Origin of the sequence: Phycicoccus sp. Soil803 (genome assembly GCF_001429685.1) — a bacterium.
GTDB lineage: Bacteria > Actinomycetota > Actinomycetes > Actinomycetales > Dermatophilaceae > Pedococcus.
The window spans coordinates 2,242,312-2,299,752 of sequence record NZ_LMST01000001.1 but is presented as its reverse complement, the minus strand read 5'-3'; the positions used below and the strand labels follow the sequence as shown (position 1 = coordinate 2,299,752).

Below are 57,441 nucleotides of genomic sequence, written 5' to 3'. Positions count from 1 at the left end.
GCCGTGCCGGGGGTCCTCGCCCTGTGCGTCATCTCCTCGGCCTTCACCGGCCAGGCCATCTCGACCGGCTTCGACCGCCGCTACGGCGTCCTGCGACTGCTCGGCGTCACGCCGCTGGGGCGCACCGGGCTGGTGCTCGCCAAGGCGGTGGCGGTGCTGGCCGTGATCGCCGTGCAGGTCGCGCTGATCGGCGCCCTCGGGGGGACGCTCGGCTGGGAGCCGATGCTGCGCGGCATACCGGCTGCGGTCGTCGCCCTCGCCCTCGGGACGTGGGCGTTCACGGCCCTGGCCCTGCTGCTCGGCGGCACCCTGCGCGCCGAGGGCGTGCTCGCCGTCGCCAACCTGGTCTGGGTCGCCCTGCTGGGCCTGGGTGGGGTCGTCGTCGCCGGCACCGAGCTGCCCGACGGGTTCGCGGCGGTGCTCAGGGTGCTGCCGTCGGCGGCGCTCGGTGACAGCCTGCGCGCGGCCCTGGTCGACGGCCAGGCCGCGCCCGGGGCGTGGCTCGTCCTGACCGGCTGGGCACTGGTGGCCACGCTCGCGGCCCGCCGGTTCTTCCGCTGGAGCGACTGACCCGGCTCGCGGGCACTGGCCCAGCAGGCGCTGGCCGCGACAGCGAGGCCGGTCACGAGCCAGCCGGGGCGAGCCGTCAGGGCAGCCACCGCGAACAACGCCGCGTAGCCGACCGCGACCCCCGCCCGCCACGTGTTCGTCACCATGGGTCCAGTCAGCCAGCGAGCCGGCCCGCGCACCATGAGGGGACTCCCCCAACCGCGTCAGGGTCCACCCTGAGCCGTACCCTCGTGCCGTGACCGCAGCACCCGTCCCGACGTCAGCCCCGGCCGTCGCAGAGCCCACCACCGGCGCCGCCTGGCTCCTGAGGATCCTGCTGGCGAACCTCGTCGTCGAGGTGCTCATCGTCGTCACCGGCGGCCTCGTCAGGCTGACCGGCAGCGGACTCGGGTGCCCCAGCTGGCCGGAGTGCGTGCCCGGCTCCTACACGCCGGTCCCCCACCAGGCCGAGGGCTGGCACCGCTACATCGAGTTCGGCAACCGCACCCTCACCAGCGTGGTGAGCATCGCCGCGATCGCGACCGTGTATGCCGTGTGGCGCTGGGCCGCCGGTCGTCGCGACCTGCTCGTCCCCGCCGTCGGCGTGCTCGTCGGGGTGGGCGTCCAGGCCGTCCTCGGGGGCATCACGGTCCGCACGGGGCTCAACCCGGTCACCGTCGCCGCGCATTTCCTGGTGTCGATGTGCCTCGTCTCGACCGCGGCCTACCTCGTCTTCCGGGCGCAGGAGCCGGTCGGTCCACGGCGGCTCGTGGTGCACCCCCTGGTCGAACGGCTCGGCTGGGCCACCTGCGCGGTGGCGGCCGTCGTGCTGCTGCTCGGCACCGTCGTGACCGGCTCCGGACCGCACTCGGGCGACGCCGACGAGCCGGCCCGGTTCGGCTTCGACCCGCGCACCATCTCGTGGCTGCACGCCGACGCGGTGATGTTGTTCGTCGGCCTCGTGGTCGCCGTCTGGGTCGCCAGCCGGATCACCACCGAGGCCACCCTGCCCGGCCGGGCCTGGGCGGCCGTGTTCGTGGTGACCCTCGCGCAGGGCGTCGTGGGCTACACCCAGTACGTCACCGGGCTGCCGTGGGTGGTCGTGCTGGTGCACATGTTCCTCGCGACCCTCCTCGTCGTGGCACTGACCCGCGCCATGCTGCGCCTCCGCTCCGCCAGCTGAGGCTCGCCTGCCGCCCGGGGAAACCGGCCAACTGCCCGCTTTCACGCGGCATACCTCGCCCTCAGGCCGGGAAACCGGCCAACTGCCCGTTTCCGCATCACCAATTCCACAAGGACTCTTGTGCAATTGTGGTTGTGCAACTAGTCTTGTGGGTATGAAGCCTGCAGACAGACCCGGAATCAGGACGGTCACCGACGCCAAGGCCCTGTCGGCCATGGCGAACCCGTTCCGCTCGCGGATGATGGACGCCCTGAAGGTCGACGGTCCGTCGACCGCCTCGGCCCTGGCCACCCGCACCGGCCAGGCGGTGGGAAGTGCGAGCCACCACCTCAAGGTGCTGCACGAGGCCGGCCTGGTCGAGGAGGCGCCCGAGCTCGCCAAGGACCGCCGTGAGCGGTGGTGGCGCCTGGTCGACGCCGGCACCAGGTGGTCGCGTGCCGACTTCGCCGACGACACGGCCGCGGTGACGGCCGCGTATGCCGCGGAGGCCCTGGGGCTGCAGCGGCAGTTCGAGCGCACCCAGGAGTGGAACGCGAACGCGTCGTCCGCACCCGAGTGGGACGCCGCCGCGTTCGCCACCCAGAACTGGATGCGGCTGTCGCCGGACGAGCTCACCGACGTGGCGAACGAGATCGTCGACGTGCTCCTGCGCTGGTCGAGCCGACCGGTGCCCGACGACGGCGTCGAACGCGAGTCCGTGTACGTCTTCGCGCGAGGGTTCCCGGCCCAGCCATGACGACCCACACCGCACCGGTTGCCCCGCCTCCCCCACTGGCCCGCAACCGGAACTTCGCCCTGCTCTGGTTCGGCGAGGGCGTCAGCGTCCTCGGCAACGCCACCACGTCGGTGCTGCTCCCGCTGCTCGCCGTCGTCGGCTTCGACGCCGGCGCCGGGTGGATGGGCGCCCTCACGGCCGCGGCCTGGGTGCCGTGGCTGCTCATCGGGCTGCCGGCCGGCGCCTGGGTCGACCGCCTCCCCGCCCGCAGGGTCATGATCGCCAGCGACCTCGTCGCCGCGCTCACCCTCGCCAGCGTGCCGGTTGCGTGGCTGCTCGACGTCCTCACGCTCCCCCACCTCGCCGTCGCCGCGTTCTGCAACGGCGTGTGCACCGTGTTCTTCCGCGCGGCCTACCCCGCCCTCGTGCGTCAGGTGGCGCCGCGCGAGCAGCAGGAGCAGGCGTTCGCGCGGCTGTTCGGCACCGAGTCGGCCATGCAGGTGGCCGGCCCGGGCGTCGGGGGCCTGCTCGCCCAGGCGATCTCCACCGCCGGAGGGCTGCTCGTCGACGCGGTCAGCTTCCTCGTGTCGGCGGTCTGCCTGTGGCGGCTCAAGCTCCCGGCTGCCGATCCGCACCCGACGGACGGCGGCGAGGTCGCCTCACTGGGCCAGCGCATCCGTGAGGGCATCGACTACATCCGCCACGACCGCATCCTGCGCTTCTTCACGGTGATGGGCGGCCTGAGCAACTTCGGACTCACCGGGTACGCCGCCCTCCTCGTCCTGTTCCTCGTCCGCGAGGTGCACCTGGGCTCCGGAGCGGTCGGGCTGGTGATGGCCGTCGGCTCGCTCGGCGGTGTCATCGGGGCGACCATCGCGACCCGCGTCTCGCGCCGGCTCGGCTCGGCGCGCGCCCTGCTGGCCCTCCAGGTCCTGGCCGGCCCGCCGGCCCTGTTGGTGCCACTCGGCGCACCGGGCGCCGGCCTGGTCGCCATGGTGGCCGGCATGCTCCTCGTCGGCACCGGCGTCGTCGCCGGCAACGTCGTGCGCGGCGCCTGGCGCAACCGCTACGTCCCCGAGCACATGGTGGCCAGGCAGGTCACCACGGTCCAGGTCATCAACTACGGGACCATGCCGCTGGCCGGCCTCGTGGCCGGCGCGATGGGCAGCACCCTCGGGCTGCGACCCACCATCGCGGTGATGGCGGCGATCCACGTGGTCGCGTGCCTGTCCATGTACTGGAGCCCGCTGCGTGGACTGCGGGAGATGCCGGTGGGTGCCGACGCCGGGGTCAGCGCGAGATGACGGGCAGGTGGACCAGCGGGTCGATCGCGACGCCCAGGAACAGGATCCCGACGTAGGTGATCGAGAAGTGGAACAGCCGCATCGGCCTGAGCACCTTGGGTGCGGCACCGTTCTTCGCAGCCCGGTGGAGGCGGTGCGCCTCGGCGAGGAACAGCACGCCGGTGACGACGGCGGTGCCCAGGTAGATCCAGCCCATCGGGTTGACCCAGACCAGTGCCAGCGACACGACGACCATCGCCCACGAGTAGGCCACGATCTGCCGGGCGACGACGACGAACTCCTCGACGACCGGCAGCATCGGCACGTGGGCCGCGGCGTAGTCGTCCTTGAACTTCATCGACAGCGGCCAGTAGTGCGGGGGCGTCCAGAAGAAGATGACGAGGAAGAGCATCACCGCCGACCACGACAGGGAGTTCGCGACCGCGGACCAGCCGATGAGGACCGGCATGCACCCGGCCGCGCCACCCCAGACGATGTTCTGCGCGGTGCGGCGCTTGAGGATCATCGTGTAGCCCACGGCGTACATGACGATCGCACCCAGCGAGAGGGCCGCCGAGAGCCAGTTGGTGAACACCGCGAACCACACCGTCGAGGCGACGGTGAGGACGACCCCGAACACGAGGCCCTCGCGCGGGGTGATCTCGCCGGTGACCATCGGCCGGTTGCTCGTGCGGTGCATCTCCGCGTCGATGTCACGGTCGTAGACACAGTTGAACGTGTTGGCCGCGCCGGCGCTCAACGCGCCGCCGACCAGAGTCGCGACGATCAGCCAGAGCGAAGGAATCCCCTTGTGCGCCAAGAACATCACCGGGATCGTCGTCACGAGCAGCAGCTCGATGATCCGCGGCTTGGTGAGCGCGAGGTATGCCGCGGCCTTGCTTCGGCTCCCGGCAGACGGGGACGCGGAGATCCGGGCAGACGGATCGAGTGCGGTCACGGCGTCCTTCACGGGTGGTGCAGGGGCGGGCGGGCTTGGAGCAGCGGCCAGTCTATCCCCGCCCGTCACCTGTCTGGTGGACGGGACTGGATGCGACGCGGGTCACCCTCGGGACTAGTCTCGGATCGTTGCCGTGCGACGCCTGTTCAGCTCAGTGTGAGGAGACCCATCCGTGCCCACCTCGACCCGCTCCGCCAAGTCAACGCCAGCGCGGAAACGCAGCAGCTCGCTGCGGCCGCCGGTGGCGCGCAAGGCCGGCTGGACCGACCTGGACGTCCGTGCCGTGGACACCGTCCGGGTGCTCGCCGCCGACGCCGTGCAGAAGGTCGGCAACGGCCACCCCGGCACGGCCATGAGCCTGGCTCCCGCGGCATACCTGCTCTACCAGAACGTGATGCGCCACGACCCGTCCGACTCCCACTGGCTGGGGCGCGACCGGTTCGTGCTGTCCTGCGGCCACTCCAGCCTCACCCAGTACATCCAGCTCTACCTGTCGGGCTACGGCCTCGAGCTCGACGACCTCAAGGCGCTGCGCACGTGGGGATCGCTCACCCCGGGCCACCCCGAGGTCCACCACACCAACGGTGTCGAGATCACCACGGGTCCGCTCGGCTCCGGCCTGGCCTCCGCGGTCGGCATGGCGATGGCCCAGCGGCGCCAGCGCGGTCTCTTCGACCCCGACGCGAAGCCGGGTACCAGCCCCTTCGACCACCACGTCTGGGTGCTCGCATCGGACGGCGACATCATGGAGGGCGTCTCGCACGAGGCCTCCGCCCTGGCCGGTCACCAGGAGCTCGGCAACCTCACCGTCATCTACGACCAGAACACCATCTCGATCGAGGACAAGACCGAGATCTCGTTCTCCGAGGACGTGGGCAAGCGCTACGAGGCCTACGGCTGGAACGTCGTCACGATCGACTGGCGCGGCGACGGCACGAGCGGTGGCTACGTCGAGAACGTCGACCAGCTGCTGGCCGCGCTCGAGAAGAGCCGCACCTCGCGCAAGCCCACCTTCGTCGTGCTCCGCACCATCATCGCGTGGCCGGCCCCCACCAAGCAGGACACCGGCAAGTCGCACGGCTCGGCCCTCGGTGACGCCGAGATCGCCGCGACCAAGGAGCTCCTCGGCTTCGACCCGAAGAAGTCCTTCGAGGTCCCGCGGCCGCTGCTGAGCCACACCCGCAAGGTCGTGGCGCGCGGCAAGGCGGCCCACAAGTCGTGGGACAAGACGTATGCCGCGTGGCGCCGGGCCCAGCCCGAGCGCGCCGCCCTGCTCGACCGCCTCCTCGCCGGCAAGCTGCCCGACGGCCTCGACAAGGCCGTCCCGACCTTCGCGGCCGATGCCAAGGGCATCGCGACCCGTGCGGCCTCGGGCAAGGTCCTCGGCGCCCTCGCCGACATCGCCCCGGAGCTGTGGGGCGGCTCGGCCGACCTCGCCGAGTCCAACAACACCACCATGGAGGGCCAGCCCTCCTTCATCCCGAAGTCCAAGCAGACCCGTGAGTGGTCGGGCGGCCCCTACGGCCGCACCCTCCACTTCGGCATCCGCGAGTTCGGGATGGGCCTGATCCTCAACGGCATCGCCCTCGAAGGACTGACCCGTCCCTACGGTGGCACGTTCCTCGTGTTCTCCGACTACATGCGTCCCGCCGTGCGCCTCGCCGCCATCCAGCAGGCACCGGTGACCTTCGTGTGGACGCACGACTCCATCGGGCTCGGCGAGGACGGGCCCACCCACCAGCCGATCGAGCACCTCGCCGCGCTCCGGGCGATCCCGTCGTTCGACGTGGTGCGACCGGCCGACGCCAACGAGACCGGCGCGGCCTGGCTGGCCATCCTGCGCAACCGCCGTCCGGCAGGTCTGGCCCTCAGCCGCCAGAACCTGCCCATCGTCGACCGCTCCGGCGCCGACGGGGCGGGCAAGGTCAGCGGGGTCGCCAAGGGCGCCTACGTCCTCTACGACTCCAGCAAGGCGACCCCCGACGTGATCCTCGTGGCCACCGGCTCCGAGGTGCAGCTCGCCGTCGCGGCCCGCGAGACGCTCGAGAAGTCGGGTGTCGCGACCCGGGTCGTCTCGATGCCGTGCCGCGAGTGGTTCGAGGAGCAGACCCCGGCCTACCGCGAGAAGGTCCTGCCGGCGGCCGTCAAGGCCCGCGTCTCGGTCGAGGCCGGGGTGCCCCAGGGCTGGCGCGACATCGTCGGCGACGCCGGCGAGATCATCGCGATCGACCACTTCGGCGCGTCGGCCGACGCCGCCACGCTCTTCCGCGAGTTCGGTTTCACCGCAGCGGCCGTCGTGGCCGCGGCCAAGAAGTCCCTCAAGACCGTCAAGGGAAAGTGAACTGCCATGACTGACAATGCAGCCCTCAAGGCACTCGCCGACAACGGCGTCTCCGTCTGGCTGGACGACCTGTCGCGTGAGCGCATCGAGACCGGCAACCTGCAGGAGCTCATCGACACCAAGGGTGTCGTGGGCGTGACCACCAACCCGTCGATCTTCCAGGCCGCGCTGGCGAAGGGCGAGCGCTACGACGCCGACCTGCGCAGGTTCGCCGCCGACGGCAAGAGCGTCGACGAGACGGTCTTCGGCCTCACGACCGAGGACGTCCGCAACGCGTGCGACATCCTCAAGCCGGTGTTCGACGCCACCAACGGCGTCGACGGCCGCGTCTCCATCGAGGTCGACCCCCGGCTCGCCCACGAGACCGGCAAGACGGTCGAGCAGGCCAAGGAGCTCGCCGCCGCCGTCGACCGCGACAACGTCCTCATCAAGATCCCGGCCACCGTCGAGGGGCTCCCCGCCATCTCGCAGGTGCTGGCCGAGGGCATCAGCGTCAACGTCACGCTGATCTTCTCCCTCGACCGCTACCGCGGCGTGATGAACGCGTTCCTCACCGGTCTGGAGCAGGCTCGGGAGAAGGGCGAGGACCTGTCCAAGATCCACTCGGTCGCGTCGTTCTTCGTCTCGCGCGTCGACACCGAGATCGACAAGCGGCTCGACGCCATCGGCACCGACGAGGCGAAGGCCCTCAAGGGCAAGGCAGCCGTGGCCAACGCCCGGCTGGCCTACCAGGCCTACGAGGAGGTCTTCGCGACCCCGCGCTGGAAGAACCTCGAGGACGACGGCGCCAACGCACAGCGTCCGCTGTGGGCCTCGACCGGCGTCAAGGACCCGAACTACTCCGACACGCTCTACGTCACCGAGCTGGTCGCCCCGAACACCGTCAACACGATGCCGGAGAAGACGCTCGACGCCGTCGCCGACCACGGCGAGGTCACCGGTGACACCATCGCCGGCACCTACGAGGAGGCCGGTGGCGTGCTCGACGCGCTCGAGGGCCTCGGCATCTCGTACGCCGACGTCACGGCGCTGCTCGAGCGCGAGGGCGTCGAGAAGTTCGAGGCCGCCTGGGGCGAGCTCCTCGACGAGGCGCAGCACGACCTCGACCTGGCCCGCGCCGACGTGGCCGAGGCTGGCGACAAGTGAGCTCTCTCGGCGTGGTGGCATCCGGCGCGGCAGCCGATGCCATCGCCACCAAGGTGCCCGACCTCGTCGAGTCGCAGTTCGCCAGCAAGCTCTTCGCCCAGGACGCCACGCTGTGGGGTCCGGACGCCGAGTCCGAGTCGGCCATCCGGCTGTCCTGGGTCAACCTGCCGCGCTCGTCGCGACCGCTCCTCGGGGAGATCGCGGCGCTGCGCGAGCAGCTCAAGGATGAGGGCGTCGACCGGGTCGTGCTCTGCGGCATGGGTGGCTCGTCACTGGCGCCGGAGGTCATCTGCGGCACCGCTGGGGTCGACCTGGTCGTGCTCGACTCCTCGCAGCCCGACATGGTGCGCGCTGCCATCACCGACCTCGACCGCACCGTGGTCGTCGTCTCGAGCAAGTCCGGCTCCACGGTGGAGACCGACTCACAGCGGCGCGCCTTCCAGGCCGCCTTCTCCGAGGCCGGCATCGACCCCACGGCCAGGATCGTCATCGTCACCGACCCGGGCAGCCCGCTCGACGAGGAGTCCCGCGCAGGCGGCTACCGCGTCATCAACGCCGACCCGAACGTCGGCGGTCGCTACTCGGCCCTGACCGCCTTCGGGCTGGTGCCCTCGGGTCTGGCCGGCGCCGACATCGAGGCGCTGCTCGACGACGCCGAGGCCGTGGCCGACGTGCTGAGCGCCGACGACGACGGCAACCCGGGTCTGCGCCTCGGCGCGGCCATGGCGGGCACCGACCCGCTGCGGGACAAGTTCGTCATCGTCGACGACGGGTCCGGCATCGTCGGGTTCGCCGACTGGGCCGAGCAGCTCATCGCCGAGAGCACCGGCAAGCAGGGCACCGGCGTCCTGCCGGTGGTCGTCGGCGGCGACTCCGACCCCGAGGTCCGGTGGCCGGCCGCCGACGTCACCGTCGCCCGGCTCGTTGGCGACTCCGACGACGACGTCGACCTCGACGCCCTCGGCTCCGGCCCCGACGGCCAGGCCGACGGCAGCCGCTCCGAGGTGGCCGTCAGTGGCACCCTCGGCGCCCAGCTGCTCCTCTGGGAGGTGGCCACCGCCGCGGCGGGTCGCCTCCTCGACATCAACCCGTTCGACCAGCCTGACGTCGAGAGCGCCAAGAAGGCCGCTCGGGCGTTGCTGGACAAGGGAATCGGCGATTCCGAGGCACCCGCCGCCACGGACGGGGCGGTCGAGATCCGCTCCCTGGGTGGCGACTGGCTCGGCGACGCCTGCACCGTCTCGGACGCGCTGGCCGCCCTGTTCGCCCAGCTCGACCCAGCGCGTGGCTACGTGTCCGTGATGGCCTACCTCGACCGGATCACCGACGCGGCCCTGGCCGACGTGCGGCCCGGGCTGGCGCGGCATACCGAACGACCCACCACCTTCGGCTGGGGGCCGCGGTTCCTGCACTCGACCGGTCAGTTCCACAAGGGTGGCCCGGCCACCGGCGTCTACCTGCAGATCACGACGGCGCCCCACGAGGACCTCGCGATCCCCGGTCGCGAGTTCACCTTCGGTGACTTCATCGCCTCGCAGGCCGCGGGTGACGCGCAGGTGCTGGCCGAGCACCAGCGTCCGGTGCTGCAGCTGCACCTGGCCGACCACGACGCCGGGCTGGCGCAGGTCACCCGGGCGCTGACCGACCTGTCCCCCACGGAAGGCGACGCATGAGTCCGACGCGGGTGACGCAGGACAGCAACCCACTTCGCGACCCTCGCGACAAGCGGCTCCCCCGGATCGCCGGCCCCTGCGGCCTGGTCCTGTTCGGGGTCACCGGCGACCTCGCGCGCAAGAAGCTGATGCCTGCGATCTACGACCTGGCCAACCGTGGGCTCCTCCCACCGGGCTTCTCACTGGTGGGTTTCGCCCGCCGCGACTGGGCCGACCAGGACTTCGGCAAGATCGTCTACGACGCGGTCAAGCAGTACGCCCGCACGCCGTTCCGGGAGAGCGTCTGGCGCAACCTGGCGGAGGGCTTCCGGTTCGTGCCGGGCACGTTCGACGACCCGACGTCCTTCGACCTGCTCGCCGAGACGGTCAAGAACCTCGAGACCGAGCGCGGTACCGGCGGCAACCTCGCCTTCTACCTGTCGATCCCGCCGTCCTCCTTCTCGGTGGTCTGCGAGCAGCTCGAGCGCTCCGGGCTGAGCAAGCCCGACGACAACGCGTGGCGCCGGGTCGTCATCGAGAAGCCGTTCGGGCACGACCTCAAGAGCGCCCGCGAGCTCAACGACATCGTCGAGGGGGTCTTCCCGGCCGACGCCGTCTTCCGCATCGACCACTACCTCGGCAAGGAGACCGTCCAGAACCTGTTGGCCCTGCGCTTCGCCAACCAGATGTTCGAGCCGGTCTGGAACGCCAACTACGTCGACCACGTGCAGATCACCATGGCCGAGGACATCGGCATCGGCGGGCGCGCCGGCTACTACGACGGCATCGGGGCGGCTCGCGACGTCATCCAGAACCACCTGCTCCAGCTCCTCGCCCTCACCGCGATGGAGGAGCCGGTCTCGTTCGCGGCCGAGCACCTGCGCGCCGAGAAGGAGAAGGTGCTCTCGGCGGTCCGGCACCCCAAGGACCTTGGCAAGTCCACGGCCCGCGGGCAGTACGCCGCCGGCTGGCAGGGCGGCGAGCAGGTCGGCGGATACCTCGACGAGGACGGCGTGGCCAAGGGCTCGCGCACCGAGACGTATGCCGCGATGAAGCTCGAGATCGACTCGCGCCGCTGGGCCGGCGTCCCCTTCTACCTGCGCACCGGCAAGCGTCTGGGCAAGCGGGTCACCGAGATCGCCGTGGTCTTCAAGAAGGCGCCCCACCTGCCGTTCAACGACACCGCCACCGAGGAGCTCGGACAGAACGCCATCGTCATCCGGGTACAGCCCGACGAGGGCATCACCATGCGGTTCGGAGCCAAGGTGCCGGGTGCCCAGATGGAGGTGCGCGACGTGACGATGGACTTCGGCTACGGCCGGGCGTTCACCGAGTCGAGCCCCGAGGCCTACGAGCGGCTCATCCTCGACGTGCTGCTGGGTGACCCGCCGCTGTTCCCGCGGCACGAGGAGGTCGAGCTCTCCTGGGAGATCCTCGACCCGGTCGAGGACTACTGGTCCAAGTCGCGTGCCAAGCTAGAGCCCTATGTCGCCGGCGGCTGGGGACCGGCCGGGGCCGACGAGATGATGCGCCGTGACGGCCGCGTCTGGAGGATGCCATGAGCACCCCACGAAGTTCTGCGCTCCTTCGTCGCTCCGATACTGATCGGGGACCCCGGTGATCGTCGACCTGCCCAGCACCTCGACCGTGGCGATCAGCAAGAAGCTGGTCGCGCTCCGCCAGGACACCGGGGCGATGGCCCTCGGCCGGGTCCTCACCCTGCTGATCGTCGTCGACGAGCAGGACGCGGAGGAGGCGATCCAGGCGGCCAACGACGCGAGCCGTCAGCACCCCTGCCGCATCATCGCCGTCGTCATCGGCAACAAGCGCGGCCAGTCGCGGATCGACGCGCAGATCCGGGTCGGCGGCGACGCCGGAGCCAGCGAGGTGGTCGTGCTGCGGCTCTACGGCGCGCTGACCGACCACGGGCGCAGCGTCGTCATCCCGCTCCTCCTGCCCGACTCCCCCGTCGTCGCGTGGTGGCCCACCGACGCCCCGGTGCACGTCGCTCAGGACCCGATCGGCTCGATGGCCCAGCGGCGGATCACCGATGCCGCCGAGTCCAAGAGCCCGCGGGCCACGCTCAAGTCGCGCGCCGAGGCCTACACCCGTGGTGACACGGACCTGGCCTGGACGCGGGTCACCCTGTGGCGAGGGCTGCTCGCCGCCGCCCTCGACCAGCCGCCCTTCGAGCCGGTCATCGAGGCGACCGTCACGGGCGGCTCGGACTCCCCGTCCACCGACCTGCTGGCAGCCTGGCTCGCCCTGACCCTGCGGTGCCCGGTGCGCCGCGCCCGGTCCCGCACCGGGACCGGCATGGTCAGCGTGCGGCTGGAACGCCGCAGCGGTGCCATCGACCTGGTCCGCCCGGACGGCTCGATCGCGACGCTCAGCCAGCCCGGACAGCCGGTCCGCCGGATCTCCCTGGCCCGCCGTGCGACGGCCGAGTGCCTGGCCGACGAGCTGCGCCGGCTCGACCCCGACGAGATCTACGAGGAGACCATCCGCAGCGGGCTGGCGAAGGTGGGCACCAAGACGGTGACCGCCAGCGAGGCCGTCCGCGAGGGCGAGGCCCCGTCGGTCAAGGAGGCCGAGCGCGCCTCCCGCCGGCTCGCCCGGAGCGCGTCGAAGGCCAGCAGTGCCGAGATGGTGCAGGTGCCGGCACCGACACCGAAGGCCGACACCGCGGTCGTCAAGAAGGCCGCGGCCCGCAAGCTGGCCAAGACCAAGGCCACGGGCACCACGGCGAAGGCCAAGGCGGCCACGAAGCGGGCGCCGAAGGGTGGCAAGGCATGAGCGCCGCCCCGGTCGTCGTGGTGCACCCCGACAAGCAGTCCGTGGCTGACGGCGGCGCCGCCCGGCTGGTGACGGCTCTGCTCGACCTGCAGGCCGCGGGACGGGCACCGCACGTGTCGCTGACGGGTGGCTCGCTCGGCTCGGCGATCATCGCCTCGATCCTCGAGGTGCCGGCCCACACCGCCGTCGACTGGTCGAAGGTCTCGCTGTGGTGGGGCGACGAGCGCTACCTCCCGGCCGGCGACGCCGACCGCAACGACACCCAGAACGACGCCGCCGGGCTCGACCGCCTGGGGCTCGACCAGGCCAACGTGCACCGGGTCGCCGGCCCCGACACCAGCGCCTCGGCAGAGGACAGCGCCGAGCTCTACTCGGCGGCGGTCCGTGCCAGCGGCGGGGGCGAGTTCGACATCATGATCCTGGGCGTCGGTCCCGACGGCCACGTCGCGTCACTCTTCCCGGGACACCCGGCGCAGCTGACGACCGACGCGATCGCCGTGGCCGTGCACGACTCCCCCAAGCCTCCGCCGGACCGCGTGTCACTCACCTTCGAGTGCCTCAGCCGCTCCGACCGGGTCTGGTTCCTGGTCGCCGGCGCGGACAAGGCCGAAGCCGTCCGCAACGGTGTGGAGGGCGCCGGGCCGGAGCTGTCCAGCGCGGCGCAGGTCCGCGGCATCCGCGAGACGATCTGGCTCGTCGACGCGGACTCCGCGACCGACCTGACGAGCTGACCCAACGCACGGCGCACGTGTTGCCGCGCGGGGCTTCGTGTCGTGCCGGGTTGTGGCTGCCGCTACTGGATGAGCTTGCGCTCGCGCAGGGTGGCCAGGGCCTCGTCGAGGATGGCCTTGCCGTCGGCGTCGGAGCGACGCTCCTTCACGTAGGCCAGGTGGGTCTTGTAGGGCTCCACCTTCGGCGGGGCCGGCGGGTTGGCCTCGTCCTGCCCGGCGGGGAACCCGCAGCGGGGGCAGTCCCAGGTCTCGGGGACGGCCAGACCGGGCTCCTCGGCGAACGAGGGGCGCGTCTGGTGGCCGTTGGCGCACCAGTACGAGATGAACACCCGGGGGGCCGCCTCACCGCGCTCGGCCTCGCCCATCGGGCCTGCGCCGACTCGGCTACCTCGGATTGCGTTGCCACCTGCCATGTGCGAATGGTCCTTATCTGGTCAGGGAAGTGAGGGTTGGGTGCGGTCGTCGTGCTGGGTGCGTCAGCTGGAGAACCGGTCGATCAGACCGATCCCCACGATGCACGCGAACCAGATGATGCCCACCGCGACGGTGAACCGGTCGAGGTTGCGCTCTGCGACCGACGACGAGCCCAGCGAGGTGGACATGCCGCCACCGAACATGTCGGACAGGCCGCCGCCCTTGCCCTTGTGGAGCAGGACCAGCAGCGTCAGGAACAGACCACCGATGACCAGCAGGACCTGCAGGCCAATGCGTACGGCTTCCACGGAGCACCCATCTCGAGTCGACGTCAGTTGTCGCTGCGAAAAACGCAGCAGGGGTCAGGATACCTGTTCGATGCTCAGGAGGTCGCCAGGTGGTCCCGGTAGCGGCAGATCGAGGCGAACTCCGCCGGGTCGATCGACGCGCCACCGACGAGGGCGCCGTCGACGTCCTCCTGCGCCATGATCGCCGCCACGTTGCCGGCCTTGACCGACCCGCCGTAGAGCACCCGCACGCCGTCGGCCAGGTCACCGGAGTAGAGCTCGGCCAGCTTGGTGCGGATGGCGGCGCAGACCTCCTGGGCGTCCTGCGGGGTGGCGACCTCGCCGGTGCCGATGGCCCAGACCGGCTCGTACGCGATGACGATCGTGGCGGCCTGTGCGGCGGTGACGTCGACCAGCCCGGCCTCGAGCTGCGTGAGCACGTGGTCGAGGTGGGTGCCGGCCTGGCGCACCTCCAGGTGCTCTCCCACGCAGAAGATCGGGGTCAGGCCGTGCCGGAACGCCGCCTTCACTTTGGAGTTCACGACCGCATCGGTCTCCTGGTGGTATTCGCGCCGCTCGCTGTGGCCGGCCAGCACGTAGGTGCAGCCGAGCTTGGCGAGGAAGGCACCCGAGATCTCACCGGTGTAGGCGCCGCTGTCGTGGGCCGAAAGGTCCTGGGCGCCGTGCCGCAGGTCGAGCCGGTCGCCGTCGATGAGGGTCTGCACCGAGCGCAGGTCGGTGAACGGCGGCAGCACCGCCACCTCGACCGCGCCGAAGTCGTGGCGTCCGTCGCGCAGGGTCCAGTCGAGCTTCTGGACCAGGTGGGTGGCCTGCAGGTGGTCGAGGTTCATCTTCCAGTTGCCCGCCATGAGGGGCGTGCGGCCGGAGGTCTTGGCTGCCATCAGGTGTCGTCCTTGGGGGTATGCCGGTGGGCCGGGCAGTGCGCCCGGCCCACCGAACGGGAGTTGGTCGAGTCGGTTGTCGCCAGTGGTTTCAGGCGCTCGGCTCGTCGAGCACGGTCAGGCCCGGGAGCTGCTTGCCCTCGAGGTACTCCAGGCTCGCGCCGCCACCGGTGGAGATGTGACCGAACTGGTCGTCGGCGAACCCCAGCTGGCGGACCGCTGCCGCGGAGTCGCCGCCACCGATCACGGTGAGCGCCCCCTTCTCGGTGACCTCCACCAGGGCCTCGGCGACGGCAGCCGTGCCCGCGGCATACGGGGCCATCTCGAACGCCCCCATCGGGCCGTTCCAGAACACGGTCTTGCAGTCCTTGAGCTTCTCGGCGAACAGCACGCCGGACTCGGGACCGATGTCGAGCCCCATCCGGTCGGCCGGGATCGCGCCAGCCGGCACGACCTCGTGGTCCGCGTCGGCCGAGAACGCCGTGGCCGCGACGATGTCGACGGGCAGGACGATCTCGACGCCCCGCTCCTCGGCCTGGGCGAGGTAGCCCTTGACCTGCTCGACCTGGTCGGCCTCGAGCAGGCTCGAGCCCACCTCGTAGTCCTTGGCGGCGAGGAAGGTGAAGACCATGCCGCCGCCGATCAGCAGGCGGTCGGCGGTCTGGAGCAGGTTGTCGATCACGCCGAGCTTGTCGGAGACCTTCGCACCGCCGAGCACCACGGCGTACGGGCGCTCGGGGTCCTCGGTGAGGCGCTTGAGCACGCCGACCTCGGTCTCGACCAGCCCGCCGACGGCGGACGGCAGCAGCCTGGCGACGTCGTAGACGCTGGCCTGCTTGCGGTGCACCACCCCGAACCCGTCGGTCACGAACACGTCCGCCAGACCGGCGAGCTGGGCGGCGAACTCGGCCCGCTCCTCGTCGGTCTTGGCCGTCTCTCCCGGGTTGAACCGCAGGTTCTCGAGCAGCACGACGTCGCCGTCCTGCGCCGCCTCCACCGCGGCCCGGGCGCTCTCCCCCACCGTGTCGGTGGCGAAGGTGACGTCCCGGCCCAGCAGCTCGCCCAGCCGGGCCGCGACCGGGGCCAACGAGTACTTGTCCTCGGGTGCACCCTTGGGGCGACCGAGGTGGGCGCACACGACGACGCGCGCCCCCGCCTCGGACAGCGCCGCGATGGTGGGCGCGGACGCGCGGATCCGCCCGTCATCGGTGATCGTGCTCCCGTCGAGGGGCACGTTGAGGTCGGACCGGACGAGGACGCGCTTGCCACGCAGGTCGCCCAGCTCGGAGATGGTCTGCATCAGGAGTGGCCCGGACCGGGTCAGAGGGTCTGGCCGACGAGGACGACGAGGTCGGCGAGGCGGTTGGAGTAGCCCCACTCGTTGTCGTACCAGCCGATCACCTTCACCTGGTTGCCGATCACCTTGGTCAGGCCGGCGTCGAAGATGCAGGAGGCCGGGTCGGTCTCGATGTCCTTGGAGACGATGGCGTCCTCGGTGTAGACGAGGATGCCCTTGAGCGGGCCCTCGGCAGCAGCCTTGACCGCGGCGTTGACCTCCTCGGCGGTGACCTCGCGGCCGGCCTCGAAGGTGAGGTCGGTGGCCGAGCCGGTGGCGATCGGGACCCGCAGCGCGAAGCCGTCGAGCTTGCCCTTGAGCTCGGGCAGCACGAGGCCGATCGCCTTGGCCGCACCGGTGGAGGTGGGCACGATGTTGAGGGCGGCGGCCCGGGCGCGACGCAGGTCCTTGTGCGGGGCGTCCTGGAGGTTCTGGTCCTGGGTGTAGGCGTGGATGGTCGTCATCAGGCCCTTGACGATGCCGAACTCGTCGTTGAGGACCTTGGCCATCGGGCCGAGGCAGTTCGTGGTGCAGGACGCGTTGGAGATGATCGTGTGCTTCGCGGCGTCATAGGCGTCGTCGTTGACACCCATCACGATGGTGATGTCCTCGTTGGACGCCGGCGCGGAGATGATGACCTTCTTGGCCCCACCGTCGATGTGCGCCCTGGCCTTGGTCGCGTCGGTGAAGAAGCCGGTCGACTCCACGACGATGTCGGCGCCGACGGACGCCCAGTCGATCTTCGCGGGGTCGCGCTCCTCGAAGACCTTGAAGGTCTTGCCACCGGCGGTGATCGAGGTGTCGTCGTAGCTCACCTCACCGGGGAAGCGGCCGAGGATGGAGTCGTACTTCAGCAGGTGGGCCAGCGTCTTGTTGTCCATCAGGTCGTTGGTGGCGACGACCTCGATGTCGGCGCCCGACGCCTCGATGGCGCGGAAGAAGTTGCGGCCGATGCGGCCGAAGCCGTTGATACCTACGCGAACAGTCACGATGCCAAGTCCTTCTGAGATGGGGACGGTATGCCGCGTGCTCGCGGCACGGTGTTGCTCAGCGGTGAGCCTATTGGATGGGTTGGGGCCTCAGGCAGGGCGGTCCGGCGTACGGGCGGGTAACCCGGTGGCTCCCACCCGGTCAGGAGTCCCCGCCGAAGAGGTCGCGCGTGTAGACCTTCTCCGCCACCGGTTCGAGCTCGGCCACCATCCGGTTGGCCACGATCACGTCGGAGAGCTCGGAGAACTCGTCGAGGTCGCGGATCACCCGTGAGCCGAAGAAGGTGTCGTCCGCCAGGGCGGGTTCGTAGACGACGACCTGGACACCCTTGGCCTTGATCCGCTTCATGATCCCCTGGACGCTGCTGGACCGGAAGTTGTCGGAGCCGGACTTCATGATCAACCGGTGGATGCCCACGACCTGTGGCTTGCGGCGCAGGATGTCGGTCGCCACGAAGTCCTTGCGCGTCGTGTTCGCCGTGACGATCGCCTCGATGAGCGACTGCGGCACGTCCTGGTAGTTGGCCAGGAGCTGCTTGGTGTCCTTGGGCAGGCAGTAGCCGCCGTAGCCGAACGACGGGTTGTTGTAGCCCGGCCCGATCCGCGGGTCGAGGCCCACGCCCTCGATGATCTGGCGCGGGTCGAGGTCGTGGGTCAGCGCGAAGGTGTCGAGCTCGTTGAAGAACGCCACCCGCATGGCGAGGTAGGTGTTGGCGAACAGCTTGACCGCCTCGGCCTCGGTGCTGTCGGTGAGGAGCACCGGCACGTCCGGCTCGAGCGAGCCCTCGACGAGCAGGTCGGCGAAGGCACGCCCCCGCTCCCCCAGGTCGCCGACCACGATCCGGGAAGGGTGCAGGCTGTCCCAGAGCGCCCGTCCCTCGCGGAGGAACTCCGGGCTGAAGATGAGCTGGTCGGTGCCCAGCCGCTGGGCCAGGCCCCGGGTGAAACCGACCGGCACGGTCGACTTGACCACCATCACCGCAGCCGGGTTGGCCGCGGCCACGTCGGCGGCGACCTTCTCGACGGTCGAGGTGTTGAAGTAGTTGGTCACCGGGTCGTAGTCCGTCGGGGTGGCGATGACGACGAAGTCGGCGCCGGAGTAGGCCTCGTCGGAGTCGTCGGTGAAGGTGAGCCGCAGCTCGCGGTGGGCGAGGAAGTCCTCGATCTCGGCGTCCTTGATGGGGCTGCGACCCTCGCGGAGTCCCGCGACCCGCTCACGGTCGATGTCGAACGCGACGACGTCATGGTGCTGTGAGAGCAGCACGGCCATCGACAGTCCGACGTACCCCGTGCCGACGACGGCGATCCTCGTCATGCTGGCTCCTCGTGGGTGCGTCGGGCAGCTGGCTCAGGCGTCGAGCATGTCGGGCGTGAGGTTGGCCTCCGTGCCCGGGATGCCGAGGTCCTGCGCGCGCTTGTCGGCCATCGCCAGCAGCCGCCGGATCCGGCCGGCCACGGCGTCCTTGGTCATCGGCGGCTGGGCCAGCTGGCCGAGCTCCTCGAGCGAGGCCTGCTTGTGCTCCAGCCGCAACGCCCCGGCTTCCTTGAGGTGGTCCGGGATGTCGTCGCCGAGGATCTCCATGGCCCGGTGCACGCGGGCTCCGGCGGCGACGGCGGCGCGGGCCGACCGGCGCAGGTTGGCGTCGTCGAAGTTGGCCAGCCGGTTGGCCGTGGCACGCACCTCGCGGCGCATCCGCCGCTCCTCCCACGCCATCACGGCGTCGTGGGCCCCGAGTCGGGTGAGCATGGCCCCGATGGCGTCGCCGTCGCGGATGACGACGCGGTCGACGCCGCGCACCTCGCGGGCCTTGGCCTGGATGCCGAGCCGACGGGCTGCGCCCACGAGGGCCAGCGCCGCCTCCGGTCCGGGGCAGGTCACCTCGAGGGCCGACGACCGGCCCGGCTCGGTGAGCGAGCCGTGCGCGATGAATGCCCCCCGCCATGCGGCCTCGGCGTCGCAGGCCGAGGCGCTGACGACCTTGGGCGGAAGGCCCCGCACCGGGCGGCCCCGGGCGTCGATCAGCCCTGTCTGGCGGGCCAGCGCCTCGCCGTCCTGGACCACGCGGACGACGTAGCGGCTGCCCTTGCGCAGCCCGCCGGCGGCGAGGACGAGCACCTCGGACGGGTGGCCGTAGAGGTCACTGATGTTCTTGCGGAGCCGACGAGCGGCGTTGGCGGTGTCGAGCTCGGCCTCGACCACGATCCGGCCCCCGACGATGTGCAGCCCGCCCGCGAAACGCAGGGTCGCGGCCACCTCGGACTTGCGGCAGCACGGCTTCGTGACGTCGAGTCTGCTGAGCTCGTCCTTGACCCGCGCCGTCATCGCCATTGGTTCATCCTGCCATCTCGCTGTCGTCCCATGGTCCCGTCCCTCGTCCCCGACCTGCTCGTCCGACTCAACCACGTCCGTCAAGCATGTCGGTGGCGGCCCCCTGACCCCGCTACCCGAAGAGGTCACGGTATGCCGCGGCGAGCCGCAGCGAGTCATGGTGCCCCGGCGCACTGCGTTGCGCCACCGGGGCGAGGACGAGGTCGGCGCCGAGCCGTCCGGCGGCAGCCCGCAACCCCGCCTCGTCGTCGACGGCGGAGGGGTCGGCCAGCACGGCGTCGAGACGCATCCGGGGGGCGTGGTCGACCAGGGCCTCGACCTGTTGCGCCGCGGTGAAGCCGGCCGTCTCACCGGAGTGCTCGAGGTTGAGCGTCAGCAGTCGGCGGGCCGTGGTGTCGTGCAACGCCTCGCGCAGGGCCGGGACCATCAGGTGCGGCATGACGGAGGTGAACCACGAGCCCGGCCCCAGGATCAACCAGTCGGCCTCGAGGACCGCCGCGATCGTCTCGGGTGCGGACGGGGGGTCCTGCGGCTCGAGCGCGATGCTCACCACGGTGCCCCTGGTCGTGGCCACGGCGACCTGGCCGCGCAGGGTGGTCAGGGTGTCCGGGTCGCCGGTGTCGAGGCCGTGGACCCGCGCCGTGATCTCCAGCGGCACGGCGGCCATCGGCAGCACCCGACCGCGCGCGTTCAGGAGCCGCCCGACGAGGTCCAGCCCGACGACCGGGTCCTGGTGGACGTCCCACAGGGCGGTGATGAGGAGGTTGCCGAGTGCGTGGCCGGCGAGCGGTCCCTCGCCCCGGAACCGGTGCTGCAGGACGTCCCGCCAGGTGTGTCCCCACTCGGTGTCGTCGCACAGCGCGGTCAGCGCCATCCGGAGGTCACCCGGGGGCAGCACGTCGAACTCGTCGCGCAGCCGGCCGGACGACCCCCCGTTGTCGGCCACCGTGACCACGGCGGTGATGTCGTCGGTGACGAGCTTGAGGGCCTCGAGCGAGGCCGCGAGACCGTGGCCACCCCCGAGGGCGACGACCGCCGGCCCGCTCACTCCTGCCCCAGGTCGCGGTGCACGACGAAGGTGGCGATGTCGTCGCTGCTCAGCCGGGCGCGCAGCGCCTCGGCCACCGCGACCGAACGATGCTTGCCACCCGTGCAGCCGACCGCGAGCGTGACGTAGCGACGGCCCTCCCTGATGTAGCCGGCGGTCACCGGCTCCATCAGGTCGACGACGCGGTCGACGAACTCGGGGGCGCCCTCCTGGGCCATCACGAACTCGGCCACCGGGGCGTCGCGACCGGTGAAGTTGCGCAGCTCGGGGATCCAGAACGGGTTCGGGAGGAAGCGCATGTCGAAGACGAAGTCGGCGTCGAGGGGCACGCCGTACTTGAAGCCGAACGACATCACCGCGATCCGCACCTTGTGCCCGGAGTCGCCGGAGAAGACCGGGTGGACCTTCTTGGCGAGCTGGTGGACGTTGAGGCCCGAGGTGTCGATGACGACGTCGGCCCGGGCCCGCAGGTCGGCGAGCATGGCCCGCTCGCGGATGATCCCGTCGAGCAGCCGGCCGTCGCCCTGCAGCGGGTGGGGCCGGCGGACCGACTCGAAGCGCCGCACGATCGCCTCGTCGGTGGCGTCGAGGAAGACCAGGTTGGGCCGCCAGCCGCGGGCCCGCAGCTCGTCGAGCGCCGTCTGCAGGTGGTCGAAGAAGCCGCGGGCCCGCACGTCGACGACGGCGGCCAGGCGCGGGAGGTCGGCCCGCCGCGGTGCCTCGTTGGCCAGGTCGGCCAGGGAGACCAGCAGGTGCGGGGGCAGGTTGTCGATGACGTACCAGCCGGAGTCCTCGAGGACGTTCGCTGTGGTCGACCGGCCCGCGCCGCTCATGCCGGTGACGATCACGAGCTCGGCGGGATCGTGCCCGGCCTGCTCCTCCTCGCTCATCCCTGCTCCGTCTCCTGGTTCGTGGCGGTCAGTCATCGTCGAGGATCTCCCCGGTCATCAGGTTGACCGCCGGGGCGGGCGCGCCCGCCGAGACCAACTCTGCCGCAATCGTGGCCGCCAGTGCAGGTCCGATCCCGGAAACCTCCTGCAGCTCCTCGACCGAGGCGGCCCGCACCTTCTTCACCGACCCGAAGTGCCGGAGCAGCGCCTTGCGCCGCGTCTCGCCCAGCCCGGGGATGCCGTCGAGGACACTGCTCGTCATCGCCTTGGACCGGCGTTGGCGGTGGAACGTGATGGCGAAGCGGTGCGCCTCGTCACGCACCCGCTGGAGCAGGTAGAGGCCCTCGCTGGTGCGGGGCAGGATCACGGGGTAGTCCTGGCCCGGCACCCAGACCTCCTCCAGCCGCTTGGCCAGCCCGACCACGGCGACGTCGTCGATGCCGAGGGCGGTGAGGGCGGCCTGGGCCGCGTTGACCTGGGGCAGCCCGCCGTCGACCACGACGAGGTTGGGCGGGTAGGCGAACTTCTTCGGCTTGCCGGTGTCGGGGTCGATCCGCTCCGGTCCCGCCTCCGGGTCGGGCCCGAGCTCGACGTCGGAGGCCTGGTCACGCTCCTCGAGGTAGCGCTGGAACCGTCGGGTCAGCACCTCGTCCATCGCCGCGGTGTCGTCGACCTGCTCGCCGCGGATGACGAACCGGCGGTACTCGGACTTGCGGGCCACGCCGTCCTCGAACACGACCATCGACCCGACCACCTGGGAGCCCTGGATGTGGCTGATGTCGTAGCACTCCACCCGCAGCGGCGCGTCCGCCAGGTCGAGGCTGGTCTGCAGCTCCTGCAGGGCCTGGCTGCGCGCGGTGAGGTCACCGGCGCGGGCCAGCTTGTGCCGCGCGAGCGACTGCTTGGCGTTGCGGTGCACCGTCTCGAGGAGGGTGCGCTTGTCGCCCCGCTGGGGCACCCGCAGGTCGACCGCGGAGCCGCGCAGCGAGCCGAGCCACACGGCCACGGCGTCGGCCTCGTCGGGGAGCACCGGCACGAGGACCTCGCGCGGGACGCTGTCGCCGGACTCGCCACCGTAGACCTGCTGCATGAGGTGGCCGACGATCTCCGGGACCGTCTCGGCGTCCATCTCGGCCACCCAGCCGCGCTGCCCGCGGATCCGGCCACCGCGGACGTGGAAGACCTGGACCGCGACCTCGAGCCCGTCCTCCTCGAGCGCGAACACGTCGGCGTCCGTGCCGTCGCCCAGCACGACGGCCGACTTCTCCAGCGCCTTGCCCAGCGCCACGAGGTCGTCGCGTAGCCGGGCCGCCTGCTCGAACTCCAGGGACTTCGACGCGGCCGCCATGTCGCGCTCGAGGCGCTTGACGAAGCGGGTGGTGTTGCCGGCCATGAAGTCGCAGAAGTCCTCCGCGATGGCGCGGTGCTCCTCGGGCGAGACCCGGCCGACGCAGGGCGCCGAGCACTTGTCGATGTAGCCGAGCAGACAGGGTCGTCCGACCTGACCGGCCCGCTTGAACACCCCCGAGGAGCAGGTGCGCAGCGGGAAGACGCGCAGCAGCAGGTCGAGCGTCTCGCGGATCGCCCAGGCGTGGGCGTAGGGCCCGAAGTAGCGGGTGCCCTTGCGCTTGGCGCCCCGCATCACCTGCGCCCGCGGGAACTCCTCACCGAGCGTCACGGCGAGGTAGGGGTACGACTTGTCGTCGCGGTACTTGACGTTGAACCGCGGGTCGTACTCCTTGATCCAGGAGTACTCCAGCTGGAGCGCCTCGACCTCGGTGGACACCACGGTCCACTCGACGCTCGCCGCACTCGTGACCATCGTCGCCGTGCGGGGGTGCAGGGCGGCGATGTCCTGGAAGTAGGAGGACAGCCGGGGCCGCAGCGACTTGGCCTTGCCGACGTAGATGACCCGCTTGGCCGAGTCGCGGAACCGGTAGACCCCCGGGTCGACGGGGATCTCCCCCGGCGCCGGGCGGTAGGTCGACGGGTCAGCCACGGCTCCACTCTATGGAGGGTCACCGACGGCCCGCCCCGCGACCCAGCGGTATGCCGCGTGGTGACCACGCGGCATACCTCCCCCTGCGCTCGGGGTGGGCGGGTGGGTCAGGTGACGCTGATCCCGTCGCCGCTCACGGAGACCGTCTTCTCGGGCAGTGCCGTGGTGGCCGGGCCCTGCTTCACGGCGCCGGTGGCGATGTCGTACTTGCTGCCGTGGCAGGCGCAGTTGATCGTCCCGTCGGCGACGCCGCTCACCAGGCAGGCCTGGTGCGTGCAGACCGCGCTGAACGCCTTGAAGTCACCGGACGTGGGCTGCGTGACGACGACCTTCTGGTCGGAGAAGACCTTGCCGCCGCCGACCGGGATGGTCGCCTTGGAGATGGCTTCCTTCGCCGCGTCGGTGGCCGAGCCGGCGGCGTCGTTCGCCGCGTCCTCCGCGGCGCCGCACGCGGCCAGGGCCGTCGCGCCGACCCCGGCGAGGCCGACGGACGCCAGCACGGTGCGCCGCGAGGGGCCGGACGCGGGCCGGGCGCCCGGAGCCGTGACCGGCTCGACGGCCGGCTCGACGACCTGGGTGGGGGTCGGGGTGTCGTGGGGGGTGGTCATGCGCGCGCCTTTCGGTGGAGGTGCCCCTGCCGGGGACTGACCAAGGGGGCCCAGTGTGTGGGCCGGACATGGGTACGACGTGTGACGCTGCCATGACGTTCATGTGGATATGACGGGCGGGGTGATAACGACACGGTCACGCATGGGCTCGATGTGCCCACATCCACGGGGAACGGCGGCATAGTCTGCACACACCCCAACCGGGGTGACCCGCGGGCGCAGGCTGTCCCGCGTGCTCCAGATGACTTCAGGAGGAGTCTTGCGTTCCGTGTTCAAGATTGGCGCGCCACTCGTGGCCGCTGCCCTCGCTCTGTCTGCCTGTGGTGGGACCACCGGCGACGGTGACTCCGCCTCTGGCGACAAGGCGTGTGACCTCAAGATCGGCTACTTCGGCCCGCTGACCGGAGATGCCGCCAACCTCGGTATCAACATCAAGAACGGCGCCGAGCTCGCCGTCAACGAGTACAACGCCAAGAACGCCGACTGCAAGGTCACCCTGGTGTCCTTCGACAGCCAGGGCGACCCGTCGATCGCTCCCGGACTGGCCCAGAAGGCCGTCACCGACAAGAAGCTCGTCGGCATCGTCGGCCCCGCGTTCTCCGGTGAGTCCAAGGCAGCCGGCCCGATCTTCGCCCAGGCCGGCCTCAACACCATCACCGCTTCGGCGACCAACCCGGCACTGTCCGAGAACGGCTGGAAGACCTTCCACCGCATCCTCGGCAACGACGCCACCCAGGGTCCCGCCGCTGCGAAGTACATCAAGGACATCCTCAAGGCCGACAAGGTCTTCGTCTCCGATGACACCTCCGAGTACGGCAAGGGCCTCGCGGACATCGTCAAGAAGGACCTCGGCTCCGCCGTGGTCGCGACCGACCAGACCGCAGCCGACGGCAAGCAGGACGACTTCTCGCCGACCGTGACCAAGGCCAAGGCCTCGGGCGCGACCGTGTTCTTCTACGGCGGCTACTACTCGAACGCCAGCAAGCTGGTCAAGCAGCTCAAGAGCGGTGGCTTCACCGGTCAGTTCGTCAGCGCCGACGGCGTCAAGGACGACGGGTTCATCAAGGGCGCCGGTGCGGCGTCCGAGGGCACCATCGTGACCTGTCCGTGCCTCCCCCCGGACCAGGCCCCCGAGTTCGCTGCGGCGTTCAAGAAGGCCTACAACTCCGACCCGGCCACCTACTCGGCTGAGGCCTATGACGCCGCGAACGTGTTCCTGGCCGCCATCAAGGACGGCAAGACGTCCTCCGCGGACATGATGTCGTTCATCAGCTCGTACAGCGCCAAGGGCGTGACCAAGACGGTCAAGTTCGACGCCAAGGGCGAGCCGGCCGAGGTCTCCGTGTGGGCCTACAAGGTCACCGGCGGCAAGATCGTTCCGGACCAGGAAATCAAGTAGTTAGACCGGATTGCGGCCAGGGCTCTCGGCAACGGGGGTCCTGGCCGCTACCGTGTTCCCGTCCGGACCAGGGCCCCGTCGAAATGACGCGGCGGTCCCCCACCACGGAGGCCCGATGGATCTTCTCCTCAGCAACTTCTGGGCGTACACGATCGGCGGGCTGGCCTTCGGGGCCATCTACGCGCTGATCGCGCTCGGCTACACCCTTGTCTACGGCGTACTGCGACTGATCAACTTCGCGCACTCCGAGGTCTTCATGTGGGGCAGCTTCGCCGCTGTCTGGGTGCTCCTCGCCCTCGGCGCGAAGGGCGCGACCGGGCTCGGCCTGGTCGCGTTCCTGATCATCGGCTTCGCAGCGGCCATGGCCGTCTCAGCAGCCGTGGCCCTGGGGCTCGAGTTCGTCGCCTACCGCCCACTGCGCAAGCGCAACTCACCACCCCTCATCGCGCTCATCTCCGCGATCGGCGCCTCGTACGTGCTCTCGGAGGCGATGGGCCTGCGCGACAAGCCGTTCAAGTGGTTCGGTGCCGACGACAACCTGGCCGACTACGTCGGTCGGCCGCGTGAGGCCTCGCCGCTGCCGCTCGACGTCCCGACCGTGCGGCTCTTCTACATCTTCGACTACCACGTGTCGAACATCGACCTGATCGTGCTCGGGTCGGCGATCGTCATGATGGTCGTGCTCGACCAGTTCGTGCAGCGGTCCCGGCTCGGCCGAGGCATCCGGGCCGTCGCCCAGGACGCCGAGGCCGCCGCCCTGATGGGTGTGAACCGCGACCGGGTGATCCGCCTGACCTTCGTCATCGGCGGGGCGATGGCCGGCGCCGCGGCGATGATGTACCTCCTCAAGATCGGGGTGACGCGCTACAACGCGGGCTTCCTGCTCGGTGTGAAGGCCTTCACGGCCGCGGTCCTCGGTGGCATCGGCAACCTGCGCGGAGCCCTCCTCGGCGGTTTCGTGCTCGGCGTCGCGGAGAGCTACGGCTCGGCGTTGTTCGGCTCGAACTGGAAGGACGTCGTCGCGTTCACGCTGCTCGTCGTCATCCTGCTGTTCCGACCAACCGGCCTGCTCGGTGAGTCCCTCGGAAAGGCGCGCGCATGAACCCCGTCTCGTCCTTCTTCCACGGTGTGGCCGACCGGTTCCGTGCCCTGCCCCGCTGGGGCCGGCTCCTGGTGCTGGCCGTCGTGGTCGTGCTCGTCTACTTCCTGCCCATCCTCAACCCGCCGGTGATCACGACGCCCGACTCCGATTTCGGCGCGGTGCTGTTCCTCTGTGCGATGTACGCCCTCGTGGCCATCGGGCTGAACATCGTGATCGGGTATGCCGGGTTGCTCGACCTCGGCTACATCGGCTTCTTCGCGATCGGCGCCTACACCGTCGGTGTGCTGGGTTCGGCCCATGCGAAGGTGCCGCTGCTGCTGTGCATCCCCGCCGCGATGGCGGTGACGTTGATCTCCGGTGTCGTGCTCGGCGCGCCCACCCTGCGCGTGCGTGGCGACTACCTCGCCATCGTGACGCTCGGGTTCGGTGAGATCGTGCGGCTCATCCTGGTCAACGCCGACAAGCTGACCAACGGCAACCGCGGTATCTCCGGCATCCCGACGCCGCCCAGCCTCGACCTGTTCGGGGTCCCTCACCTCGTGTGGGACGGCTTCGTCGCCAGGGTCGACCTCGACAACCAGACCCGCTTCATCAAGTTCTCGGTGGTCGACTCGATCCCCTACTACTGGCTGGCGCTGACCCTGGTCTTCTTCGTGCTCTTCCTCGACTGGCGGATGCAGAACTCCCGCGTCGGCCGGGCCTGGGAAGCCACTCGTGAGGACGAGGACGCCGCCGAGCTGATGGGTGTGCCGACCTTCCGGTTCAAGCTGCTGGCCTTTGCCACCGGCGCGGCCATCGGTGGCCTGTCCGGGGCGCTGTTCGCCACGAAGCAGCAGTTCATCAACCCCGACAACTTCACCATCCTCTACTCCGTGCTGTTCGTCGCCATGGTCGTCGTCGGTGGTCAGGGCAACCGATGGGGCGTCGTCGTCGCAGCCGCGTTGCTGACCTACCTGCCGGAACGGTTCCGGGACCTGTCCGACGCCCGGTTCCTGCTCTTCGGTCTGGCCCTGATGGCGCTGGCCATCTTCCGCCCGCAGGGCCTGATGCCGGCCCGACGGAACGTCCGGGCCAAACGGGCCGACGAGGAAACCGAAGTTCTCGAGGAAGGAGCGGCGCATGCCTGACGCCACCAAGGGTCCCGCCGGCGACGACCGCCTCGACCCCACCCGCGCCGACCAGGCCGACGAGGCCAGCGTCACCAAGGCGGACGAGCACCGCGGCACCCGCGTCGACGACGACTCGGTGCTGCCCCCCGACGAGGAGGCCGTGCCCGACACCTCCGTCGACATCTCCGTGGAGGAGGTGGCGCACCTGCCCAAGGGCAAGATGCTCGAGGTCGACGACGTCACCCTCCGGTTCGGTGGTGTCACGGCGCTCGACGGGGTCTCGTTCCACATCAACACCGGCGAGATCCTCGGACTCATCGGGCCGAACGGTGCGGGCAAGACCACCTGCTTCAACGTGATGACCGGCGTCTACCAGCCCACCTCCGGCCAGGCCCGGTTCATGGGCGAGCCGCTCGGCAAGCGCCAGAAGTTCCAGATCACCAAGCTGGGGATCGCGCGGACGTTCCAGAACATCCGCCTGTTCCACAACATGACCGCCATGGAGAACGTCCTCGTCGGAGCCGACGCGCACCACTCCACCGGCATGGGATCGGCGCTGCTGCGGCTCCCGAAGCACAAGGCCGAGGAGGCCGAGGGCAACGACCGGGCCTACGAGCTGCTCCGGTTCATGGGGCTGGAGAAGCGGGCCGACGAGCTCGCGCGCAACCTCCCCTACGGCGACCAGCGCCGTCTGGAGATCGCCCGCGCGCTGGCGACCAACCCCAAGCTGCTCTGCCTCGACGAGCCGGCCGCCGGGTTCAACCCGGCGGAGAAGGCCCGTCTGATGGAGCTGATCCAGACGATCCGTGAACAGGGCTACACCGTGCTGCTGATCGAGCACGACATGAAGCTCGTCATGGGCGTCACCGACCGCATCGTCGTGCTGGAGTTCGGCAAGAAGATCGCCGAGGGCCTCCCCGCGGAGATCCAGGACAACCCTGCCGTCATCGCGGCCTATCTGGGAGTTGATGAAGATGCTTCTTGAGGTCGAGAACCTCTGCGTCAACTACGGACGCATCGAGGCGATCCGCAACATCTCGTTCACGGTCGACGAGGGCGAGGTGGTCACGCTGATCGGCGCCAACGGGGCCGGGAAGACCACCACCATGAAGACGGTCTCCGGGTTGCGGCCGGTCCGCCAGGGCACGGTCCGGTTCGAGGGCCAGGACATCACCTCGACCCCCGCGCACGAGCGGCCGGTGCTCGGCATCGCCCAGTCCCCCGAGGGTCGTGGCTGCTTCGTCGGCATGACCGTGCTCGAGAACCTCGACATGGGGGCCTACGCCCGGGCCGACCGCAAGACCCCGAAGATCAAGGAGGACCGGGACCGCGTGTTCGGGCTCTTCCCGCGTCTCGCGGAGCGCCGTAGCCAGGTCGCCGGCACGATGTCCGGTGGGGAGCAGCAGATGCTCGCCATCGGCCGAGCGCTGATGGCCAACCCGAAGCTGCTGCTGCTCGACGAGCCGTCGATGGGTCTGGCGCCCAAGCTGATCCAGCAGATCTTCGACATCATCACCGAGATCAACAAGCAGGGCACCACGGTGCTGCTCGTGGAGCAGAACGCCGCCCAGGCCCTGAAGCGCGCCCACCGCGCCTACATCCTCGAGACCGGTGAGATCGTCCGCGAGGGCACCGGCCAGGAGCTGGCGAACGACCCCGCGGTCAAGGCGGCCTACCTCGGTGGCGACGTCTAGGAGCCCCCTCCGTGCCGCTCGTCCGGCACACCGCGAACGGCCCCCCGGTGTGTACCGGGGGGCCGTTCGCACGGGGTGGCTAGGCCTTCTTGGCGACCTTGCGGGCCGGCGACTTCGCGGCCGCCTTGGTGGCCGCCTTGGTGGCCGCCTTGGTGGTCGCCTTGGTGGTCGCCTTGCGGGCGGGGGCCTTGGCGGCTGACTTTGTCGCGGGCGTGGTCGCCTTGGCCGCGACCTTGCGGGCTGGGGCCTTGGCAGCGGACGTGGTCGCCGTCTTCTTCGTGGCGGCCGCCGCTGCGGTGCGCTTGGCCCCGGTCGCGCGCTGCGGGGTGCGGGCACTGCGGGCCAGGATCGGCGCCAGGAACTGCCCGGTGTAGCTGTCCTCGACCCGGGCGACCTGCTCCGGGGTGCCCTCGGCGACGACCCGGCCGCCGCCGTTGCCGCCCTCGGGACCCATGTCGACGATCCAGTCGGCGTTCTTGATCACGTCGAGGTTGTGCTCGATGACGATCACCGTGTTGCCCTTGTCGACCAGGCCCTGCAACACCATGAGCAGCTTGCGGATGTCCTCGAAGTGCAGCCCCGTGGTGGGCTCGTCGAGCACGTAGATGGTCCGCCCGGTGGACCGCTTCTGCAGCTCCGCGGCCAGCTTGACCCGCTGGGCCTCACCACCGGAGAGCGTGGGAGCCGGCTGGCCGAGCCGGACGTAGCCGAGCCCGACCTCGTTGAGCGTCTTCATGTGCCGCGCGATCCCGGGGACCGCGGCGAAGAAGTCGGCGGCCTCCTCGATCGGCATGTCGAGCACGTCTGCGATGGTCTTGCCCTTGAAGTGCACCTCGAGCGTCTCGCGGTTGTAGCGCGCCCCGTGGCAGACCTCGCACGGCACGTAGACGTCAGGGAGGAAGTTCATCTCGATCTTGATGGTGCCGTCGCCGGAGCAGGCGTCGCAGCGCCCGCCCTTGACGTTGAACGAGAACCGGCCCGGCTGGTAGCCGCGGATCTTCGCCTCGGTCGTGGTGGCGAACAGCTTGCGGATCGCGTCGAACACTCCCGTGTAGGTCGCCGGGTTGGACCGCGGGGTGCGGCCGATCGGGCTCTGGTCGACGTGGACGACCTTGTCGAGGTTGTCGAGGCCCTTGACCGTCTTGTGTCGCCCGGGCACGTGGCGGGCGCCGTTGAGCTTGTTGGCCAGGACGTTGTAGAGGATGTCGTTGACGAGGGTCGACTTGCCCGAGCCGGAGACGCCCGTGACGGCCACGAGGTTGCCGAGCGGGAACGACACGTCGACCCCGTGGAGGTTGTGCTCGCGGGCCCCGACGACGGTGACCTCGCGGCCCTTCTCCTGGGGACGGCGCACGGCCGGCATCGGGATCTCGAGGCGCCCGGAGAGGTACTTGCCGGTGATCGAGTCAGGGTGCTCGAGGAGCCCTTGCACTGGCCCGGAGTGCACGACGACACCGCCGTGCTCGCCCGCGCCCGGACCGATGTCGACGACCCAGTCGGCGGTGGCGATGGTGTCCTCGTCGTGCTCGACGACGATCAGCGTGTTGCCCAGGTCGCGCAGCCGGGTCAGCGTCTCGATGAGTCGGTGGTTGTCACGCTGGTGCAGCCCGATGCTGGGCTCGTCGAGGACGTAGAGGACGCCGACCAGCCCCGACCCGATCTGGGTCGCGAGCCGGATGCGCTGGGCCTCGCCGCCCGACAGGGTGCCGGCCGGCCGGTCGAGCGAGAGGTAGTCGAGCCCGACGTCGAGCAGGAAGCCGAGCCGGGCGTCGATCTCCTTGATGACCCGCTCCGCGATCTGGCGCTCCCGCGTGGTGAAGTCGACCTCCTTGAGGAACTTCGCGCAGTCCGCGATCGCCAGCGCGCAGATGGCCGAGATGCTGCGACCGCCGATGTGCACGGCCAGCGACTCGGGCTTGAGGCGGGCCCCACCGCACTCGGGGCACGGCACCTCGCGCATGAACCCCTCGTAGCGCTCCCGGCTCCACTCGGAGTCGGTCTCGGAGTGCCGGCGCTTGACGAACGGCACGACGCCCTCGAAGCCGGTGGTGTAGGACCGCTCACGGCCGTAGCGGTTCTTGTAGCGGACGTGCACCTTGTAGTTCTGGCCGTGCAGCAGCGCCTCCCTGGCGCGCGCCGGCAACGCCTTCCACGGGGTGTCCATGCCGAACTTGAGGTCCTCGCCGAGGGCGGTCATGACCCGCTGGAAGTACTCGGCCGACCCGCTGGTCGAGGCCCAGGGGGCGATCGCCCCCTCGGCCAGGGTCAGGTCCTCGTCGGGCACCAGCAGCTCGGGGTCGACCTCGAGCTCGGTGCCGAGACCGGTGCACTTGGGGCAGGCTCCGAACGGGCTGTTGAACGAGAACGACCGCGGCTCGACCTCGTCCATCGACAGCGGGTGGTCGTTGGGGCAGGCCATCCGCTCGGAGAAGCGCCGCTCGCGCTCGGGGTCCTTGGGGTCCTTGTCGACGAACTCGACGACCAGGACACCGCCGGCCAGCCCCAGCGCGGTCTCGACGGAGTCGGTGAGGCGCCGCTTGGCCCCGGTGTCGTCACCCTTGGCCACCAACCGGTCGACCACGACGTCGATGGTGTGCTTGACCTGCTTCTCCAGCTTGGGCGGCTCGGTCAGCGACACGACCTCGCCGTCGACCCTGGCCCGCGAGAAGCCCTTGCTCTGCAGCTCGCCGAACAGGTCGACGTACTCCCCCTTGCGGGCCCGGACGACCGGGGCGAGCACCTGGAACCGGGTCTTCTCCGGCAGCTCGAGGAGGCGGTCGACGATCTGCTGGGGGCTCTGCCGGGTGATCGGCTCGCCACAGACCGGGCAGTGCGGGCGACCGGCCCGCGCGAACAGCAGGCGGAGGTAGTCGTAGACCTCGGTGATCGTGCCGACGGTCGAGCGCGGGTTGCGGTTGGTCGACTTCTGGTCGATCGACACCGCCGGGGACAGCCCCTCGATGAAGTCGACGTCGGGCTTGTCCATCTGGCCGAGGAACTGGCGGGCGTAGGCAGAGAGCGACTCGACGTAGCGACGCTGACCCTCGGCGAAGATGGTGTCGAAGGCCAGCGAGGACTTGCCCGACCCGGACAGCCCGGTGAAGACGATCAACGAGTCGCGCGGGAGCTCGACCGACACGTCGCGGAGGTTGTGCTCACGGGCCCCCCGGACGATGAGCTGGTCGTGCTGGTGGCGGCGGGCAGGTACGGCTGAAGTCACGCGCCCCATCGTAGGTGGCCGCACCGACAACGCTCGCCGGAGCCCGTGGGCGCACGCCCACCCCGCGGCATACAGTCGGCGCATGGCCACCCACGCCCACACTCCCATCGAGGAGTACGCCGTGCTCGGCGACACCGAGACCGCCGCCCTGGTCAGCCGGGCCGGGTCGATCGACTGGCTCTGCCTGCCGCGCTTCGACTCCACGGCGTGCTTCGCGGCGTTGCTGGGCACCCCCGAGCACGGCCGGTGGCTGCTCGGCCCGGTCGGGGAGGCCAGGAGCACCCGGCGCTACCTCGAGAACTCGTTCGTCCTGGAGACCGTCCACGAGACCGCGACCGGGGCCGTCAAGGTCCTCGACCTCATGCCGCTCGGTGACGGGCGGGCCGACATCATCCGCAGCGTCGAGGGGCTGCGCGGCAGCGTGACCATGCGGCACGAGTGGATCGTCCGGTTCGACTACGGCAAGGTGCGCCCGTGGGTGTCCCACAGCGTGGGCCACCGGCTCGACGGCGACGTGATCACGGCCGTCGCGGGGCCCGACATGCTCGTGCTGCGCGGCAGCCGGCTCCCCCGGGCCCACGACGGCCACCACGAGGACGAGTTCGAGGTGGCCGCCGGGGAGACCCACACCTTCTCGACGACGTGGTTCCCCTCGTTCGAGCCGGTCCCGCCGCCGCTGGACATCGACTCGCGGATCGCGGAGACCATCCGGGTCTCGAACGAGTGGGCCGAGCGCTGCGACTACGAGGGCCCCTACCGCGAGCTGGTGGTGCGGTCGCTGCTGACCCTGCGCGGCATGACCCACTCGCGGTACGGCGGCATCGTCGCCGCGCCCACGACCAGCCTCCCCGAGGACTTCGGGGGCGAGCGCAACTGGGACTACCGCTACTGCTGGCTGCGCGACGCCTCCCTGACCCTCGAGGCGCTGCTGGCGTCGGGCTACGTCGACGAGGCCCGGCTGTGGCGCAACTGGCTGCTGCGGGCCGTGGCCGGCGACCCGGAGGACCTTCAGATCATGTACGCCATCAACGGGTCGCGACGGCTGCCCGAGCGCACCCTCGACCACCTGCCCGGATATGCCGGCTCCACCCCCGTGCGGATCGGCAACGGTGCGGTCGACCAGCGCCAGTCCGACGTGCTCGGCGAGGTCATGATCGCGCTGGACGAGGCCCGGGCCAAGGGTCTCGAGGTGTCCACGCAGAGCTGGGCCATGCAGCGCGCGCTCGTGCAGAACCTCGCCCGGCACTGGCAGGAGCCCGACAACGGCCTCTGGGAGATCCGCGGGCCGCTGCGCCACTTCACCCACTCCCGGGTGATGGTGTGGGCCGCGTTCGACCGCGCCGTCCGGGGTGTCGAGAAGTGGGGTCTCGAGGGTCCGGTCGAGCACTGGCGCGAGCTGCGCGACCAGGTCCGCGAGGAGATCCTCTCGAAGGGCTTCGACGCCGAGCGCAACACCTTCACGCAGCACTACGACACCACCGAGGTGGACGCCTCGCTGCTGCTGATCCCCCTCGTGGGGTTCCTGCCGCCCGACGACCCGCGGGTCCTCGGCACGGTCGCCGCGATCGAGGGGGACCTCATGCGGGCCGGCTTCCTGCTGCGCTACCGCACCGAGACCGGCGTGGACGGCCTCGCCGGTGACGAGCACCCGTTCCTGGCCTGCTCGTGGTGGCTGGTGAGTGCGTATGCCGTGTGCGGCCAGGTCGCGAAGGCCCGGGACCTGATGGCCCGGCTGGTGGCGTTGTTCAACGACGTGGGGCTGATCTCGGAGGAGTACGACCCCCACGAGAAGCGGATGGTCGGCAACTTCCCGCAGGCCTTCTCGCACCTCACCTTCATCGGCGCCGCCCACGCCCTCGCGGAGGCGGAGGCGAAGGGCGCCGCCGAGCCAGGGGGTCAGCTGCCGTGAGGGCCGACCCGGGCCACCTCGAGGCCGACCTCGCGGCCGTCCGACGCCACACCGCCCTGCTCGTCGAGCACACCGCGACGCTGGCCGACGTGCGGGCACCCTCGCTGTGCGAGGGCTGGAGCCGGGCGCACGTGCTGGCCCACGTGGCCCGCAACGCCGAGGCCATCCAGCGGCTGGCGCAGTGGGCCGTCGACGGTGCGCCGAGGCCGATGTACCCCGGCGGCACCCGGGGTCGCGATGCCGCGATCGAGGAGGCCGCCGCGAAGCCCGGACCGGCCTCCCCCGACGACCCCCGCCCGGCCGGAGCCTTCCTGGACGACCTGGCCGGCACGGCTGCCGCGCTGGAACCCCACCTGGCCGCCCTCGCTGGTCCGCTGGCCGTCACCGAGGTCGAGATGCGGGGCGGCCTGATGGTCCCTCCGCTCGTGCTGCCGCGGCTGCGACTGCGCGAGGTGGTCTTCCACCACGTCGACCTCGCCGACGGGTTCACCTTCAGGGACGTGGAGCCCGAGCTGGTGCTCGGCTTCGTCGACGACGCGGTAGGTCGGCTGGCGACGACGGAGGGCGCACCCGGCCTGAGGGTCGTCAGCGACGAGGGCGACGAGTGGGTGGTGGCTGACGGAGCGGTCACGGTGCGGGGGCCGCGCGCCGGCCTGCTGCTCTGGTTGGCGCGACGGGACGCCCGCGAGGTCAGCCCGGAGGGCGACCTTCCCCATCTCCCCCGCGGGTCCTAGCCCCGCGCGGAGCCGGTGCCCTTCAACCGGCTGGGACCGTCGCTCCGGTGATGCCTGCGCGGCGCGCGATCGCGACGGCGGCCAGGGCCGAGTGGACCTTGAGCTTGTGCAGGATGCTCTGCACGTGGGTGCGCACGGTGTTGGGCGAGACGTGCAGCAGGAGCCCGATCTCGGTGCGGCTCATGCCCTCGACGAGGCAGGCCAGCACCTCCAGCTCACGGCTGGTCAGCTCGCGGATGCCCTGGACGTGCTCGACGGTCGTGTGCTGGCCGCGCGACAGCGACACGAGCACCTCGGCGAGCAGGTCGGCCGGGATGCGGGTCTCGCCGCGGGCCACGCCGCGGATCGCGTCGACCAGGGCATCGGCGGTCTCGGTCTTGGTGACCCAGCCGCGCACGCCCAGCTGGACGGCCTCGACGATCTGGTCGCCGGCCTCGGCTCCGGTCGCGATGACGATGCCGAGCGTCGGGTCCTCGGCCAGGGCCTCGCGCGCCAGCGTCAGGCCGTCCTCACCCGCGAGGGCGAGGTCCAGGACGACGACGTCGCACGGGGACTCCCGGAGGCGCCGGAGGCCCTGCGCGACAGTGGTCGCAGACCCCTGGACCACGATGTCCGGGTAGTCCCCCAGGCAGAGGGCCAAGGCGTCCACGAACACCTCATGGTCATCCACGAGCAAGACGCGCACAGGGGCTGGCATGTGCCCCAGCGTCGCGCACCCCGTCGGTCCGCAGAACACGCGAGTGCGGGAGTGGCGCCTACGTCAAAAGGGTGATGGGACTAGTCCCGTCCCTCGTGACGCAGGCGTCACACCCAACCCCCGACCAGACGGTCAGTGCGGCGCAGCGTGCCGTGGGCGCAGGTGGTCAGCGCAGGTGGACCGGCCACGACTCGTGCGAGCCGTGGGCCGACATCAGCGCTGCTGCCTGGAGCCTGGAGTGCACCCCGAGCTTGGTGAGCAGGTTCTGGACGTGCGTCCTGGCCGTGCTCCGCTGCACCCCCAACGAGGACGCCATCTCCTCGGTGGTCTGGCCGTCCATGATGCAGCGCATCACCTGCCACTCACGGTCGGTCAGGAACTGCAGCGCCCACAGCGGGTCGTCGGTCGACTTCTGCGGCCGCAGCGCGCGCTGGAGCAGCGACGGCTCGACCGCGAGCTGACCACGCACGGCGCGGTCCAGCATCTCGACGATCTCGACGATCGGCTTCTCCTTGCCGACGTAGCCCGACGCACCCTCCGCGATGGCCCGGCCGACGATGCCGTGGTCCGCCTCGGCGGAGAGCATCACGACCTTCGTCTGCGGGGAGATCTCCCGGATCTCGTGGATCGCCGAGACCGACGTCCCACCGGGGAAGTTCACGTCGAGCAGGCACACGTCGGGACGGTGCATCGCGACCGCGCTGACGGCCTCCTCGGGCGTGCCCGCCAGGGCGACGACCTCGTGACCACGGGCGCCCAGTGCGAGGCCCAGGGCCTCGAGCAGGAGCAGGTGGTCGTCGCAGACGACGATCCTCATGACGCCACCCGCCGGAGCTCGGCCTGGGCGAGGCAGATGTCGGCCACGGTTCCCCTGTCTTCACCGGCGTGCAGCCGGAACGACCCGTGGCAGGCCGCAACCATCGCCCGGGTGGTGGTCAGCCCGAGCGACGTGCGGGGGCTGACCTTGCCGAGCCCCGGTCCGTCGTCGGTGACCGTGAGGTGGACACCTTCACGGTCGGTGTAGGTGTCGACCCGCACGTGACCACCGTCGCCGGCGGCGCGCACGGCGTTGTCGAGCACGCAGGCCAGCGCCCGGCTCAACGCCACCGGACGGGCCCAGGCCTCGAGGCCCTCGACCACGTTGATGCTGATGACACAGTGCGCGGTGGCCCGGGCTCGGACCACCGCCCGGTGGGCGATGGCGCCCACGTCGGTGGTGGTCACCTCGTCGGCAGCGGCCTCGCTGAGGCTCGTCTCCACGAGCTCGGCGAGCCACCGTGCCTGACCGGCGATGCCGTCCATCTTTCGACCGACGTCACCGCCTTCGGTGCCGGCAAGCAGGAGAATCGCAGCCAGCGGTTGCCGCAAGTCATGCAGCAACGCGCGAACCGTGTCGATCTCCCCACCAGCGACTGGGCGCTGGATATCTTCGAACAAAGCAGCCATGTATGTCCCTCACAACCCCGCAGACCGGAGACCAGCACCCCCTGTGAGGTCTCCTTGTGGTTCGCGACTGGTCAAAGGTATGAGTTCAAAAAGACGGGCAGCAATAGTCATTAGGGACTAGGTGACCTCACCAATACATGCCGGTTGCCTGCTCTCACCATGGGGTGCTTCACGTGCCGTGCGACGGCGCAGCGAATGTGAACGGTCTAAGTGAAAATCGGTGGGTGGACGTTCTCAGTATTTGGATGACTTGTGTCTGACAGCTGGTCAACAACGCATATCTTTCGTTCGGAGGTGGTATTGAAGGACGCTGCCCGCCGCACGGCTGGCTAGAGTCGCCCACCATGACCACGAGGACGCCGGCCCGGCCGCTGCTCCTCGTCCTGACCGCCATCGTCTCGGTGCAGTTCGGGGGCGCCCTCGCGGCCACCCTGGTCCCCGAGATCGGCGCCGGCGGGTCGGTCACCCTGCGACTCGTCTTCGCGACGGCCATCCTCTGGGCCATCGCCCGCCCCCGGGTCCGCGGCCGCCGCCGGGCCGCCTGGCTGACCGTGCTCGGGTTCGGCGCGGCGCTCGGCCTGATGAACCTGGCCTTCTACTCCTCGCTGGCCCACCTGCCGATCGGGGTGGCCGTCACCGTCGAGTTCCTCGGCCCGTTGGCCCTCGCCACCGCCCTGTCGAGGCGACTCCGTGACCTGGCTGCGGTGGTCGCGGCCGCGGTCGGGGTGGTGCTGATCTCCGAGGCGCTCGACACCCCCTTCGCGGACGTGGAGTGGACCGGGCTGGGACTGGCCGCGCTCGCGGGCGCCTGCTGGGCGGCATACATCCTCGCGAGCGGTCGCGCCGGGCGCGAGTTCCCGAAGCTCGAGGGCCTCGCCCTGGCGATGGCCGTCGCGCTGGTCGTGACCCTGCCGTTCGGCGTGACGAGCGTCCCGGACTGGACCGGCGAGTCGGTGGCCAAGGGCCTCGGCATCGCCGTGCTGTCGTCGGTGCTGCCCTACTCGCTGGAGCTGGCCGCCCTCCGCACGCTCAGCCCCCGCGTCTTCGGCATCCTGCTCAGCCTCGAGCCCGCGGCCGCCGCCCTGGCCGGGCTCGTCGTCCTCGGCCAGCGGCTGGGCCACCTGCAGCTCGTGGGCATGGCCCTGGTGGTGCTGGCCAGCGCCCTGGTGATGGGCGCCGGCCAGCGCCGTGCGGGTCGGGGTGACGAGCGCCCCGACCCGGCCCTCTCAGGAGGCTGAGAGGCGCTCGCGCTCGTCCTTGCGGGACTTCCACAGGCTCGCGACCGTCGTGACGCCGAGGATGACCACGATGGCGCCCAGCGAGACCGAGATCGGGATGTCGGGGGCCGAGTGGACGTTCTCGCCGCCGTTGATGAACGGCAGCTCGTTCTCGTGCAGGGCGTGCAGCACGAGCTTGACGCCGATGAAGGCGAGCAGCACGGCCAGGCCCAGGCTCAGGTAGACCAGCTTCTTGAGCAGGCCGCCGATGAGGAAGTAGAGCTGGCGCAGGCCCATCAGCGCGAACAGGTTGGCCGTGAGCACCAGGTAGGGCTCCTTGGTCAGTCCGTAGATCGCGGGGATCGAGTCGAGGGCGAAGAGCAGGTCGGTGGTGCCCAGCGCCATGATGACGATGAACATCGGGGTGGCCAGCTTCTTGCCGTCGATGTGGGTGAACAACTTGGCGCCGTCGTACCGGTCGGTGGCCGGGAAGCGCTGCTCCACCCACTTCATGAAGCGGTTCTCCTCGTACTCCTCGTCGTCGGTCTCGCCCTCCTTACCGAGCTTGACCGCGGTGTAGATGAGGAACGCGCCGAAGATGTAGAAGACCCACGAGAACCGGTTGATCGCGGCGGCACCCGCGGCGATGAAGACGCCTCGCAGGGCGATCGCGATGATGATGCCGATGAGCAGGGCCGACTGCTGGAGCTTCTCCGGCACCCCGAACCTGGCCATGATCAGCAGGAAGATGAAGAGGTTGTCGACCGACAGCGAGTACTCGGTCAGCCAGCCGGCGTAGTACTCGGTGGCGAACTTGCCACCCGCCTGGTCGTGGGTGAAGTACCAGATGCCGAGGCCGAACAGCAGCGCGGCACCGATGTAGAAGGCCAGCGAGATGCTGACCTCCTTGGTCGACGGCACGTGCGGACGGCGCGCGATGATGAAGACGTCGAACAGCAGGACCGCGGCCATCAGGCCGACGGTGAGGTACCAGACCCAGGTGGGGACTTCCATCTGGGTGGCGGTGGTCGCCACGAATGCGGTCACAGGGGGAACCTTCCGGTCACAACGAGGTGGCCGGAGGTCTCTCCCGCCCCATGAGGTGCGGACCGGCTCCCCGGGTCGGTATGCCGCGCGGCTGGATCAGCCCGTGCGACAAGCGGCCGTGATGACGAGGACACCGCGTGTGGGGATACTCCCCTCCGATGGTCAGCAGTAGTCTCCCAGACTCGCGCCAGTCCCCCAACTCGGGTGCGTGGCGCGAGACGGCGAGGTGCGGCGCCTGCTGGTCAGTCCTGGACCGGTCGGCGGCTCTTGGGGAGCTTGGCGACGACGGTGTCGTAGGAGGCGTCGACCGCCTCGCGGAGCTCGTCGTCGGGGATCGCGCCACCGAGGCGCAGGGTGTTCCAGCCGGATCGGCCGATGTAGGCCATCACCGAGGCGTCCCCGGGGTACTGCAGGAGCCACTCGTCCGCCTCGGTCCGGGTGGCGCCGCACTTCAGGCCGACCGACTCGCTGCCCATGAAGGCGAAGATCTTGTCCCCCACCTTGGCGACGAAGTCACCCTCCCAGGGCCGGTCGGCCCAGGCGCCGGGCTTGGCCAGGCAGTAGTCACGCAGGGCTTCGGCGTCGAACCGGGTCACAGGAGCGAGGCTAGTCCCGACTCCGCGACGAGCCGACGCCCCGCGGCGAGTCCGGCCTCGACCAGGGTGTCGAGCTGGTGGAACTCCAGCAGGCCGACACCCATGTGTGCCGGGGTGATGACGATCGCTCCCGCCGCCCGGGCCTCCTCCACGGCGCCGCCGCTGCCGATCAGCATGGTCCGCAGGAGGGTCTCCCCCAGCGCCGGGGTGCGCAGCGGTCGGGGCGGTGTGCCGGTGGCCGGTCGGTGTGCCGCCGACCCACCCATCGAGATGTTGACCGCCACCAGCGGTCCCTCCGGGCGGGCGCTGAGGGCCGCGACGGGGAGGTTGTCGAGCACCCCGCCGTCGACCAGGAGGCGACCGTCCACCTTGACCGGCGGGAAGAGGCCGGGCAGGGCGGTGCTCGCCATCAGGGCGGGTACGACGGGCCCGGAGCGGTGCACGACGACCTCCCGGGCCAGCAGGTCGGTGCTGACGCACCGGAACTGGTGCGGCAGCGACTCGACGTGGGTGTCCTCGAAGACGGTGGTCAGCGCCCGCCGCCGCCGATGGCCCTTGGCCAGCGACGCCGTGGGCACGGTGTAGTCGGAGAACGGGCGGCCCCGGACGAACCCGGTGTAGGCGTGCTCCCGTGCCTCCCCCGCCGACATGCCGGTCGCGTGCAGCGCCGCCACGATGGCACCCACGCTGCACCCGGCGACCCGGTCGACCGGGATGGCGGCCTCCTCCAGTGCGGCCAGCACCCCCAGGTGGGCGAAGGCCCGGGCGCCACCGCCGGCGAGGACCAGTCCGAGGGACCGGCCGGCCAGGCGCGCGGTCAGCGCCCGCAGCTCGGTCGGGCTCGCCGCCACCACCTGCGTCACCTGCCACGCCTCGAGGTGCACCGACCAGGCCACGGCGCGCTCGGCAGTGACCGGGCCGCCGACGAGGACGACGTCCGCGCCCGGCGGCACGGTCGGAGCGCCGTCCCCGGGCAGGGTCGCGGCGTCGGCGACGGCCACCACGAGGTCGGCCTGGCGGACCGCGGCGGCGTACCACCCGACCCGGCCCTCCCCCGCACCCTCGTCGTGATGAGGCTCGCCCGCCGCGAAGGCCAGGCCCGCGGTCAGCAACACGAGGTCGTGGGCGCCTTCGAGCCGCTCCAGACCGGCCACGTCGACCTGCCCCGACACCACCACGCGGTGCCACCGGGACAGTCCGGCTCGCAGCGCCTCTGCGACCGCCGCGACCGGTGCACCCGGGTGGAGGCCCACGACGGCGACGACGGACGGCTGGCGCTCCCGCGCCCGGGCTGGAGGGCTTGCCAGCTGGGACGCCAGCACCCGCACCAGCGACCTCGCCGTGTCGGGGTGCTCGTCGAGCGCACGGTCGAGGGCGTCGGGTGCGATCCGCAGCAGCACGGAGTCGCGCCGGGCCACGACCGTCGCGCTGCGGGGCTGGCCTGTGAGCATGGCGAGCTCACCGATGACGTCGCCGGCGCCGAGCGCCCGCACGCTGCCGTCGGCGGTCACCACGTCCATGCGCCCACTGAGCACCGAGTAGGCGGCACCGGCCGGGTCGCCGGCCTCGAAGAGAGTCTCCCCTGCCTGCAGCCTGATCCACTCGGCCGCCTCCTCGACCCGCGCACGGCCCTCCGCGCCGAGCTCGTGCATGAGGGAGCGTGCTGCCGGCGCCGGCGAGAGGGTGGCGGTGTCCGGCACGGACAGCAGGGCGGCCGCGACCTCGCCCGACCCCTCATCGACCGCAGTGGCCCGTCCGCGCGCCCCGGCCGCCAGCAGGGACACCCCCGCACAGGCCACGAAGCACACGGCGCTGAAGACCCACCCACGACGGAACGCGTCACCGGCCGCTGCCGGGCTCGGCGTCCCGATCAGGACGACGAGGAGGGCGATGCCGAGGACGCCACCGATCTGCCGGACGCTGGTGTTGACGGCGGACGACACCGCATACCGACCCCCGGGCACGGAGGCCATCGCCGCGCTGCCCAGGATCGGCAGGGTCGCCCCGACGCCGAGACCACTCAGCAGCTGGCCGGGCAACCACTGCGCGAGGAAGCTGGGCGTCGGGTCGACCACGACGGCATACCAGAGGTAGGCGCTGGCCCACACCAGCGCGCCGGGCACGACCACGACGAGGTGACCGCGGCGTTCGGCGAGCGGTCCGAGCACCGCAGCCGACCCGGCCGCGACGACGGCACCGGGCACCAGGGCAAGGCCCGTCCTGAACACGTCGTAGTGCCAGATGTACTGCAACCACAAGACATTGGTGAGCAGGTAGGCGTAGAAGCCGATGCCGGCCACTCCCGAGGCGGCATTCGCCACGACGAAGCCGCGCGATGCCAGCAGGGCCCGGTCGACGAGCGGGCTCGGGTGCACCCGTGAGCTCTGGACGAAGCCGACCGCCCCCACCACCGAGCCCGCGGCGCACAGCAGGACTCCGACGCTGGTCCACCCCCAGTCGTTGCCGGTGACGATCGCCGTGGTGAGCAGCCCCATCGCCACGGCCAGCAGGGCAGCCCCACGCAGGTCTGGCAGCCGGCGTCGGCCCGGTGACCGGCTCTCGACGAGCAGCCGCCGCGAGGCGACCAACGCCACCACCCCCACGGGGAGGTTGACGAGGAACGCCCAGCGCCAGTCACCCCACTTGACCAGGGCGCCGCCGATCGGCGGTCCGAGCCCGGCAGCGGCAGCGGCGGTCGCGCCCCACAGCCCCACGGCGTGGACCCGCCGTTCTTGGGGGAACGCCTGGATGACCAGCGCGAGCGACGCGGGGATCAACATGGCGGCACCCAGCGCCTGAACCGAGCGTGCCGCCACCAGCCACCAGACCGAGCCGGCCGCCGCGCACAGCAGTGACGCCAGGGTGAACAGCGCGACCCCGAGCGCGAACAGCCGCCGGCGCCCCACCAGGTCGGCCAACCGGCCGAACAGGATGAGCGTCGCGGCGAGGACGATGTTGTAGGCGTTGAGCACCCAGGACAGCTCACCGATGCTGGCGCCGCCGAACGACGCCCGGATGCTGGGGAACGCGACGTTGACCACGGTGGCGTCGAGGAACGCCAGGAACGCGCCGATCGACGCCACGGCGAGGACGGTCCCGCTCCGGACCCTTGCGCCCTTGGTGGCGCCCGCCAGCCCTGCACCAGTGACGGTCGCCACGGATCACCACCTCTCGAACCGAGCCTAAAGAGGACGAAGCGCTCTCAACTCGCGCAAGCGGGCTAGGACAAGTGAGGTACAGGCAAACGACGTCAGGGCGCCACGATTGATCAACCCACCCGCCGCCCTGAGCCGAGGTCGACCATGTCCCTATCCAGATCGCGCCTGCGTCACCTCTCGGTCCTGTCCGTCCTCGCGCTGGTCTGGGCGTCGATGCTGCTGGTGATGACACCCGGTGCCTTCGCGGGACCGGTCAAGGGCTCGCTGGCCGTGATCTCGGTGGCCGACCAGGGCACCGGGCTCGTCGGTGCGGTCGCCGGACGACCGTTCACCGTGGTCGTCGAGGCCCGCGACCCGCTGGGTGCGCCGCTCGTGCCCAGCCAGAACACCACGGTCCGGCTCCGGCTCGTCACCGGCTCCGGCACCCTGTCCGGGGTCCTCGAGGGGACCATCCCCAAGACCAGCAGCCGCGGCACGATCTCCGGCGCCGTCTACGCGCCGTTCGGGAACAACGTCAAGCTCGGCGTCGACGTCGTCTCCGGCGCCGCCCTGAGCGGCACGACCACCACGGTCAACGTGGCCGCGACCGCGGTCAAGGCGCAGGCCTCACCGCGCAGCAACCTCAACGTCACCGACCCGGGCTGCCCGGCGCCGAGCCCCACCTCGCCGGTCTGCGGCTTCCTCCAGCTGCCCAACGGGGGCAACGGCACCGTCCTGATGTCGGTCGGCTCCTGCGACACCATCCTCTCCTGCCGCACGAGGTCGGGCACGACCGCCCGGCTCGTGACCGCGGAGGTCTCGCTCAAGGACGAGAACGGCGCACCGCTCTACACGCAGACGGCACCGGCCACCTTCGTCCTGGCCTGCGACAAGACGCTCTGCGGGCAGGGCGGCGTGAGCTCGTTCCCGCTCGTCGTCGACCTGACCAACACCGGAGCCTTCACCCAGGTGGAGGACTGTCCGGCCAAGGGGGTGCTGGGCACGGGGCAGAGCGTCTGCCGCGACACGGTGCAGTCCACGCGGGACAACGCCGGCGACGTCTACAGCGTCATCCTCTTCACCTACGACATCCGGGGCAGCTACCCGTGATCGACGGGAGCCAGCCACGGTAGGGGGGCCCTGACGACCCCGAGCAGCTCCAGGGCATGCTCGGCGTCGGCGGCGGAGCCGTGGTCACCACGCCGCTCTCCGTCCAGCGACTCCAGGTGCGCCTGCACGGCCAGCAGGAAGCCGCGTTCGTGGGCGAGGTCCGGGGCCGAGCTGGCGGCCAGTCCCTCGCGCAGGGAGGTCCAAGCAGCCGCCAGGTCACCCTGCAGCACCTGGGCGCTGGCCCGCACCCGGTGCACGGCGGGCAGGAGGGTCGCCGCGCCGAGCCGGGTGACCGCCTCGAGGACTCGGTCGGTAGCCACGACCGCGTCGTCGTAGTGCCCGGCCAGGACCTGGCCCTCGGCCGCGGCGATGTCCGTCTCACAGACCTCGTGTGGTTCGTGCAGCTCGTGGAAGTGGGCGCGCGCCTCGGTGAGCAGCGCCTCCCCCTCCTCGGGCCGTCCGGCGCGGTGGTGGGCGCGGCCCTGCTCGCGCAGCACCAGCGCACGGAGCTCCTCGTCGTCGACGGCTCGCGCGATGCGCAGCACCCCCGTGAGCACCTCGAGCGCCTCCTGCGGCCTGCCCTGCCGGTTCAGCAGGTCAGCGCTGTTGTATGCCGCGTTGGCGGCGTTCGCGACATCGCCCACCTGGTCGAAGTCGGCCGCGGCACGCTGGAAACCCTCCAGTGCCTCGGTCCACCGCCCCTGGAGGAGTCGACGCATGGCGATGTTGTTGTGGGCGTGGGCCTGACCGCTCAGGTCGCCCAGCCCGGCGTAGAGCCGGAGCGCCGTGCCACCGTGGTCGACGTCGGAGCTCGACCCGGTGAAGACCTCCACGCCGTGCAGGACGAGGTGGGCCTGGGCGAGCGCGTCATCCTGGCCCGCGGCCACGGCTGCGCGGACCGCCTCGTCGGCGCTGCGGGACGCGTCCCGGTAGCGACCCTGGCTCATCAGCACGACGCTGCGACGGGCCAGCAGCCGCGCCCGCGCCGCGACCGCCTGCGCGTCGGTGGTGCCTTCCAGCAGGCGCAGACCGACGGCGGTGCGCCGCAGCGCGACCGGGTGCCGCCCCTGGCGCTGAGCCACCTTGGCCGCCTTGAGCGCCAGGGCGGCCGACCTGACCGGTTCGCCCGAGCGAAGCCGGCCGGCCCGCGCGTAGGCCCGGTCCGCGGCGCCGGACCGGCCGCAGAGGAAGAGCGCGTCTCCCCACGACTCGAGGTCGGCAGCCCGCTCCGGGACCGGGACGGTGCCGGACTGCTGGGCCGCCTCGGCGGCCAGCGCATAGGCCTGGGCGGCCGCCTCCGGGGCCGCGGCGAGGGACGCCTTCACCCCGGCCAGCCGGGCGCACCGCCACGCCTGCTCGTAGCGACCAGCGGCGTAGAAGTGGTGCGCCAGCACCTCCGGCCGACGCTCCATGGCACCCGGCGAGCGGGCGAGGACGTCACCGACCTGGCCGTGCAGGCGGCTGCGCACCTTCATCGGGAGGCCGGCATACGCCGTCTCGCGGTGCACCGCATGGCGGAACCGCCAGCGGCGCGCGCCCTGCGGCTCGAGGAAGGTCGAGAGCGCGGCGACGTCGCTGCGGAGCGTGGCCGCGGCGTCCGGCTGCACCAGGCCCGCGAGCAGGTTGAGCGTGAACGAGTCCCCGAGGACGGCCGCCCGGCGCAGCAACGACCGTCGCCCCGGGGCGAGGCCGTCGATCTGGACCGACACCAGCTCCTCCACCGACAGCGGCAGCTCGTCGATCCGCTCTCCGCGGGTGGCGGCCAGGACCAGCTCGCGCAGGAAGAGCGGGTGGCCCCCCGAACGGGCCACCAGCGCCTTGGCTGCTCCCGGTGCCAGCGGGTTGTCGGGGTCGACCAGCTCGGTCATCTGCTGGCTGGCGTCGATGTCGAGCGGGCCGAGCTCGACGACCAGGCTGCCCGGGGGTGCCTCCTCGATCGTCCGTCGGGTCGTCAGCAGCAGCCACGGCTGGTCTGCGGAGCGTGCGGCGACCTGCTCCAGGACTCGTGCGCTGTCGCCATCGACCAGGTGGGCGTCCTCGACGACCAGCACGGTCGGGGTCGACAAGGCGGCCTCGAGCACCTCGAGCACCAGGCGGTGCAGGGCATCCGAGCGGAACTCCTCACCGAGCTCGCCCTCGGCGGCGGGCGCGTCGAGGTCGAGGCCGAAGACCATGCCCAGCATCGGCAGCGACGGGACCAGGTGCGGGTGCGTCGCCCCGACGACGACGGCCGCCTTGCGCAGCGCAGCCGGGGGGTCGAGGTCGTCGCCGAGCCCGAGCGCCTGGGCGAGCAGCAGCCGGATGGTGGCATAGGGGGCGCTGCCGCCGCTGTGCCCACCTTCCGCAGTGAGCACCAGGAAGTCCGACGCCCCGGACAGCACCTCGGACACGAGACGGGTCTTCCCGATCCCCGGTGGGCCCACCACCGTGACCACCCGGCCGATCCCGTCGGCCACCGCATCCAGGGCGGCACTGACCTGGGCGAGCTCGGCGGCCCGGCCGACCATGGCCGTGTCGGCCTGGTCGAGGACCCGCGACGTGGCCGCACCCAGCGATACTGCATACACCGGCTCGGACAGGCCCTTGAGCCGCAGCGCCGAGCTCGGCCCGAGCTCCCAGACCGTCCGGCTGTGCTCGAGCAGCTCGGCCGGCAGGCTGATCGTGCCGGGCTCGGCCCGCGCAGCGAGGCGGGCTGCGAGGTTCACCGCCCCGCCCTTGACCGAGTAGGTCCGCCGCAGCGCCGGCCCGAGGTCACCGGTGAAGACCCGCCCCTGCGCGACCCCGACCTGCAGGGGGAGCCGCCCCGCCCGGTCGACGACGAGCCGTACCGTCGAGAGCAGGTGGTCGACGTCGTCGCCGGTGCTCTGCGGCGCGCCCGCGACGAGCATCAGCTTGCCGCCGTCGTTGTCGATGTCGGTCTCGTGGAAGGACACGCCGTGCCTCGCGGTGGCGTCCTGGACGTTGCGCACGAGCTCGTCGACGGCCGCGGTGACGGCAGCCGGCCCGTCCCGGTCGAGCAGCCCATCGGTGCCGGAGAACCGGACGAAGGCAGCCGTCGCCACGCGGTGTTCCGGCTCGTGCGGCCCGCTGGCCACGTGGGTGCGCAGCTGGCTGGGCACCAGGTGCGCCCGGTCGGTCAGGACGACCCCCGGTGCGGTCACCTCGACGCTGCCGTCGAACCCGGGGACCATCGACTCGGACGCGCCGCCCGGGTCCGGTCCGGGAGGCGCGGGAAGGCTCCGCAACAGGAAGCCCGGACCCGTGGCGGCACCCACGGAGCGGGCGGGCAGCAGCGCCGCCGTCGCGGGGTCGAGCAGCACCTGGCCCGGGGCTGCGGCCGACTCAGTCCTGACCACCCGGCTGGTGACCGGCCCCAGCACCATGAGCTCACGGTGGATCCGCGGGTCACCACCGAGGACCAGGTGGACGTCGCCGGTGGCCACGCCGCTCGATGCGCGCAGGACGACCGGCCCCACCGAGGTCCGCAGGTGGCCCACGCGGGCGAGGGCGGCCCGCATGAGGGCGGCCGCACGGGCGGCCCGCACTCCCGAGTGCGGTCCCACCGCCAGCATGAGGACCGCGTCACCACCCCACTTGAGCAGGTCGCAGCCCTCGGCCAGGGCCGCCTCCACGAGGGGGCCGAAGACGAGGTCGAGGATGTCGCTCAGCTCCTCGGCGCCCGCCCTCCCCCGGGTCGCGAGCCGTTCGGTGAGCCGGGTGAAGCCACTGATGTCCAGCATCACGAGCGTGCCAGTGACGGTCCACGACGCCGGGTCGGGCTCCGCCGGGACGCCACCGCGCAACAGGCTCGGGAGGTAGGGCCCGAGCCGGTCGCCGAGGTCGTCCACCGTCATCCTGCGAGGATCCGTCGCGCCACGACGGTCTCAGCGGCAGTCACCGCCTCGGAGTTGCCCAGGACGGCTTCGAGGAAGGCCTTCCGGTCCAGTCCACGCAACACGGTCGGAGCGACGGCCCGCACCTGCGCGGTGCGGGGCACGTCGCGCAGCAGCGCGATCTCGCCGAAGTAGTCGCCGGCTTCCTCGCGCCGCAGCAGGGTGCCGTCGTGCCAGACCTCCACCGCACCCGACTCGATGATGAAGAACTGGTCGCCCGCATCGCCCTCGTCGAAGACCAGCGCGCCGGCCTCGACCTCGACGCGGGTGAGCTGCCGGGCCAGACCCTCCAGGGCGGTGCGGTCGAGCGGGGCGAACATGTGCACGCCCTCGACCAGCGCCAGTCCCTCGGGAGCCTGCAGCGTCAGGTCGAGGCGACGCATCCGGGGCACGGCCGGGATCACCATCGCGGTGACGGCCAGCCCGAGGACGCCCATCCCCCACTGGAGTCCGACGAGTGCGATGAGCAACGGCATGATCGCGGCCCCGATCGCCATCGAGCCGATGTAGGCCGAGTCCAGCGTGCCGAACACCCGGCCGAGCAGGTGGTCCGGGGTGAGGCGCTGGAGCAGGGTGTCGAGGTTGACGTCGACCAGTGGGTTGGCCAGCCCCAGCAGCAGCATCACGGCGACGGCGGCGGCGACGGTCGGCCAGACCGCCACGATGACGAGCGGCAGCGACCACAGGACGACGCCGACACAGAAGTCGAGACCGAGCTGCTGTCGCGAGGCCCGCGCCAGCGCCACGAAGCCGCCGACGAGGGCTCCTACGCCGAGCATCGAGTCGAGGAAGCCGACGCCCGGCGGACCGAGGTCGACCAGGTCGAAGGCCACCGCCACCACGAAGACCGCGGAGGCTCCGGCGACCAGGGTCTGCGCGCAGGTGAGCGCCACGAGGACGCGCAGGTCGCGGTCACGCCAGATGTGCCCGAAACCGGCGGTCGTCTCCCGGAGGAACGCGAACCGTGGCTTCGCCGGTTCGTCGGCGGCGGCGTCCGCAGGGGCGCCAGGGGCCCCCGGGGAGTCATCGTCGGAGGCCTCGGCGGAGGACACACCGGAGTCCGCGCCGTTTGGGGCGGAGGAGGAGGCGGTGGGCAGCGCGTGCACGCCCCGGACCAGCACGGCCGACCAGAGGAAGGTGGCCGCGTCGAACACGAGGACCGCCTCCACCGAGGTGAGCGCGAGCAGGCCGGCGGCCAGTGCGGGGCCGGCGAAGAAGGCCAGGCTCTCCAAGGTGCTCGACGTGCCGTTGACTGCGGTGAGCTCTTCGGGCCGCGCCACCAGGGACGGGAGCATGGCTCGCTGGGCCGGTCGGAACGGGGTGCCGAGGATGGACACGATCCCGGCCAGCACGAACACCACGACGGGCGGCAGGGTGGCCAGCCCAGCGGCGATCCCCAGCAGGAGGACGCACCGGACCACGTCGACCCCGACCATGATCGCCTTGCGGGAGTACCGGTCGACGAAGGTCGCGGCGAAGGGGGTGCAGACCGCCATGAGGATGAACCGCACCACCGCCCAGAGCGCGAGCACCTTGGCGCCGCCGACACCGAACGCCCAGACCGAGATGGCGGTGGCGTAGGCCCAGTCGCCGATCAGCGAACCCCCGAAGGCGAGCATGATCCGGCGCAGGTTGCCGTTGCTGAAGACCGTACGTACCGCCGTCGACGACTCCGCGACGGCGCGGCCCATCACACTCACGCGGGACCGTCGACCCAGCAGCGACCAGCACCCATGGCGCACCTCCGGTGCTCAGGCTGGCACCCGACACCACGCCCTGTCATCACGCAAATGACGCACGATCACCGGGAAAGCCCTCACGAGGGGGCAATCCACCGCAAACGGCTACTGGGTGGCCGCCGACATCTGGCGAAGCTCCTTCTTCAGGTCGCCGATCTCGTCACGCAACCTGGCCGCCAGCTCGAAGTGCAGGTCCGCGGCGGCCTGGTGCATCTGGGCGGAGAGCTCCTGGATGAGGTTGGCGAGGTCGTTGGCCGGCAGGTTGCGCAACCGGTCGGCCGCGACGCCGGCATCGGCCTGGAGGGCGCCACGCCCGCCCCGGTTGGCGTTCTTGCCGCGCGACTGGCTGCGACCCGACCCGAGCAGCGCCTCGGTGTCGGCGTCCTCGCGCTGGAGCAGGTCGGTGATGTCGGCGATCTTCTTGCGCAGTGGCTGCGGGTCGACGCCGGCCTCGAGGTTGTAGGCGATCTGGATCTCACGGCGGCGCTGCGTCTCGTCGATCGCCTCCTGCATCGACGGGGTGATCTTGTCGGCGTACATGTGCACCTGGCCGGACACGTTGCGGGCCGCGCGACCGATGGTCTGGATCAGCGAACGGGCCGACCGCAGGAAGCCCTCCTTGTCGGCGTCGAGGATGCTGACCAGCGACACCTCGGGCAGGTCGAGTCCCTCGCGGAGCAGGTTGATGCCGACCAGGACGTCGTACTCCCCCATCCGCAGCTCGCGCAGCAGCTCCACCCGGCGCAGGGTGTCGACCTCGCTGTGCAGGTAGCGGACCCGCACCCCCTTGTCGAGCAGGTAGTCGGTGAGGTCCTCGGCCATCTTCTTCGTCAGCGTCGTCACGAGCACCCGCTCGTTGACCTTGACGCGCTCGCCGATCTCGTGGAGCAGGTCGTCGATCTGACCCTTCGTCGGCTTGAGCACCACCTCGGGGTCGATCAGCCCGGTCGGGCGGATGATCTGCTCGACGATCCCCTCGCTCTGCGCGAGCTCGTAGGGGCCCGGCGTGGCCGACAGGTAGACGGTCTGGCCGATCCGGTCGAGGAACTCCTCCCACCGCAGGGGTCTGTTGTCCATCGCGGAGGGCAGCCGGAAGCCGTGGTCGACGAGCTGGCGCTTGCGCGACATGTCGCCCTCGTACATCGCGCCGATCTGGGGCACGGTGACGTGCGACTCGTCGATGACCAGGAGGAAGTCCTCCGGGAAGTAGTCGAGCAGGGTGTTCGGGGCGGTCCCCCGGCCCCGGCCGTCGATGTGCATCGAGTAGTTCTCGATGCCCGAGCACGACCCGACCTGGCGCATCATCTCGATGTCGTAGGTGGTGCGCATGCGCAGCCGCTGGGCCTCGAGCAGCTTGCCCTGCTTCTCGAACGCCGCGAGCTGGTCGGCCAGCTCGAGCTCGATCCCCCGGATCGCCCGCTCCATCCGCTCCGGACCGGCGACGTAGTGCGTCGCCGGGAAGACGTACATCTCCTGCTCCTCGTGCATGATCTCGCCACTGACCGGGTGGAGGGTGTAGATCCGCTCGATCTCGTCGCCGAAGAACTCGATCCGGACGGCGAGCTCCTCGTAGACGGGGATGATCTCGACCGTGTCGCCCCGCACCCGGAAGGTGCCGCGGGTGAAGGCCAGGTCGTTGCGGGTGTACTGCATCTGGACGAAGCGCCTCAGCAGGTCGTCGCGGTTGACCTCCTGGCCGACCCGCAGCCGGGCCATCCGGTCGACGTACTCCTGGGGGGTGCCCAGACCGTAGATGCAGGAGACCGAGGCGACGACGATGACGTCCCGACGGGTGAGCAGCGAGTTGGTGGCGCTGTGGCGCAGCCGCTCGACCTCGTCGTTGATCGAGGAGTCCTTCTCGATGTAGGTGTCCGTCTGCGGGATGTAGGCCTCGGGCTGGTAGTAGTCGTAGTAGGAGACGAAGTACTCGACGGCGTTGTTGGGCAGCAGCTCACGGAACTCGTTGGCCAGCTGGGCCGCCAGCGTCTTGTTGGGCGCCATCACCAGGGTCGGGCGCTGCACCTGCTCGACCAGCCACGCGGTGGTCGCGGACTTGCCGGTGCCGGTCGCACCCAGCAGCACGGTGTTCTTCTCCCCCGCCCGGATCCGCGTCGCGAGGTCGGCGATGGCGGTGGGCTGGTCTCCGGCGGGCTCGAAGTCCGAGATCACCTCGAACGGGGCGACCGTGCGCTGCAGGTCTGTCGTGGGACGCATGCGTCCAGCGTAGGCCGACCCTCCGACAGTGCCCGTCTCAGGATGCGGTGAGACGGCCTGCACGGCCGACCGCGCGAGGCGTAGGACTGGAGCGTGGCCACCGCGACGAGCTCGCACGGAAGGACCGCCTCACCGTCCCCGGACGTGGGGGCCGGCCGTCGGTGGGCGATGCTCGCGGTGAGCACGCTCGCCCAGACCGCGTCAGCGGTCGCCCTGCACGGCCCCGCCTTCCTCATCCCCGTCCTGCACACCCGCGAAGGGCTCTCGCTGGCCGCGGCCGGACTGGTCAGCGCCGCGCCCATGGTGGGCGTCATGCTCACGCTCGTCGCGTGGGGCGTGGTCGTCGACCGTGGGGGCGAGCGACTGGCCCTCGTCACCGGGCTCGGGGTCACCGCCCTCGCCGCCCTCGCGAGCACGACGGCGCACGGGCCGGTGGGCTGGTGCGCCTGGCTGTTCGTCGCGGGCGCTGCCGCCGCGAGCGCCAACGCCGCCAGCGGGCGGGTCGTGGTCGGCTGGTTCCCGGCGGGCCGGCGAGGGCTCGCGATGGGCATCCGCCAGATGGCGCAACCCCTCGGGGTGGCGGTCGCCGCGGTGACCATGGCGGTGCTAGCCGAGCACCACGGCATCCGGGTGGCGCTGGCGGTGCCGGCTGCGGCCGCCGCGCTCGCGTGCGTCGCAGTGGCGGTCGTCGTCAAGGACCCGCCGCGTCCCCGACGCACGGTCGACACGGCCCGCAACCCCTACCGCAGTGACCACACCCTGGCGCGGGTGCACGGCGTCTCGATGCTACTGGTCGTGCCGCAGTTCCTCGTGTGGACCTACTCGCTCGCCTGGCTGGTCACCGACCGTGGCTGGTCGGCGGCCTCCGCGGGCGCCCTGGTCGCCGCCACCCAGGTCTGCGGAGCCCTGGGCCGGATCGGTGTGGGCCACCTGTCCGACCGGGTCGGGAGCCGGATGCGCCCGTTGCGGTGGGTTGCCGTCGCCGTCGTCGTGACGATGGGCCTGCTCGGCGCCGCGGCCCACGAGGGGTGGGGCGTCGCAGTGCTCCTGCTCGTCGTCGCCTCGACGGTCACGGTGGCCGACAACGGCCTCGCCTTCACCGCCGTCGCCGAGCGCGCGGGGCCGTTCTGGTCAGGGCGGGCGCTCGGCGTCCAGAACACCGGCCAGTTCCTCACCGCTGCTGCGGTGCCCCCGCTCGCGGGTGCCCTCGTGAGCTGGACCGGGTATGCCGTGACGTTCGCCTCCGCGTCCGTCTTCGCCCTGGTGGCGCTGCCCCTGGTCCCGGTGCGGGACGAGCACGACCTCCGCGATCGCTGACGACTGCACACCCACCGACGACTTCCTGGCCACCCCTGCGTCACGGATGGCGGGCTGGGTTGTCCCACAGGAGGACCGGGCAGGGAAACAACCGGTCCCTGAGGCGCCCGCCGGCGACGGAGACACCCCTGTCGCCGGTGGGTCCTCGGACCCGGGCGCCAGGTCGCCCAACGGTCCTCCAGGCCCTGGTCAGCCCAGCCAGGCGGTGACGCCGAGCACGACGCCCCCCACGGCGGCGAGCACGGTCACGACGGCGATCTCGACCATCGGCTGGAACGGCGAGTAGCCACGGGTGTCGTCCAGGAGCTGGCCGAACCGGCGGCGCACCGACCCGACCAGCACGACGCTGATCCCCATCGCCACGGCACCGGCCACAGCCTGGAGCGGTCGGTCGGTGCGCAGTGCCACGAGCACGAGCGGCACCAGGGCCACCAGCGCGGTGACCGCCGTGCGCTGCCAGGCCAGGGCGGTGCGCTCGGGCTGGAGCGCAGCACGGTCCGGGAAGTCGCTCACCGCCCGGCGACCTCCACCAGCGCCAGGACCAGGGTGAGGCCACCCAGGGCGACGACGCCTCCCGCGAGGATGACGAGGGCCCGCGGTGCGGGCAACGGTCGGCCCAGCCGTAGCGCGCGCTCGACCCGCGCCCAGGCGGTGACGGCCCGGACGGCCAGGGCGGCTCCGCCGATGCAGGCCGCGGCACCCACGAGGGCGGCCCAGGCGGGGAGCGTCGACAGGCTCGCCAGTGACACGAAAGCGATGCCGCCACCGACCAGGGCCAGCGCCGTGCGCATCCACGCCAGGGCGGTCCGCTCGTTGGCCAGGGACGCCCGCGGGTCCGGCTCCTCGCCGACCCCGTAGACACTCGCGGGCCGGCGCTGCTCAGTCACCTGACGGGTCCCAGGCTGTCTCCGCCGCCCACGCCTCGGCCCGGTCGTGCGCGGCGTCGAACCACGGCTCCTTGGCTTCGGCGTACTCGGTCACGGTCGCCCCGCCGGCCGCGATCCTCCGCTTCTGCGCGGCATACTCCTGGCGCGCCTCGGGGACCGCGCGCATCCAGGCGCGGAACATCAGGGCCCAGCGCCACCCAGGGCTGCCGACCTCGCGCACGTGCACGTGGGCCGGGCGACCGGGGTCGCTGCTGGCGTGGAACCGTTTCGGCCAGGGCAGGCCGTCCTTGGAGCTGTCGTGGGCCACCGCCTCCGAGCGCGGGAAGCCTGCCGCCGCCAGCCGCGCGAGCAGGGCCCCGTCGTCGGCGTCGGTGAGCGAGCGCACCCCGACCTGGAGGTCGATGACGTCCTTGGCGATGAGCCCCGGCACCGCGGTGCTGCCCACGTGGTCGACGGTCAGGGCGAGCTCGCCGAAGGCCAGCCGCAGCCGCTCGGCCACGCGGGCCGCCTGCGCCGGCCACGTCGGGTCTGGCTCCGCCAGCGTCAGCTGCTCGGGTCGGCGCGACCGGGTGCCCGCGCGGACGTTCTCCTCGAACGGCACGAGTCGCGACTCCCAGAGGTGGTCGACCGCCTCGAGGAGCTCGTCCTTGGGGCCGTCGTTGCGCAGCCACACGTCCGCCGCAGCGCGGCGCTGGTCGTCGGTCGCCTGCGCGGCGATCCGGCTGCGGGCGTCGGCCTCCGTCATGCCGCGGGTCTGCATGAGGCGCTTCACCCGGGTCTCCTCGTCGGCACCCACGACGACGACCAGGTGGTAGCCGGGCCCGTAGTGCTTCTCGACGAGCAGCGGGACGTCGTGGACCACCACCGCGTCCGGAGGAACCGCGGCGACCAGCTCCCGGGTGCGCTCGGCGATCAGGGGGTGCGTGATCGCCTCGAGGTCACGGCGCGAGGCCTCGTCGGCGAAGACCAGCGCGCCGAGGGCGGGGCGGTTCAGGGCGTCGTCGTCGTCGAGCACGGCGTCACCGAACCGCTCGACGATGGCGGCCAGGCCACGACTCCCCCGGGAGACGACCTCCCGCGCCAGGAGGTCAGCATCGATGACGATGGCCCCGTGCAACGAAAGCCGTTGTGCCACAGTCGATTTCCCGGATCCGATGCCTCCCGTGAGGCCGACGCGCAGCATGGCCACCACCCTATCCGCATGGCGGTCGCGAGGCGGCCGAGTCAGTCAGCGAGGCGAGGCGGGAAGCCGCCGGTGGCGACCGGGCCCCAGCGGGTCGGGGTGATCCGCAGGATCGACTTGTCCTGGTCGACCATCGCCCGGCGGTACTCGTCCCAGTCGGGGTGCTCACCGGAGATGTTGCGGAAGTACTCGACCAGTGGTTCGACCGACTCGGGGGCGTCGATCACCTCGCACTCCCCGTCGACCTGCACCCACGCGCCACCGAAGTCGTCCGAGAGCACGACCACGGACACGTCGGGACGCTTGCGCGCGTTGACGGTCTTGGCCCGGTCCCGGTAGCTGGAGACGACGATGCGTCCGCTGTCGTCGACCCCACCGGTCACCGGGGACGCCTGTGGTCGTCCGTCGGCCCGGCTGGTGATGACGAGCATGTGGTGACGGGGCCGGACGAAGTCGAGGAGCCCGTCGAGGTCGACGTGGGTGTTGGTCGCGATCGTGCGTGCCATCCTCCGAGCCTAGACACCCCCAGGTGCCACCACCCCGCGACGGTGCACGCCGTGACGCCGAGCCCCCTGACGCCGCGGACCACGCCGACGTGGAGCACCAGCTCGGTCTGCGGCCCGACCACCCACGCAGGCAGCGCGAAGGTGTCGCGGGGTCCCGGCCCGACGCCCGGGGACCGGGCAGGGTGGGTCAGGATGCCGCCGGCGCGGCGACGGGGTCCGACCGCGGACCCTCGACGCCGTGCTCGCGGACGCTGCTCACGGCATACCGGGGTGTCCCGGCGCCCGGCTCCGCATCCGTGAAGGTGAGGGTCGCACTGGTGCCCACGAGGCGCTCGGCGCCACCGGCGACGGTGCGGTAGATGCGGTACTCCACCACGGCGTCCGAGTAGGTGTGCGGCACGGTCACCGCCGGCGGCGGCGACCAGGTCAGCTTCACGGCAGCGCCGTCCCGGCTGACGGAGACCCGCTGCGGTGGTGGCGGGTTCACCCGCAGCTGCTCTTCGGCGGTGAGCTCCTGGGGCACCGACGTCGGAGCAGCACTCGTCGACGTGGACACCCTGGCTGCCGAGGCACTCGTCGACGGGGCCGAGACCTCGGGCTGGTGGTCCTCGGCAGCCGTCGAGCCGCACCCGGCGAGGGCCAGCACCGTGAAGGTCGCGCTGACCGTGGTCAGCTGTCGGAACAGGTTGGTGCTCATGACACTTCGACGCCTCCCCTCGGACCGTGGTTCCCCCCGGTCGCCCGACNGACTGGCGGGGAGCCGAAGCTCCCCGCCAGCCGGTGTCGACCCTGAGGTCACTTGTGCAGGTGGTGCTCCTTCGCCTCCTGGTAGGTGAGCTCGTGCGGAGCCTTCTCCGTCGCGCTCAGCCCAGCGGAGACCCCGCCACCGACCGTGCCGCCGCCGTAGGTCAGGTTCGCCCAGTTGTTCTGGGTGCCCAGGACCGACAGGCCGCCGGCGTTGTTGATGTCGGATGCGACGACCCCACCGGTGACACCGTCACAGTTCCAGTTGATCGGCAGGTTCGCGCCACCGACGGTGGTGCGCTGCGTGCCGTTCGGGCAGAACCAGCGGGTGCGGTAGGTCGCGGCACTGGCGCTCCCGAGCCCCGCGTTCTCGTTCAGGGCCGCC

Annotated in this window: 48 protein-coding genes (2 of these 48 cut by a window edge); 20 read left to right on the top strand and 28 right to left on the bottom strand. The window is 71.2% G+C overall.

Translation table 11 applies throughout. The features are described 5' to 3' along the window. The 4 genes from ASG95_RS10455 to ASG95_RS10440 all read left to right on the top strand — a co-directional run. Window positions 1-570, top strand: the 3' portion of a protein-coding gene (locus tag ASG95_RS10455; RefSeq protein WP_057377419.1) for an ABC transporter permease. 204 nt of this gene lie to the left of the window's left edge; only the last 570 of its 774 coding nucleotides appear in the window; the start codon falls outside the window, past its left edge; its stop codon occupies window positions 568-570. Window positions 571-805: 235 nt separating this feature from the next. Next, window positions 806-1,732, top strand: a complete 927-nt coding sequence (locus tag ASG95_RS10450) for a heme A synthase (protein WP_082592487.1) — start codon at window positions 806-808, stop codon at window positions 1,730-1,732. A gap of 154 nt (window positions 1,733-1,886) precedes the next feature. Further along, on the top strand, window positions 1,887-2,468 hold the full coding sequence (locus ASG95_RS10445; protein WP_057377418.1) for a helix-turn-helix transcriptional regulator: 582 nt from the start codon (window positions 1,887-1,889) through the stop codon (window positions 2,466-2,468). Then, window positions 2,465-3,751, top strand: coding sequence for an MFS transporter (locus ASG95_RS10440; RefSeq protein WP_057377417.1), 1,287 nt, complete (start codon window positions 2,465-2,467; stop codon window positions 3,749-3,751). Before ASG95_RS10445 ends, ASG95_RS10440 begins: the two co-directional genes overlap by 4 nt. Here the strand turns inward: ASG95_RS10440 and ASG95_RS10435 are convergent. Further along, window positions 3,738-4,688 (bottom strand): heme o synthase, encoded by a 951-nt coding sequence (locus ASG95_RS10435; protein ID WP_057377416.1) that lies wholly within the window; start codon window positions 4,686-4,688, stop codon window positions 3,738-3,740. The two genes, ASG95_RS10440 and ASG95_RS10435, sit on opposite strands and share 14 nt — an antisense overlap. A gap of 172 nt (window positions 4,689-4,860) precedes the next feature. Here ASG95_RS10435 and tkt point away from each other — a divergent pair, with 172 nt between their 5' ends. From tkt to pgl, 6 genes are read left to right on the top strand one after another with little or no spacing between them, the layout of a single operon-like run. Continuing rightward, a complete protein-coding gene (gene tkt, locus ASG95_RS10430; protein ID WP_082592486.1) occupies window positions 4,861-7,029 on the top strand; it encodes a transketolase in 2,169 nt (722 codons plus the stop codon). Window positions 7,030-7,035: 6 nt separating this feature from the next. Further along, window positions 7,036-8,175 carry a transaldolase gene (gene tal / locus ASG95_RS10425; RefSeq protein WP_057377415.1) on the top strand — a complete coding sequence of 380 codons (1,140 nt, stop codon included), beginning with the start codon at window positions 7,036-7,038 and terminating at the stop codon, window positions 8,173-8,175. Continuing rightward, complete coding sequence (locus tag ASG95_RS10420) at window positions 8,172-9,848, top strand: glucose-6-phosphate isomerase (protein ID WP_057377414.1); 1,677 nt, start codon at window positions 8,172-8,174, stop codon at window positions 9,846-9,848. Before tal ends, ASG95_RS10420 begins: the two co-directional genes overlap by 4 nt. Next, entirely contained in the window at window positions 9,845-11,389 is a 1,545-nt protein-coding gene (gene zwf / locus ASG95_RS10415; RefSeq protein ID WP_056921101.1) for a glucose-6-phosphate dehydrogenase, read from the top strand. Before ASG95_RS10420 ends, zwf begins: the two co-directional genes overlap by 4 nt. A 55-nt stretch (window positions 11,390-11,444) precedes the next feature. Continuing rightward, complete coding sequence (gene opcA, locus ASG95_RS10410) at window positions 11,445-12,623, top strand: glucose-6-phosphate dehydrogenase assembly protein OpcA (RefSeq protein ID WP_056921102.1); 1,179 nt, start codon at window positions 11,445-11,447, stop codon at window positions 12,621-12,623. Next, window positions 12,620-13,354 (top strand): 6-phosphogluconolactonase, encoded by a 735-nt coding sequence (gene pgl / locus ASG95_RS10405; RefSeq protein WP_057377413.1) that lies wholly within the window; start codon window positions 12,620-12,622, stop codon window positions 13,352-13,354. The genes opcA and pgl overlap by 4 nt, the downstream gene beginning before the upstream one ends. A gap of 62 nt (window positions 13,355-13,416) precedes the next feature. Here pgl and ASG95_RS10400 read toward each other — a convergent pair whose 3' ends face one another. The 11 genes from ASG95_RS10400 to ASG95_RS10350 all read right to left on the bottom strand — a co-directional run bounded on the left by ASG95_RS10400 (window position 13,417) and on the right by ASG95_RS10350 (window position 24,156). Next, on the bottom strand, window positions 13,417-13,767 hold the full coding sequence (locus ASG95_RS10400) for an RNA polymerase-binding protein RbpA (RefSeq protein WP_082592485.1): 351 nt from the start codon (window positions 13,765-13,767) through the stop codon (window positions 13,417-13,419). A gap of 63 nt (window positions 13,768-13,830) precedes the next feature. Beyond that, a complete protein-coding gene (secG, locus tag ASG95_RS10395; protein WP_056921105.1) occupies window positions 13,831-14,076 on the bottom strand; it encodes a preprotein translocase subunit SecG in 246 nt (81 codons plus the stop codon). Window positions 14,077-14,150: 74 nt separating this feature from the next. Further along, window positions 14,151-14,957: a triose-phosphate isomerase gene (gene tpiA, locus ASG95_RS10390; RefSeq protein ID WP_057377412.1), complete on the bottom strand. Its 807-nt coding sequence runs from the start codon at window positions 14,955-14,957 to the stop codon at window positions 14,151-14,153. Window positions 14,958-15,048: 91 nt separating this feature from the next. Beyond that, complete coding sequence (gene pgk / locus ASG95_RS10385) at window positions 15,049-16,257, bottom strand: phosphoglycerate kinase (RefSeq protein ID WP_057377411.1); 1,209 nt, start codon at window positions 16,255-16,257, stop codon at window positions 15,049-15,051. Window positions 16,258-16,277: 20 nt separating this feature from the next. Then, complete coding sequence (gap, locus tag ASG95_RS10380; RefSeq protein WP_057377410.1) at window positions 16,278-17,282, bottom strand: type I glyceraldehyde-3-phosphate dehydrogenase; 1,005 nt, start codon at window positions 17,280-17,282, stop codon at window positions 16,278-16,280. A gap of 142 nt (window positions 17,283-17,424) precedes the next feature. Further along, window positions 17,425-18,597, bottom strand: a complete 1,173-nt coding sequence (locus tag ASG95_RS10375) for a nucleotide sugar dehydrogenase (protein WP_057377409.1) — start codon at window positions 18,595-18,597, stop codon at window positions 17,425-17,427. Between the two features lie 33 nt (window positions 18,598-18,630). Then, window positions 18,631-19,611 carry a DNA-binding protein WhiA gene (gene whiA / locus ASG95_RS10370; protein WP_056921110.1) on the bottom strand — a complete coding sequence of 327 codons (981 nt, stop codon included), beginning with the start codon at window positions 19,609-19,611 and terminating at the stop codon, window positions 18,631-18,633. Window positions 19,612-19,723: 112 nt separating this feature from the next. Continuing rightward, on the bottom strand, window positions 19,724-20,659 hold the full coding sequence (gene yvcK, locus ASG95_RS10365; protein ID WP_057377408.1) for a uridine diphosphate-N-acetylglucosamine-binding protein YvcK: 936 nt from the start codon (window positions 20,657-20,659) through the stop codon (window positions 19,724-19,726). After that, window positions 20,656-21,549 (bottom strand): RNase adapter RapZ, encoded by an 894-nt coding sequence (rapZ, locus tag ASG95_RS10360; protein ID WP_056921112.1) that lies wholly within the window; start codon window positions 21,547-21,549, stop codon window positions 20,656-20,658. Before rapZ ends, yvcK begins: the two co-directional genes overlap by 4 nt. Before the next feature lie 28 nt (window positions 21,550-21,577). Further along, window positions 21,578-23,548, bottom strand: coding sequence for an excinuclease ABC subunit UvrC (gene uvrC, locus ASG95_RS10355; RefSeq protein WP_057377407.1), 1,971 nt, complete (start codon window positions 23,546-23,548; stop codon window positions 21,578-21,580). A gap of 107 nt (window positions 23,549-23,655) precedes the next feature. Continuing rightward, the gene (locus ASG95_RS10350) at window positions 23,656-24,156 is read right to left on the bottom strand and encodes a Rieske (2Fe-2S) protein (RefSeq protein WP_082592483.1); all 501 of its coding nucleotides are present in this window, start codon (window positions 24,154-24,156) and stop codon (window positions 23,656-23,658) included. A 268-nt stretch (window positions 24,157-24,424) separates the two neighbouring features. Here ASG95_RS10350 and ASG95_RS10345 point away from each other — a divergent pair, with 268 nt between their 5' ends. From ASG95_RS10345 to ASG95_RS10325, 5 genes are all read left to right on the top strand, one after another. After that, complete coding sequence (locus ASG95_RS10345) at window positions 24,425-25,555, top strand: branched-chain amino acid ABC transporter substrate-binding protein (protein WP_235543730.1); 1,131 nt, start codon at window positions 24,425-24,427, stop codon at window positions 25,553-25,555. A gap of 115 nt (window positions 25,556-25,670) precedes the next feature. After that, on the top strand, window positions 25,671-26,657 hold the full coding sequence (locus ASG95_RS10340; protein ID WP_056921114.1) for a branched-chain amino acid ABC transporter permease: 987 nt from the start codon (window positions 25,671-25,673) through the stop codon (window positions 26,655-26,657). Continuing rightward, window positions 26,654-27,784, top strand: a complete 1,131-nt coding sequence (locus tag ASG95_RS10335; protein ID WP_057377406.1) for a branched-chain amino acid ABC transporter permease — start codon at window positions 26,654-26,656, stop codon at window positions 27,782-27,784. The genes ASG95_RS10340 and ASG95_RS10335 overlap by 4 nt, the downstream gene beginning before the upstream one ends. Next, a complete protein-coding gene (locus ASG95_RS10330; protein WP_082592482.1) occupies window positions 27,777-28,751 on the top strand; it encodes an ABC transporter ATP-binding protein in 975 nt (324 codons plus the stop codon). Before ASG95_RS10335 ends, ASG95_RS10330 begins: the two co-directional genes overlap by 8 nt. Then, entirely contained in the window at window positions 28,741-29,460 is a 720-nt protein-coding gene (locus ASG95_RS10325; protein WP_056921259.1) for an ABC transporter ATP-binding protein, read from the top strand. The genes ASG95_RS10330 and ASG95_RS10325 overlap by 11 nt, the downstream gene beginning before the upstream one ends. 79 nt (window positions 29,461-29,539) lie before the next feature. On the opposite strand, the gene uvrA is transcribed toward ASG95_RS10325, so the two are convergent. Beyond that, window positions 29,540-32,689: an excinuclease ABC subunit UvrA gene (uvrA, locus tag ASG95_RS10320; protein ID WP_057377405.1), complete on the bottom strand. Its 3,150-nt coding sequence runs from the start codon at window positions 32,687-32,689 to the stop codon at window positions 29,540-29,542. 73 nt (window positions 32,690-32,762) lie between these two features. On the opposite strand from uvrA, the gene ASG95_RS10315 reads away from it, so the two are divergent. Both ASG95_RS10315 and ASG95_RS10310 read left to right on the top strand, forming a co-directional pair. After that, window positions 32,763-34,589: a glycoside hydrolase family 15 protein gene (locus tag ASG95_RS10315; RefSeq protein WP_057377404.1), complete on the top strand. Its 1,827-nt coding sequence runs from the start codon at window positions 32,763-32,765 to the stop codon at window positions 34,587-34,589. Further along, window positions 34,586-35,323, top strand: coding sequence for a maleylpyruvate isomerase family mycothiol-dependent enzyme (locus ASG95_RS10310; RefSeq protein ID WP_057377403.1), 738 nt, complete (start codon window positions 34,586-34,588; stop codon window positions 35,321-35,323). Before ASG95_RS10315 ends, ASG95_RS10310 begins: the two co-directional genes overlap by 4 nt. Before the next feature lie 22 nt (window positions 35,324-35,345). Here ASG95_RS10310 and ASG95_RS10305 read toward each other — a convergent pair whose 3' ends face one another. From ASG95_RS10305 to ASG95_RS10295, 3 genes are all read right to left on the bottom strand, one after another. Next, window positions 35,346-36,020, bottom strand: a complete 675-nt coding sequence (locus ASG95_RS10305; RefSeq protein ID WP_082592481.1) for a response regulator transcription factor — start codon at window positions 36,018-36,020, stop codon at window positions 35,346-35,348. Between the two features lie 166 nt (window positions 36,021-36,186). Further along, entirely contained in the window at window positions 36,187-36,837 is a 651-nt protein-coding gene (locus ASG95_RS10300; protein ID WP_056921120.1) for a response regulator transcription factor, read from the bottom strand. Beyond that, window positions 36,834-37,322: a sensor histidine kinase KdpD gene (locus ASG95_RS10295; RefSeq protein WP_056921121.1), complete on the bottom strand. Its 489-nt coding sequence runs from the start codon at window positions 37,320-37,322 to the stop codon at window positions 36,834-36,836. The genes ASG95_RS10300 and ASG95_RS10295 overlap by 4 nt, the downstream gene beginning before the upstream one ends. Window positions 37,323-37,810: 488 nt before the next feature. Here ASG95_RS10295 and ASG95_RS10290 point away from each other — a divergent pair, with 488 nt between their 5' ends. After that, window positions 37,811-38,704: a DMT family transporter gene (locus ASG95_RS10290; RefSeq protein WP_057377401.1), complete on the top strand. Its 894-nt coding sequence runs from the start codon at window positions 37,811-37,813 to the stop codon at window positions 38,702-38,704. Here the strand turns inward: ASG95_RS10290 and ASG95_RS10285 are convergent. From ASG95_RS10285 to ASG95_RS10275, 3 genes are all read right to left on the bottom strand, one after another. Then, complete coding sequence (locus tag ASG95_RS10285; RefSeq protein WP_056921260.1) at window positions 38,693-39,697, bottom strand: TerC family protein; 1,005 nt, start codon at window positions 39,695-39,697, stop codon at window positions 38,693-38,695. The genes ASG95_RS10290 and ASG95_RS10285 overlap by 12 nt on opposite strands. 275 nt (window positions 39,698-39,972) lie before the next feature. Continuing rightward, window positions 39,973-40,326 carry an MmcQ/YjbR family DNA-binding protein gene (locus ASG95_RS10280; protein ID WP_057377400.1) on the bottom strand — a complete coding sequence of 118 codons (354 nt, stop codon included), beginning with the start codon at window positions 40,324-40,326 and terminating at the stop codon, window positions 39,973-39,975. Beyond that, window positions 40,323-43,484: an MDR family MFS transporter/patatin-like phospholipase family protein gene (locus ASG95_RS10275; RefSeq protein WP_157581950.1), complete on the bottom strand. Its 3,162-nt coding sequence runs from the start codon at window positions 43,482-43,484 to the stop codon at window positions 40,323-40,325. Before ASG95_RS10275 ends, ASG95_RS10280 begins: the two co-directional genes overlap by 4 nt. 144 nt (window positions 43,485-43,628) lie before the next feature. Here ASG95_RS10275 and ASG95_RS10270 point away from each other — a divergent pair, with 144 nt between their 5' ends. Further along, window positions 43,629-44,573: a hypothetical protein gene (locus ASG95_RS10270; RefSeq protein ID WP_057377399.1), complete on the top strand. Its 945-nt coding sequence runs from the start codon at window positions 43,629-43,631 to the stop codon at window positions 44,571-44,573. On the opposite strand, the gene ASG95_RS10265 is transcribed toward ASG95_RS10270, so the two are convergent. The 3 genes from ASG95_RS10265 to uvrB all read right to left on the bottom strand — a co-directional run bounded on the left by ASG95_RS10265 (window position 44,564) and on the right by uvrB (window position 52,419). Further along, window positions 44,564-48,427 (bottom strand): AAA family ATPase, encoded by a 3,864-nt coding sequence (locus ASG95_RS10265; RefSeq protein ID WP_082592480.1) that lies wholly within the window; start codon window positions 48,425-48,427, stop codon window positions 44,564-44,566. The genes ASG95_RS10270 and ASG95_RS10265 overlap by 10 nt on opposite strands. Then, window positions 48,424-50,157, bottom strand: coding sequence for an MFS transporter (locus tag ASG95_RS10260; protein ID WP_057377397.1), 1,734 nt, complete (start codon window positions 50,155-50,157; stop codon window positions 48,424-48,426). The genes ASG95_RS10265 and ASG95_RS10260 overlap by 4 nt, the downstream gene beginning before the upstream one ends. Before the next feature lie 153 nt (window positions 50,158-50,310). Next, window positions 50,311-52,419 carry an excinuclease ABC subunit UvrB gene (gene uvrB, locus ASG95_RS10255; protein ID WP_057377396.1) on the bottom strand — a complete coding sequence of 703 codons (2,109 nt, stop codon included), beginning with the start codon at window positions 52,417-52,419 and terminating at the stop codon, window positions 50,311-50,313. Window positions 52,420-52,512: 93 nt separating this feature from the next. Here uvrB and ASG95_RS10250 point away from each other — a divergent pair, with 93 nt between their 5' ends. Continuing rightward, window positions 52,513-53,736: an MFS transporter gene (locus tag ASG95_RS10250; RefSeq protein WP_235543726.1), complete on the top strand. Its 1,224-nt coding sequence runs from the start codon at window positions 52,513-52,515 to the stop codon at window positions 53,734-53,736. A 189-nt stretch (window positions 53,737-53,925) separates the two neighbouring features. On the opposite strand, the gene ASG95_RS21615 is transcribed toward ASG95_RS10250, so the two are convergent. The 6 genes from ASG95_RS21615 to ASG95_RS10220 all read right to left on the bottom strand — a co-directional run. Then, window positions 53,926-54,249: a DUF202 domain-containing protein gene (locus ASG95_RS21615; protein ID WP_057377395.1), complete on the bottom strand. Its 324-nt coding sequence runs from the start codon at window positions 54,247-54,249 to the stop codon at window positions 53,926-53,928. After that, window positions 54,246-54,623, bottom strand: coding sequence for a YidH family protein (locus ASG95_RS21610; protein ID WP_057377394.1), 378 nt, complete (start codon window positions 54,621-54,623; stop codon window positions 54,246-54,248). Before ASG95_RS21610 ends, ASG95_RS21615 begins: the two co-directional genes overlap by 4 nt. Beyond that, a complete protein-coding gene (gene coaE / locus ASG95_RS10235) occupies window positions 54,616-55,806 on the bottom strand; it encodes a dephospho-CoA kinase (RefSeq protein WP_057378849.1) in 1,191 nt (396 codons plus the stop codon). The genes ASG95_RS21610 and coaE overlap by 8 nt, the downstream gene beginning before the upstream one ends. A 41-nt stretch (window positions 55,807-55,847) precedes the next feature. After that, on the bottom strand, window positions 55,848-56,312 hold the full coding sequence (locus ASG95_RS10230; RefSeq protein WP_057377393.1) for a PPOX class F420-dependent oxidoreductase: 465 nt from the start codon (window positions 56,310-56,312) through the stop codon (window positions 55,848-55,850). 187 nt (window positions 56,313-56,499) lie between these two features. Then, window positions 56,500-57,009, bottom strand: a complete 510-nt coding sequence (locus tag ASG95_RS10225) for a hypothetical protein (RefSeq protein ID WP_057377392.1) — start codon at window positions 57,007-57,009, stop codon at window positions 56,500-56,502. 98 nt (window positions 57,010-57,107) lie between these two features. Beyond that, window positions 57,108-57,441, bottom strand: partial view of a hypothetical protein gene (locus ASG95_RS10220; RefSeq protein ID WP_057377391.1) — the final stretch only. Its footprint extends 1,793 nt past the window's final position; only the last 334 of its 2,127 coding nucleotides appear in the window; the start codon falls outside the window, past its right edge; the stop codon is at window positions 57,108-57,110.

Excerpts from the sequence above, each read along its gene's own strand:
- ASG95_RS10445 (WP_057377418.1), top strand. The coding sequence starts at position 1,887 with ATGAAGCCTGCAGACAGACCCGGAATCAGGACGGTCACCGACGCCAAG.
- ASG95_RS10440 (WP_057377417.1), top strand. The coding sequence starts at position 2,465 with ATGACGACCCACACCGCACCGGTTGCCCCGCCTCCCCCACTGGCCCGC.
- tal (WP_057377415.1), top strand. The coding sequence starts at position 7,036 with ATGACTGACAATGCAGCCCTCAAGGCACTCGCCGACAACGGCGTCTCC.
- zwf (WP_056921101.1), top strand. The coding sequence starts at position 9,845 with ATGAGTCCGACGCGGGTGACGCAGGACAGCAACCCACTTCGCGACCCT.
- pgl (WP_057377413.1), top strand. The coding sequence starts at position 12,620 with ATGAGCGCCGCCCCGGTCGTCGTGGTGCACCCCGACAAGCAGTCCGTG.
- ASG95_RS10400 (WP_082592485.1), bottom strand. The coding sequence starts at position 13,767 with ATGGCAGGTGGCAACGCAATCCGAGGTAGCCGAGTCGGCGCAGGCCCG.
- tpiA (WP_057377412.1), bottom strand. The coding sequence starts at position 14,957 with ATGGCAGCCAAGACCTCCGGCCGCACGCCCCTCATGGCGGGCAACTGG.
- pgk (WP_057377411.1), bottom strand. The coding sequence starts at position 16,257 with ATGCAGACCATCTCCGAGCTGGGCGACCTGCGTGGCAAGCGCGTCCTC.
- ASG95_RS10375 (WP_057377409.1), bottom strand. The coding sequence starts at position 18,597 with ATGACGAGGATCGCCGTCGTCGGCACGGGGTACGTCGGACTGTCGATG.
- whiA (WP_056921110.1), bottom strand. The coding sequence starts at position 19,611 with ATGGCGATGACGGCGCGGGTCAAGGACGAGCTCAGCAGACTCGACGTC.
- rapZ (WP_056921112.1), bottom strand. The coding sequence starts at position 21,549 with ATGAGCGAGGAGGAGCAGGCCGGGCACGATCCCGCCGAGCTCGTGATC.
- ASG95_RS10350 (WP_082592483.1), bottom strand. The coding sequence starts at position 24,156 with ATGACCACCCCCCACGACACCCCGACCCCCACCCAGGTCGTCGAGCCG.
- ASG95_RS10340 (WP_056921114.1), top strand. The coding sequence starts at position 25,671 with ATGGATCTTCTCCTCAGCAACTTCTGGGCGTACACGATCGGCGGGCTG.
- ASG95_RS10335 (WP_057377406.1), top strand. The coding sequence starts at position 26,654 with ATGAACCCCGTCTCGTCCTTCTTCCACGGTGTGGCCGACCGGTTCCGT.
- ASG95_RS10330 (WP_082592482.1), top strand. The coding sequence starts at position 27,777 with ATGCCTGACGCCACCAAGGGTCCCGCCGGCGACGACCGCCTCGACCCC.
- ASG95_RS10325 (WP_056921259.1), top strand. The coding sequence starts at position 28,741 with ATGCTTCTTGAGGTCGAGAACCTCTGCGTCAACTACGGACGCATCGAG.
- uvrA (WP_057377405.1), bottom strand. The coding sequence starts at position 32,689 with ATGGGGCGCGTGACTTCAGCCGTACCTGCCCGCCGCCACCAGCACGAC.
- ASG95_RS10315 (WP_057377404.1), top strand. The coding sequence starts at position 32,763 with ATGGCCACCCACGCCCACACTCCCATCGAGGAGTACGCCGTGCTCGGC.
- ASG95_RS10305 (WP_082592481.1), bottom strand. The coding sequence starts at position 36,020 with ATGCCAGCCCCTGTGCGCGTCTTGCTCGTGGATGACCATGAGGTGTTC.
- ASG95_RS10300 (WP_056921120.1), bottom strand. The coding sequence starts at position 36,837 with ATGAGGATCGTCGTCTGCGACGACCACCTGCTCCTGCTCGAGGCCCTG.
- ASG95_RS10295 (WP_056921121.1), bottom strand. The coding sequence starts at position 37,322 with ATGGACGGCATCGCCGGTCAGGCACGGTGGCTCGCCGAGCTCGTGGAG.
- ASG95_RS10290 (WP_057377401.1), top strand. The coding sequence starts at position 37,811 with ATGACCACGAGGACGCCGGCCCGGCCGCTGCTCCTCGTCCTGACCGCC.
- ASG95_RS10285 (WP_056921260.1), bottom strand. The coding sequence starts at position 39,697 with ATGGAAGTCCCCACCTGGGTCTGGTACCTCACCGTCGGCCTGATGGCC.
- ASG95_RS10270 (WP_057377399.1), top strand. The coding sequence starts at position 43,629 with ATGTCCCTATCCAGATCGCGCCTGCGTCACCTCTCGGTCCTGTCCGTC.
- ASG95_RS10265 (WP_082592480.1), bottom strand. The coding sequence starts at position 48,427 with ATGACGGTGGACGACCTCGGCGACCGGCTCGGGCCCTACCTCCCGAGC.
- ASG95_RS10260 (WP_057377397.1), bottom strand. The coding sequence starts at position 50,157 with ATGGGCCGCGCCGTCGCGGAGTCGTCGACGGCGGTACGTACGGTCTTC.
- uvrB (WP_057377396.1), bottom strand. The coding sequence starts at position 52,419 with ATGCGTCCCACGACAGACCTGCAGCGCACGGTCGCCCCGTTCGAGGTG.
- coaE (WP_057378849.1), bottom strand. The coding sequence starts at position 55,806 with ATGCTGCGCGTCGGCCTCACGGGAGGCATCGGATCCGGGAAATCGACT.
- ASG95_RS10230 (WP_057377393.1), bottom strand. The coding sequence starts at position 56,312 with ATGGCACGCACGATCGCGACCAACACCCACGTCGACCTCGACGGGCTC.
- ASG95_RS10225 (WP_057377392.1), bottom strand. The coding sequence starts at position 57,009 with ATGAGCACCAACCTGTTCCGACAGCTGACCACGGTCAGCGCGACCTTC.